The sequence below is a fragment of the Allobosea sp. genome (genome assembly GCF_017308015.1).
Classification (GTDB): domain Bacteria; phylum Pseudomonadota; class Alphaproteobacteria; order Rhizobiales; family Beijerinckiaceae; genus Allobosea.
This window is the reverse complement of the sequence record NZ_JAFKFW010000003.1, coordinates 221,129-271,005: the sequence shown is the minus strand read 5'-3', so window position 1 is coordinate 271,005 and position 49,877 is coordinate 221,129. Positions and strand designations below refer to the sequence as shown.

At 67.7% G+C, this 49,877-nt stretch carries 45 protein-coding genes and 1 other RNA gene (1 of these 46 cut by a window edge); 31 read left to right on the top strand and 15 right to left on the bottom strand.

Going from position 1 to position 49,877, the window contains the following annotated elements; translation table 11 throughout:
• The coding region (locus J0I42_RS04395; protein ID WP_291653141.1) for a vitamin B12 dependent-methionine synthase activation domain-containing protein at positions 1-340 on the top strand (340 nt) is incomplete at its 5' end.
• Between the two features lie 55 nt (positions 341-395).
• Entirely contained in the window at positions 396-830 is a 435-nt protein-coding gene (locus J0I42_RS04390) for a GNAT family N-acetyltransferase (protein WP_291653140.1), read from the top strand.
• A gap of 71 nt (positions 831-901) precedes the next feature.
• Here J0I42_RS04390 and J0I42_RS04385 read toward each other — a convergent pair whose 3' ends face one another.
• From J0I42_RS04385 to J0I42_RS04360, 6 genes are all read right to left on the bottom strand, one after another.
• Entirely contained in the window at positions 902-1,843 is a 942-nt protein-coding gene (locus tag J0I42_RS04385; RefSeq protein WP_291653138.1) for a diguanylate cyclase domain-containing protein, read from the bottom strand.
• A gap of 86 nt (positions 1,844-1,929) precedes the next feature.
• Positions 1,930-3,162, bottom strand: a complete 1,233-nt coding sequence (locus J0I42_RS04380; RefSeq protein ID WP_291653136.1) for an ABC transporter permease — start codon at positions 3,160-3,162, stop codon at positions 1,930-1,932.
• Positions 3,159-3,908, bottom strand: coding sequence for an ABC transporter ATP-binding protein (locus J0I42_RS04375; RefSeq protein WP_291653134.1), 750 nt, complete (start codon positions 3,906-3,908; stop codon positions 3,159-3,161). Before J0I42_RS04375 ends, J0I42_RS04380 begins: the two co-directional genes overlap by 4 nt.
• Before the next feature lie 243 nt (positions 3,909-4,151).
• Entirely contained in the window at positions 4,152-5,810 is a 1,659-nt protein-coding gene (locus tag J0I42_RS04370) for an efflux RND transporter periplasmic adaptor subunit (protein ID WP_291653132.1), read from the bottom strand.
• Positions 5,811-5,917: 107 nt separating this feature from the next.
• The gene (locus J0I42_RS04365) at positions 5,918-6,706 is read right to left on the bottom strand and encodes an N-acetylmuramoyl-L-alanine amidase (protein ID WP_291653130.1); all 789 of its coding nucleotides are present in this window, start codon (positions 6,704-6,706) and stop codon (positions 5,918-5,920) included.
• Positions 6,707-6,874: 168 nt separating this feature from the next.
• A complete protein-coding gene (locus tag J0I42_RS04360; RefSeq protein ID WP_291653128.1) occupies positions 6,875-7,624 on the bottom strand; it encodes a TerB family tellurite resistance protein in 750 nt (249 codons plus the stop codon).
• Positions 7,625-7,977: 353 nt separating this feature from the next.
• Here J0I42_RS04360 and J0I42_RS04355 point away from each other — a divergent pair, with 353 nt between their 5' ends.
• Together J0I42_RS04355 and rnpB are read left to right on the top strand one after the other, a co-directional pair.
• Positions 7,978-8,616, top strand: coding sequence for a lytic transglycosylase domain-containing protein (locus tag J0I42_RS04355; protein ID WP_291653127.1), 639 nt, complete (start codon positions 7,978-7,980; stop codon positions 8,614-8,616).
• 67 nt (positions 8,617-8,683) lie between these two features.
• Positions 8,684-9,090, top strand: an RNA gene (rnpB, locus tag J0I42_RS04350) — RNase P RNA component class A.
• Between the two features lie 168 nt (positions 9,091-9,258).
• Here the strand turns inward: rnpB and J0I42_RS04345 are convergent.
• The gene (locus tag J0I42_RS04345; protein WP_291653126.1) at positions 9,259-9,681 is read right to left on the bottom strand and encodes an organic hydroperoxide resistance protein; all 423 of its coding nucleotides are present in this window, start codon (positions 9,679-9,681) and stop codon (positions 9,259-9,261) included.
• Positions 9,682-9,829: 148 nt separating this feature from the next.
• On the opposite strand from J0I42_RS04345, the gene J0I42_RS04340 reads away from it, so the two are divergent.
• The 9 genes from J0I42_RS04340 (at position 9,830) to murD (ending at position 20,054) form a co-directional block, all read left to right on the top strand.
• Entirely contained in the window at positions 9,830-10,294 is a 465-nt protein-coding gene (locus J0I42_RS04340; protein ID WP_291653125.1) for a MarR family winged helix-turn-helix transcriptional regulator, read from the top strand.
• A gap of 560 nt (positions 10,295-10,854) precedes the next feature.
• Complete coding sequence (locus J0I42_RS04335) at positions 10,855-11,331, top strand: division/cell wall cluster transcriptional repressor MraZ (RefSeq protein WP_291653123.1); 477 nt, start codon at positions 10,855-10,857, stop codon at positions 11,329-11,331.
• Positions 11,328-12,368 (top strand): 16S rRNA (cytosine(1402)-N(4))-methyltransferase RsmH, encoded by a 1,041-nt coding sequence (gene rsmH, locus J0I42_RS04330; RefSeq protein ID WP_291653121.1) that lies wholly within the window; start codon positions 11,328-11,330, stop codon positions 12,366-12,368. Before J0I42_RS04335 ends, rsmH begins: the two co-directional genes overlap by 4 nt.
• 2 nt (positions 12,369-12,370) lie before the next feature.
• The gene (gene ftsL / locus J0I42_RS04325; protein WP_291653119.1) at positions 12,371-12,757 is read left to right on the top strand and encodes a cell division protein FtsL; all 387 of its coding nucleotides are present in this window, start codon (positions 12,371-12,373) and stop codon (positions 12,755-12,757) included.
• Complete coding sequence (locus J0I42_RS04320) at positions 12,754-14,532, top strand: peptidoglycan D,D-transpeptidase FtsI family protein (RefSeq protein ID WP_291653117.1); 1,779 nt, start codon at positions 12,754-12,756, stop codon at positions 14,530-14,532. The genes ftsL and J0I42_RS04320 overlap by 4 nt, the downstream gene beginning before the upstream one ends.
• Before the next feature lie 27 nt (positions 14,533-14,559).
• Positions 14,560-16,011: a UDP-N-acetylmuramoyl-L-alanyl-D-glutamate--2,6-diaminopimelate ligase gene (locus tag J0I42_RS04315; RefSeq protein ID WP_291653116.1), complete on the top strand. Its 1,452-nt coding sequence runs from the start codon at positions 14,560-14,562 to the stop codon at positions 16,009-16,011.
• A 79-nt stretch (positions 16,012-16,090) separates the two neighbouring features.
• Positions 16,091-17,518: a UDP-N-acetylmuramoylalanyl-D-glutamyl-2,6-diaminopimelate--D-alanyl-D-alanine ligase gene (locus J0I42_RS04310; protein WP_291653115.1), complete on the top strand. Its 1,428-nt coding sequence runs from the start codon at positions 16,091-16,093 to the stop codon at positions 17,516-17,518.
• An 18-nt stretch (positions 17,519-17,536) separates the two neighbouring features.
• Positions 17,537-18,619, top strand: coding sequence for a phospho-N-acetylmuramoyl-pentapeptide-transferase (gene mraY / locus J0I42_RS04305; protein WP_291653114.1), 1,083 nt, complete (start codon positions 17,537-17,539; stop codon positions 18,617-18,619).
• Between the two features lies 1 nt (position 18,620).
• Positions 18,621-20,054 (top strand): UDP-N-acetylmuramoyl-L-alanine--D-glutamate ligase, encoded by a 1,434-nt coding sequence (gene murD / locus J0I42_RS04300; protein WP_291653113.1) that lies wholly within the window; start codon positions 18,621-18,623, stop codon positions 20,052-20,054.
• 2 nt (positions 20,055-20,056) lie between these two features.
• Here the strand turns inward: murD and J0I42_RS04295 are convergent, their stop codons facing one another.
• Positions 20,057-20,536 (bottom strand): VOC family protein, encoded by a 480-nt coding sequence (locus tag J0I42_RS04295; RefSeq protein WP_291653112.1) that lies wholly within the window; start codon positions 20,534-20,536, stop codon positions 20,057-20,059.
• A gap of 287 nt (positions 20,537-20,823) precedes the next feature.
• Between J0I42_RS04295 and J0I42_RS04290 the strand changes: the two genes are divergently transcribed.
• From J0I42_RS04290 to murB, 4 genes are all read left to right on the top strand, one after another.
• Positions 20,824-21,948, top strand: coding sequence for an FtsW/RodA/SpoVE family cell cycle protein (locus J0I42_RS04290; protein WP_291653110.1), 1,125 nt, complete (start codon positions 20,824-20,826; stop codon positions 21,946-21,948).
• 4 nt (positions 21,949-21,952) lie between these two features.
• Entirely contained in the window at positions 21,953-23,056 is a 1,104-nt protein-coding gene (gene murG, locus J0I42_RS04285) for an undecaprenyldiphospho-muramoylpentapeptide beta-N-acetylglucosaminyltransferase (protein WP_291653108.1), read from the top strand.
• A gap of 15 nt (positions 23,057-23,071) precedes the next feature.
• Positions 23,072-24,478, top strand: a complete 1,407-nt coding sequence (gene murC / locus J0I42_RS04280; protein ID WP_291653106.1) for a UDP-N-acetylmuramate--L-alanine ligase — start codon at positions 23,072-23,074, stop codon at positions 24,476-24,478.
• Between the two features lie 93 nt (positions 24,479-24,571).
• Complete coding sequence (gene murB / locus J0I42_RS04275) at positions 24,572-25,498, top strand: UDP-N-acetylmuramate dehydrogenase (RefSeq protein ID WP_291653104.1); 927 nt, start codon at positions 24,572-24,574, stop codon at positions 25,496-25,498.
• Here murB and J0I42_RS04270 read toward each other — a convergent pair.
• A complete protein-coding gene (locus J0I42_RS04270; RefSeq protein WP_291653102.1) occupies positions 25,473-26,366 on the bottom strand; it encodes an EamA family transporter in 894 nt (297 codons plus the stop codon). The two genes, murB and J0I42_RS04270, sit on opposite strands and share 26 nt — an antisense overlap.
• A gap of 36 nt (positions 26,367-26,402) precedes the next feature.
• A complete protein-coding gene (locus tag J0I42_RS04265; RefSeq protein WP_291653100.1) occupies positions 26,403-26,987 on the bottom strand; it encodes a nitroreductase family protein in 585 nt (194 codons plus the stop codon).
• A gap of 111 nt (positions 26,988-27,098) precedes the next feature.
• Between J0I42_RS04265 and J0I42_RS04260 the strand changes: the two genes are divergently transcribed.
• The 8 genes from J0I42_RS04260 (at position 27,099) to recN (ending at position 36,988) form a co-directional block, all read left to right on the top strand.
• The gene (locus tag J0I42_RS04260; RefSeq protein WP_291653099.1) at positions 27,099-27,608 is read left to right on the top strand and encodes a MarR family winged helix-turn-helix transcriptional regulator; all 510 of its coding nucleotides are present in this window, start codon (positions 27,099-27,101) and stop codon (positions 27,606-27,608) included.
• 120 nt (positions 27,609-27,728) lie between these two features.
• Positions 27,729-28,643, top strand: a complete 915-nt coding sequence (locus tag J0I42_RS04255; protein WP_291653097.1) for a D-alanine--D-alanine ligase — start codon at positions 27,729-27,731, stop codon at positions 28,641-28,643.
• 5 nt (positions 28,644-28,648) lie between these two features.
• Positions 28,649-29,611: a cell division protein FtsQ/DivIB gene (locus J0I42_RS04250; protein WP_291653095.1), complete on the top strand. Its 963-nt coding sequence runs from the start codon at positions 28,649-28,651 to the stop codon at positions 29,609-29,611.
• A gap of 32 nt (positions 29,612-29,643) precedes the next feature.
• Positions 29,644-30,939 (top strand): cell division protein FtsA, encoded by a 1,296-nt coding sequence (gene ftsA / locus J0I42_RS04245; protein WP_291653167.1) that lies wholly within the window; start codon positions 29,644-29,646, stop codon positions 30,937-30,939.
• 127 nt (positions 30,940-31,066) lie between these two features.
• The gene (gene ftsZ, locus J0I42_RS04240) at positions 31,067-32,776 is read left to right on the top strand and encodes a cell division protein FtsZ (RefSeq protein ID WP_291653093.1); all 1,710 of its coding nucleotides are present in this window, start codon (positions 31,067-31,069) and stop codon (positions 32,774-32,776) included.
• A 306-nt stretch (positions 32,777-33,082) separates the two neighbouring features.
• Positions 33,083-34,030, top strand: coding sequence for a UDP-3-O-acyl-N-acetylglucosamine deacetylase (lpxC, locus tag J0I42_RS04235; protein ID WP_291653091.1), 948 nt, complete (start codon positions 33,083-33,085; stop codon positions 34,028-34,030).
• Between the two features lie 310 nt (positions 34,031-34,340).
• Positions 34,341-35,234, top strand: coding sequence for an outer membrane protein assembly factor BamD (locus tag J0I42_RS04230; RefSeq protein ID WP_465247639.1), 894 nt, complete (start codon positions 34,341-34,343; stop codon positions 35,232-35,234).
• A 71-nt stretch (positions 35,235-35,305) separates the two neighbouring features.
• On the top strand, positions 35,306-36,988 hold the full coding sequence (gene recN, locus J0I42_RS04225; protein ID WP_291653089.1) for a DNA repair protein RecN: 1,683 nt from the start codon (positions 35,306-35,308) through the stop codon (positions 36,986-36,988).
• A 4-nt stretch (positions 36,989-36,992) separates the two neighbouring features.
• On the opposite strand, the gene aidB is transcribed toward recN, so the two are convergent.
• Positions 36,993-37,814, bottom strand: coding sequence for an AidB family quorum-quenching N-acyl homoserine lactonase (aidB, locus tag J0I42_RS04220; RefSeq protein WP_291653088.1), 822 nt, complete (start codon positions 37,812-37,814; stop codon positions 36,993-36,995).
• Positions 37,815-38,123: 309 nt separating this feature from the next.
• On the opposite strand from aidB, the gene J0I42_RS04215 reads away from it, so the two are divergent.
• Positions 38,124-40,136 (top strand): DEAD/DEAH box helicase, encoded by a 2,013-nt coding sequence (locus J0I42_RS04215; RefSeq protein ID WP_291653085.1) that lies wholly within the window; start codon positions 38,124-38,126, stop codon positions 40,134-40,136.
• Positions 40,137-40,326: 190 nt separating this feature from the next.
• On the opposite strand, the gene J0I42_RS04210 is transcribed toward J0I42_RS04215, so the two are convergent.
• Positions 40,327-40,470 carry a hypothetical protein gene (locus J0I42_RS04210; RefSeq protein ID WP_291653083.1) on the bottom strand — a complete coding sequence of 48 codons (144 nt, stop codon included), beginning with the start codon at positions 40,468-40,470 and terminating at the stop codon, positions 40,327-40,329.
• A 154-nt stretch (positions 40,471-40,624) separates the two neighbouring features.
• Positions 40,625-41,416 (bottom strand): DUF2189 domain-containing protein, encoded by a 792-nt coding sequence (locus J0I42_RS04205; protein WP_291653082.1) that lies wholly within the window; start codon positions 41,414-41,416, stop codon positions 40,625-40,627.
• 213 nt (positions 41,417-41,629) lie between these two features.
• Between J0I42_RS04205 and ligA the strand changes: the two genes are divergently transcribed.
• Positions 41,630-43,795, top strand: a complete 2,166-nt coding sequence (gene ligA / locus J0I42_RS04200) for an NAD-dependent DNA ligase LigA (protein ID WP_291653080.1) — start codon at positions 41,630-41,632, stop codon at positions 43,793-43,795.
• A 152-nt stretch (positions 43,796-43,947) separates the two neighbouring features.
• On the opposite strand, the gene J0I42_RS04195 is transcribed toward ligA, so the two are convergent.
• Positions 43,948-44,922, bottom strand: coding sequence for an AraC family transcriptional regulator (locus J0I42_RS04195; protein ID WP_291653078.1), 975 nt, complete (start codon positions 44,920-44,922; stop codon positions 43,948-43,950).
• A gap of 96 nt (positions 44,923-45,018) precedes the next feature.
• Between J0I42_RS04195 and J0I42_RS04190 the strand changes: the two genes are divergently transcribed.
• The 4 genes from J0I42_RS04190 to J0I42_RS04175 all read left to right on the top strand — a co-directional run bounded on the left by J0I42_RS04190 (position 45,019) and on the right by J0I42_RS04175 (position 48,264).
• Positions 45,019-46,263 (top strand): MFS transporter, encoded by a 1,245-nt coding sequence (locus J0I42_RS04190; protein WP_291653076.1) that lies wholly within the window; start codon positions 45,019-45,021, stop codon positions 46,261-46,263.
• Positions 46,264-46,392: 129 nt separating this feature from the next.
• Positions 46,393-47,223 (top strand): AraC family transcriptional regulator, encoded by an 831-nt coding sequence (locus tag J0I42_RS04185; protein ID WP_291653075.1) that lies wholly within the window; start codon positions 46,393-46,395, stop codon positions 47,221-47,223.
• 31 nt (positions 47,224-47,254) lie between these two features.
• Complete coding sequence (locus J0I42_RS04180) at positions 47,255-47,968, top strand: AzlC family ABC transporter permease (RefSeq protein ID WP_291653073.1); 714 nt, start codon at positions 47,255-47,257, stop codon at positions 47,966-47,968.
• The gene (locus J0I42_RS04175) at positions 47,965-48,264 is read left to right on the top strand and encodes an AzlD family protein (protein WP_291653072.1); all 300 of its coding nucleotides are present in this window, start codon (positions 47,965-47,967) and stop codon (positions 48,262-48,264) included. The genes J0I42_RS04180 and J0I42_RS04175 overlap by 4 nt, the downstream gene beginning before the upstream one ends.
• A 109-nt stretch (positions 48,265-48,373) precedes the next feature.
• Here the strand turns inward: J0I42_RS04175 and J0I42_RS04170 are convergent, their stop codons facing one another.
• Positions 48,374-49,877, bottom strand: partial view of an aminopeptidase P family protein gene (locus J0I42_RS04170; protein ID WP_291653070.1) — the 3' portion only. It continues 332 nt past the right edge of the window; the window shows 1,504 of its 1,836 coding nt (coding positions 333-1,836); its start codon lies off the right edge, out of view — the gene reads right to left on this strand; the stop codon is at positions 48,374-48,376.

The following is a 49,877-nucleotide window of genomic DNA, read 5'->3' as shown; positions in this document are numbered from 1 at the left end:
CGAGCTGATCCGCGAGGAATATCGCGGTATCCGCCCGGCGCCGGGCTATCCGGCGCAGCCCGACCATACCGAGAAGGAGACGCTGTTCCGGCTGCTGGAGGCGGAGCGTCGCGTCGGCGTCAAGCTCACCGAGAGCTTTGCGATGTGGCCGGGCTCCTCGGTCTCCGGGCTCTATCTCGCGCATCCCGAAGCGTATTATTTCGGCGTGGCCAAGGTCGAGCGCGACCAGGTCGAGGACTATGCCGAGCGCAAGGGTATGAGCATCGAGGAGGTCGAGCGCTGGCTGGCGCCGATCCTCAACTACGACACGGCCGCCTATCGCCTGCAGGCGGCGGAGTAGTTGCCTTCCAGCGCCGCGGCGGGCATCACGCCTGCCGCAGCGATGGAGAGTATCCGTGACGAACGACGAGACGACGCTGATCCGCAGGGCGGTGGCGGCGGACCAGCCGCGCATCTTCGCCATCCGCATGGGCGTGCGCGAGAACATCCTCAGCGATCCCTCGAAGGTGACGGACGAAGACGTCGCCTGGTATCGCGATAACGCGATCTTCCTCGTCGCGGAAAACGCTGGCGAGATCGTCGGCTTCGCCTGCGCCAATCATCAGACCGGCCTGATCTGGGCCCTGTTCGTCGATCCGGCCCGGGAGGGGCGAGGGCACGGCCGTGCCCTGCTCGATGCCGCACTCGCCGGGCTGAGGGCAGCGGGCCACGCTCAGGCCTGGCTCGAAACCGGCGCCGGCACGCGGGCGGAGCGCTTCTATCGCGAGCATGGCTGGCGCGACATGGGTCGTGGCCTCGACGGACAGACCGTCTTCACGCGGGCCCTGTGAGGTTGCGAGGCAGCCCCATCAGTCCGGAGCGGTCAGGCATGACGCCGGGCTCTGTCGGAACCCGGTGACCGCTACCCCGCGAGGGCCGACAGGCTCGCAACCGCCACCGGCCCGTCGAAGACGCGGACACAATCCCCGCCGGCGAGGCCCGCGACATGGAGCGCCGCCTCGGCTTCCGTGAAGATCTCGCTCTGTTCGCGATGGCGTTCCGGGGTCAGCAGGGCGGCACCGACCGAGAGCGTGATATCGATGATGAGGTTGCCGTTCGACATCGGCCGGCACAGCAACTTGTGCGTACCGGTGAGCATCGACCCCAGATAGCCCTTGTCGCCCGGCATCGGCAGCAGCAGGGAGAAGCTGCCGGGACCAGTCTGGTCGATGACCAAGGCATCGGGGAAGAGCCGGCGCAGCCGCTCGCCAAGGCAGCGGATCACATTGCTGCCGGCAGAGCGGCCGTGGTTTTCGAGGAGCGTCGGGAAGCGATCGATCTCGAAGATTGCGAGAGCGAGGCGGTCGGATTTGCCGCCCTGTTCATGCCGGAAGCGTCTGAGAGCGTCGGTGAAACTGCGGCGCGCTGCGAGCCCCGACGTGGCTTCAGCGCGCGCCAGGCTGGAGACGCTGCTCCACAGCCCCTTTTCGGCGGTGACGTCCTGCTTCGAGCCAAAGATGCGGGTGGGCCGGCCATGCTGATAGCCGACACCGACGATCAGCCGCATCCAGCGCTTCTCGCCGCTGGCCGCCCTGATCCGGCAATCCAGCGCAAAGCCCTGTCCGGTGCGAATTGCGTTGCCGCGATGCTGTTCCATCTCGCGCCGGGACCGTTCTTCGTACAGGTCCAGCGTCTCCCTGCGGTAGATCTCGCTGCCGCGCTGAAGGCCGAACAGGTCGTAGACGCCATCCGTCCAGCTCAGCGTCTCATTGGCCAGATGACATTCCCAGGCTCCGAGCGCGGCGGGCGCCAGCGCGTTGTCGTAATGGAGCTTGGTGGCTGCGACGAGCCGCTGGCTGTTCACGACGCTCTCCTGCTGGCCGACCGATGCGGGCAGCCTAGGCTTCGAGCGTTAAGCGACCCTTGCGATGCGCGGGGAAATGCCCAGCGTCATTCGCGCCGGAGCGCCTCGATCGGATCGAGCCTCGCGGCACGGCGCGCCGGGTAGAAGCCGAAGAACACGCCGATCAGGCCGGAGACGCCGACCGCGATCAGGATGGTCTGAACCGAGATCACCGAGGGCCAGCCGGCGACATGGGCGATGGTCAGCGCCGCCGCGATGCCGAGCCCGACGCCGACGGCGCCGCCGATGGTCGCGAGCGTCGTCGCCTCGATCAGAAACTGGGTCAGAACCGCGCTCTGGCGGGCGCCGACCGCGAGCCTGAGACCGATCTCGCGGGTGCGCTCGGTCACCGAGACCAGCATGATGTTCATGATGCCGATGCCGCCGACGAGGAGCGAGACGGCGGCCACGGCGGCCAGCAGCCAGGACAGGGTGGTCGCGGCGGCCGTCGCGGTATTGGCGATCTCGGTGAGATTGCGGACGATGAAGTCGTCCTCCTGATCCTCCATCAGGCGATGGCGCTGGCGCAGCAGTGCCGAGACCTCGGCGATGCCGGGCGTGATCGCCTCCTCGCTGGCGAACTTGACCATGATGCTCTGCACGGAGCGGTCGCGGGCATAGTTGCGCCCGACGATGCGGCGCCGGCCGGTGTCGAGCGGCACGAAGATGACGTCGTCCTGGTCCTGCCCCAGCGCCGACTGACCCTTGGGCGCCATCACGCCGATGACCTTGAAGGGCACGTTGCGAATGCGGAACTGCTGGTCGAGCGGGTCTTCCTCGCCGAAGAGATTACGCGCCACCGTCTGGCCGATCACGGCGACGATCTCGCCCTTGCGCAATTCCTCGGGCTCGAACAGCCGGCCGGCGCCGATCTCCCATTCGCGGGCGGCGAAGAAGTCGAGATCGGTGGCGGTGATCTGCGTCGACCAGTTGGCGCCGGCATAGACGGCCTGGGCGCGGGTGACGAGGACCGGTGCTGCCGCCGTGACGTCCTCGACCTCCTTGAGGATCGCGGCGGCGTCCTCGTCGGTCAACGTCGAGGAGGCGCCGGCGCCGAGCCTGACGCCCCCCTGCGTGACGTTGCCGGACTGGATGATCGCGAGATTCGCGCCGAGAGACTTGATCTGGCCGGTAACGCGCTCGCGGGCGCCAGCGCCGATCGCGACCATGGCGATGACGGCGGCGACGCCGATGATGATGCCGAGCATGGTCAGGGCAGACCGCAACGCATTGGCGCCGATGGCGGACAGTGCCGAGCGGATCGCTTCGAGAAGGCTCATGCCGCGGCCTCCGGCAGGCCGATCCCGGCATCGAAGGCGGCCAGCGCGGCGCGAGCGTCGGCCGGCTCTTGCCTGATGTCGTTGAGCAGGTGCCCATCGCGGAAGCGGATCAGCCGGCGTGCGTGGCGGGCGACCTCGGCATCATGCGTGACGAGGACGACGGTGACGCCTTCGCGGTTGAGGTCCTGGAACAGCGCAAGGATTTCGAGAGCGGTGCGGCTGTCGAGCGCGCCCGTCGGTTCGTCGGCGAGGAGCAGGCGCGGCTCGTTGACCAGCGCGCGGGCGATGGCGACGCGCTGCTGCTGGCCGCCGGAAAGCTGCATCGGACGGTGATGGGCGCGCTCGGCGAGGCCGACGCGGGCGAGCGCCGCAAGCGCGCGCCGCTTGCGCTCGGCGCGGGCGACACCGGCATAGACCATCGGCAGTTCGACATTGGCGCAGGCGTCGATGCGCGGCAGCAGGTTGAACTGCTGGAAGACGAAGCCGAGCTTGCGGTTGCGCAGTTCCGCCAGCCCGTCGCCCGACAAGGTCTCGACCGCGACGCCGTCGAGCATGTAATGGCCGCCGCTCGGCCGGTCGAGGCAGCCGATCAGGTTCATGAAGGTCGATTTGCCCGACCCGGACGGGCCCATCACCGCGACGAGGTCGCCCGCTTCGATCGCCAGCGAAACCCGGTCCAGCGCCGTGACGCGACCGGAATCGAGATCGTAGACGCGGGAGAGGTCGCGGGTTTCGATCAGGGGCATTGCCGCGCCCCGATATTGGTCAGGGCTTGCCATGCGTTGGACGAACAAGCGCGGGGAACCCTTCTCCCGTGTGGGAGAAGGGCAGGGATGAGGGCCTGCCTCGTCCGCAAAAGACGCGGGGCTGTGGCGTCGCGCCGGTCCTGAAAGCGCGGGCCCTCACCCCTACCCCTCTCCCATCCGGGAGAGGGGATCCCGCGGATGTCTTCATAGGCGTTGCCTTCAAGACATTTCACTGCGTTACCCTCAGAACAGCCGCGGCCCGCGGGGGCGGGGTGCGGTCGGCTCGGGTGTGGTGGTCAGGCGCGGGCCGCCGCCGGTCACGACCTGCGCGCCGTCCCTGACCTCGCCGCCGAGCAGTTCGGTGAAGGCGCCATCGGTCGGGCCGAGCGTGACGGGCACCGGTTTCGGCAGGCCGGCTTCGTCGAGGACATAGACGCGCCCCGGAACGCCCTGACGCGGCGCCCCGCGGCCTTCCTGCATGATGGCCTCGAATTTGGCCCGGCGCTCGGGATCGAGCACGGCGCCGATCTTCGTGACGATCTCGTTGCGCGCCGTGCGGAAGGCCGCGCGCCGTTCCTCGGGCGAGAGTCCGGCCATGGCTTCGCGATTGCCGCGGCGCTCCTTGAGAATCCCGGCGATCGCCTGCTTCTGCTCCGGCGTCGGCTGCAACTCTGTCTCGATACGCTCGCGCAGGGCGTTGGCCGCTCGCGGTGCTCGCTCGCCGGCATCCGGAAGCGCCACCGGGCCGGTGCCTGCCGTTGCCGGTGCCCCCGCAGCGCCGACGGGGCGGAAGCGCAGGGCGGCATTGGGCACGCGCAGCGCATCCGGCCGGTCCTCGGTCACGACCTGGAGATTGGCGGTCATGCCCGGCAGGAGCGCCATGTCGCGGTTCTCGACGCGGATGATGCCGGTATAGGTCACGACGTTCTGGATGGTCTGGGCGCCGAGCCGGACCATCTCGACCCGCCCCTGGAAATTGCGGTTGGGATAGGCGTTGACGGTGAAGGAGACCGGCTGTCCGGGCTTCAGCCGGCCGACATCGGCTTCGTCGATATTGGCGTAGATGTCGATGGTGCGCAGGTCCTGCGCGATCTGGAACAGGGTCGGCGAGGAGAGCGAGGCGGCAACCGTCTGGCCGAGATCGACCTGGCGCTGGACCACGACGCCGTCGACCGGGGAGCGAATCTGCGTGCGTTCGAGATCGATCAGGATGTCCCGGAGCTTGGCGTCGCGGCTGCCGATCAGGGCCTGGCTGGCCTGAACCTGTCCTTCGGCGAGCTGGATATCGGCATCGAGCCCCTTGAGCTCGGTCCGGGCCGAGGCGAGCTGGGCCTCGTTCGAGGCGAGCGAGGCTGTCTGGACCTCGACCTGGGTGCGGGCCGTGTCGAGGTTCTGCTGCGAGCCCGTGCTGCGGTTGAAGAGCTGGTCCTGCCGCTCGAAGGTGCGCTTCGCATCGGCGAGCTGGGCGGAGGTGCGGGTGCGCTGGGCTTCGAGATCGCGGATGATCGAATCGGCCTTGATCCGCGCGGCCCGGGCGCGTTCGAGCTGGGCGTTCTTGACCACGAGATCGGCCCTGGCCTGTTCGAGATCGGCCTGGGCGGCGTCGCGGCGCGTGCGGATCTGGTCGCTCTGCAGGCGGGCCACGACCTGTCCGGCCTTCACCTGCGTGTTGTAGTCGGCGAGGAGCTCGACGATCTGGCCGGATAACTGCGAGCCGACGAGGACGGTGGTGACCGGCGTCAGCGTGCCGGTGGCGCGCACGGCGGCGGTGATGCGGCCGCGATCGAGCGTGGCGGTACGATAGGGCGGCTCATTGGCGTTGCCGCCAGCCGGGCGCAATGCCCAATAGCCACCGGCCGCCGCGAGAACGAACAGCCCGGTTCCGATCAGCCATTTGCGCAAGGTCGTTTCCCCATTCGGCCCGCGCCTCGGCGCGGCCGATGGAGAGCTTGCCAGAAAGCGAGCCGTCCGGCGAGTTAACTTCCTGCAATCTTTGGCTTAGCCGCCGGTCAGGCCGTGCGGGCGCCCTGGGTGGCGGCGAGCAGGTCGCGCAGCGTCGTGATGGTCGAGGAATCGGCGACGCCGTCGACCTTCTCCTGGCGCCAATGGCGCTGGAACGCGGCGACGACCGCCTCCAGCTTCTCGTCGAAGATGCCGTCGACGGTGACGCCATAGCCGAGCATGGCGAACATCGCCTGCAGCGCCTCGACCGGCTGGCCGCTCTCGCCGCGGGCGAAGAAGCGCCCGCCGCGGATCGGCGCCGGTTCGGTCCAGAGGCCGACGCCGGCCTCGGCGAAGCGCCGCCACGGGAATTTTTCGCCGGGGTCGATCTTGCGGCCGGGCGCGATGTCGGAATGGGCGAGCACGCGCTCGGGCGGGATCGACCAGCGCTCGCAGATGTCGCGGCAGAGGTTCAGCGTCGCCGCGATCTGCTCTTCCGGGTAATCGGGCAGGCCGCCGGGATGGCCGGGATTGGCGATCTCGATGCCGATCGAGCCGGAGTTGATGTCGGTCTCGCCGGCCCAGTGCGAGGCTCCGGCATGCCAGGCGCGCCGGCCCTCCGGCACGAGCTGGAGCACATGGCCGTTCTCGAAGACGAAATAATGCGAGGAGACCTGCGCGACCGGGTTGCAGAGCCATTGCAGCGCTTCGCCCGCCACCGGCATGCCGGTGTAGTGCAGGATCAGCATATCCGGCCGGCGCCCCGGCGTCCCGTCCGCATGCTTGCGCTCGCCATGGTTGGGCGAGGGGAAGATTTTCGAGGCGAAGCGGCTGTCGGGAGTGGCTATCTCGGTCATGCAGGGGGCTTTAGCGCATTGTACGATTGCAATGGAAACGCGGCGTCATCCCGGGCGACCAAAGGGAGGCCCGGGATCCATGCCGGAACGGTTCAGGCATGGATTCCGGATCAGCGCCGCTTCGCGGCTTGTCCGGGATGACCCGCGTATTTTCGGAGAGGTCTGAGTTCAAACGGGTTCGGGCGCGAGATTGCGGCTCATGCCGCGTTCCCGTTGGATCGCGTCCCACGCGGCGTTGATGGCGGCGATGCGGCGGGTTGCGATGGCGACCGCCTCCTCCGGCAGGCCACGGGCGATCTCGCGGTCGGGATGGGTCTCGGCGACGAGGCGGCGGTAATGGCGCTTCAGCTCGGCGTCGTCCATCTCGCGGCTGGCGCCGAGCACGAGATAGGGATCGTCCGGCCGGCGGGCGTGGCGGGCCTCGATCCGGGCGAAATCCCTCTCGGCGATGCCGAAGATGCCGGCGACAGCCTGGAGATAGGCATGCTCGGCCTCGTGGATCGCGCCGTCGGCGGCGGCGATCAGGAACAGGCCGTCGAGCACGTCTTCCAGCAGGGCGGGCTCGTCCTTGAAAGCGCCGGCGATCTGCGTGGCATAGGCCTCGAAGCCGGCGCTGGTCTGCTTGGCGAGGTCGAACAGGGATTCGATGCGCTGCTGCTGGTCGGGCGGGACTTCCACGATGCGGCGGAAGGCAGTGACCTCATCGCAGGTCACGACACCGTCGGAGCGCGCCATCTTGGCGGCGAGCGCGACGAGGCCCGTGGTGAAGACCAGCTCGCGCGGCGCCGGGCCGAAGGGTGCGCCCTCGCGATCGACCAGGACATGGCCGGCGAGCGCACCGACGAGCGCGCCCAGCGGCCCGCCGATCACGAGCCCGAGCCCGCCGCCGCCCAGAGCGCCCCAGAAAGAGGAAGCCATCACAAAACCGATCCCGGTGAATCTGAGTGCGCGATGATGGGAGAAGGGGGCTGGCTCGCGCAAGAGCGCCCGGTGCGACGGCCTGCCGCGCCAAAAAAGCACTTCCGGCCCGGAATATGGCTGAAATGCGGCAGCTGATTCGCCTGCTTGATTCGTGCCCGGGGGCGAGGAGCCGGCGAAGTTTTTCGAACGACCGAATACATATGAATACTGAATAGTTAAATATAGAATAAATTCCTGTTTACGCTAATTTCTATGCGTTTTCCTGTTGAATATGCCAGATTATCGACACATTCGACCATCAGTTGAGCGCCCCCATCGGCCAGTCATGGCTCAATGGGGTTTAATTCGACATGCGATATATCTGTGGTGGTCTCGCGGCTGCGTGCCTGATTAGCCTCTCCGGGGTTGCCCTGGCCGAGGATTTCGTCAACGCGGAAACGGACCCCAGAGCTATCGTTCTCCGCGACGCCGAGATCGCCCGCGCCAAGGCCGCCGAAGGCAAGGGCGAAGAGGTCCAGGCCGAGGCTTCCAAGACAAAGCCAGCGACCCGCGTCGCCAAGGTTGAGTCTGACAAGACCGAGACCCGCGCCAGCCGCGCGCTCGCCGCTCCGGCCGGTTCCGAGGGCATCAAGGCGATCGTCGCGCGCCATGCTGCCGCCAATGGCGTGCCGTTCTCGCTCGCCGATGCCGTCGTCCGGGTCGAGAGCCGCTACAATCCGCGTGCCTCGCATGCCGGCAATTACGGGCTGATGCAGATCCGGCACCAGACGGCGCGCGGCATGGGCTATTCCGGCGGCCCCGGCGGCCTGCTCGATGCCGAGACCAATGCGCGCTACGGCATGAAGTACCTGGCGCTGGCCTACAAGCTGGCTGGCGGCGACACCTGCCGCACGATCATGAAGTACCAGAGCGGCCATATGGCGACCCGGATGAGCGGCGCCAACCGCACCTATTGCGCCAAGGTGCGCACCATCACCGCCCGTAACTGATCTAACTTGTCGTCCCTGGGCGCGGTTCCGCTTGACGCCGGCCGCGCCAGCGCGCATCTCCCCCTCGCCAGTCGGCCGGACGGCCGCTCTCGCTCGCGAGGGAGGAAAGTCCGGGCTCCACGGAAACACGGTGCCGGATAACGTCCGGCGGGGGCGACCCCAGGGAAAGCGCCACAGAGATCGAACCGCCCTGCGCCGGGAGCTTCGGCTGCCGCTCGCAGGGTAAGGGTGAAAAGGTGCGGTAAGAGCGCACCGCGGACCCGGCAACGGGGACGGCATGGCAAGCCCCACCGGGAGCAAAACCGAATAGGGACGATGCTGCCCGCGCAGGCGGGCAGGGGCAGGTTTCTGTGCCTTGTCGTCCGGGTTGGTTGCTCGAGGCGCGCAGCAATACGCGTCCCAGAGGAATGGCCGTCACGTCGGGGGAGCGATCCTCCGGCCATCCAGAACCCGGCTTACAGGCCGACTGGCACCTCACTTCCCAACGCTTCGACGCTATTCCCAAAAAGCGCGTCATCCCGGGCGGCCGAAGGGCGACCCGGGATCCATTCCGGAGCGCTTCCGAGGAAGGTTCAGGAATGGATCCCGGATCTCCGCTTCGCTACGTCCGGGATGACGGCGCGTGCGGGTTGATGGTGGTGCTCAGGCCACCGTCGTCTCGATCGGGATGTTGCCTTTCGTCGCGTGCGAATAGGGGCAGACCACATGAGCCTTCTTCACGAGGTCCTCGACCGTGGCCTTGTCGATGCCCGGGACCGAGACCGTCAGCTTGGCGGTGATGCCGAAGCCCTGGCCGTCGTCGCGCGGACCGATGCCGATATCGGCCGAAACCTTCGCGTCATCCGGAATCTTCACCTTCTCCTTGCCGGCGGCGAACTTGAGCGCGCCGAGGAAGCAGGCCGAGTAGCCCATGGCGAAAAGCTGCTCGGGATTGGCTCCTTCGCCGCCGCCGCCGCCGAGTTCCTTGGGGGTGTTCAGCACGAGCTTGACGTTACCGGTATCGGTCGCGGCCTGGCCCTCGCGGCCGCCGGTGGCGGAACCATGGGCAGTGTAGAGCACCTTCATGATCTGTCTCCTTGCTGGCGGGTTGATCGTCGCTATTTATATTGTGCACAATTAGATAGTCAACAATTAACTTCGAGTGAGGCAGAGGGCGGTTGATTGTGAGGCCGCTTTCGGTTTTGCGTGAAGCAAGGTGATCGACGAGGGCGCGATGGCGAAGCAGGGCAGGGCCGAAGAGGGGATGCCGCGTCTGGAGCAACAGCTCTGCTTCGCGATCTATCAGGTCGGCCATGCCTTCAACCGGGCATATCGCTCGATCCTGTCCGGGCTCGGGCTGACCTATCCGCAATATCTCGTGATGCTCGTGCTCTGGGAGCAGGACGGTCTCATGGTGAAAGAGCTCGGCGAGCGCTTGATGCTCGATTCCGGCACGCTGACGCCGTTGCTGAAGCGGCTCGAAGCCTCCGGCCTGATCCGACGCGAGCGCGATCCCCGCGACGAGCGGCAGGTGCGCATTCATCTCGCAGAGAAGGGCGAGGGGCTGCGCGAGGAGGGGCGTTGCGTCGAGCAGGCGATCGGTGAGGCGCTCGGCGGAACGGCCGGGGATGCTGCGCGATTGCGCGATCATCTCGATCTCGTCCGCGATGCGTTGCTGGCCTCGTCTCGCGAGGGCTGAGCGGACGTTTTTGCCGGGGGCGGCGCCGTTGTCATTCCGGGGCTTCGCGCTGCGAGGAGCCTGGAACCTGCGACCGGGTGCGCCGATTGCTGCCGCACATCCAATGTCTCGTCCAGCCGCAGGTTCCGGGTTCGCGTCTGTCGCGCATGCCGGAATGACAAGGGGCTGCTTGCCCGGTTCCCGGGCGGGGGCTGGCTGGCTCGCCGGGAATGACGGCCTGCTCTCGTAAAATTTTTTCACTGCGCTGATGTGCCGAGCCGCCGGTCGAGCAGGCGGGGTGGCGGCGAATTGCACGTGCTTACGGATACTTAACCTTAACAAGCTGTGATGCCGGAGAGCCCCGGCAGGTGCGTCTGCGCGCCTGCGATTCCATTGACGCCCATGAAGGCCCATGCTATCCCAAATCATCCCGTCGAAGCCGGCAGGCAATCCCAGGGTCAGGCTCCGTGTGCCGCGCGGAATTTGGCTTGCAGGCGTGCCTTGTCCGCTTCGACGGGGGGACTTTTCGCCGCTTGCCCATCTCAGCGGTGGCGCCTTGAAGAGCAGGCCGGGAGGCGGCGTTGACGGACCGCTTCGTCTCGAATTTCACGAACCGGCTCGACGCCAAGGGGCGCGTTTCCATTCCATCGAGCTTCCGGTCGGTGCTGGCGAAGGACGGCTACGAAGGCCTTTATGTCCATCAGTCGCTCGACCTGCCGGCCCTGGATGCCGGCGGCAACGCGCTGCGCTCCACGATCGACGATATCCTCGCGCGCTTCTCGCCGTTCTCGGACGAGTGGGAGCTCCTCTCGACCGCCCTGAACGGCACCTCGGAGGTTCTGAAGATCGACACGGAGGGGCGCATGGTGCTCAGCGAGGCGCTGAAGGCGCATGCCGGCATCGGCGATTCCGTGACCTTCGTCGGGCATGGCCACAAATTCCAGATCTGGGAGCCGGAGCGGTTCCGCGCGCATCTCGAGACGGCGCGGACGCGTCTGCGCGACGTGAAGCGCACGCTCGGCGGCTTGACGATTCCAACGGGAGGCTCGGTCGCATGACAGGCCATGGCGACCGTTCCAGCGGAGCCGTTGGCGGGCCGGCTCGTCATGTGCCCGTGCTGCTCGCCGAGGTTCTGGAGGCGCTCGCGCCGCAGGCCGGGGGGCGCTATCTCGACGGCACCTTCGGGGCAGGAGGCTATTCGCGCGCTATCCTCGATGCCGCGCCCGACGTGACCCTGCTCGGACTCGATCGCGATCCCTCGGCGATTGCCGGCGGGGCCGATCTCGTCGCGGCGATGGCCGGGCGATTGACGCTGTCCCAAGCCAATTTCGGCGAGCTCGCCGAGGAAGCGGAGCGCTTCAGGATGGTGCCGCTCGACGGCGTCGTGCTCGACATCGGCGTGTCCTCGATGCAGATCGATCAGGCGGAGCGCGGCTTTTCGTTCCGCTTCGACGGGCCGCTCGACATGCGCATGAGCAGCGCCGGGCAGAGCGCCGCCGACCTCGTCAACGAGGCCGAGGAAGGGCTGCTTGCCAATATCTTCTACCATTACGGCGAGGAGCGTCGCTCGCGGGCCGTGGCGCGGGCCGTGATCGAGGCGCGCCGCAAGGCGCCGATCACGACCACCAAGCAACTGGCCGATCTCGTCGCCGGCATCGTGCGCGGCGAGCCCGGCGGAGCTCATCCGGCGACGCGGGTGTTCCAGGCGCTGCGTATCGCCGTCAATGACGAACTCGGCGAGCTGGTCAGGGCGTTGCATGCGGCCGAGACCGTGCTGAAGCCCGGCGGGCGGCTCGTCGTCGTGACCTTCCATTCCCTGGAAGACCGCATCGTCAAGCAGTTCTTCGCCGAGCGTTCCGGCCGGGTGCCGGCGGGCTCGCGCCATGCGCCGGCGGTGGCCGCGGCACAGCCGACCTTCAGGCTGGTCGAGAAGGGTGCCGTCGCGCCGTCCGAAGCCGAGATGCGGGCCAATCCGCGGGCGCGCTCGGCCAAGCTGCGCGCCGCCGAACGCAACGATGCGCCGTCGCGCCGGGCCGATGCCGGGCTCGTCGCGCTCTCCACCGTCCCCGACCCGCAGCCGCGCCGGAGGCCCTGAGCGTGATCAAGCTCCTGCATGTCATCGCCATCGGCGCGCTGGTTTCCTCGGCAGTCTATGCCTACTCGATCAAGTACGAGACGACGCTGGCGACCGAGCATCTCAAGAAGCTCAAGTCCAAGACCCAGCGCGAGCGCGATGCCATCGCCGTGCTCAAGGCCGAGTGGCAGTTCCTCAATCGGCCCGACCGCGTCCAGATGCTGGCCGAGCGCCATCTCGACCTGCAGCCCTTCGTGGTGACGCAGGTGGTCAAGCCCTCGGACATCCCGAACCGCGGCCCCAAGGTCGATGCCATCGGCCGCAAGCTCGAGGATCTCGGCCTGGGACTGCCGACCGAGACGCCCAGGACCACCAAGGCGGGCGCGACCACGCCGGGAGCCATGCCATGAGCCGCTCGATCGATCAGGAGGTCCCGGTGGAGGAGCAGGCGGGAACGGAGGGGATCGCGGTCAGGCGCGGGCGCCTCGCCTGGCTGCGCGACGTCTTCCGCATGAGCGGGGAGAAGAGCGAGCCACGCGTCGGCCTCGTCATCCTCGGCTTTTCGGCGCTGTTCCTCGCCATCACCGGCCGGCTGGTCTATCTCGGGGTCGCGCCGAACGAGCAGGTCGGCCTGCGCCGTGCCACCTCCAACGCCATCTCCGCCGCCCGGCCCGATATCGTCGACCGCAACGGCGAGGTCATGGCGACCGATATCCGCACGGTCTCGGTCTTCGCCGAGCCGCGCCGCATTCTCGACAAGGACGAGGCGACCGAGCTGCTGACGGCCGTGCTGCCCGATCTCGACGCCAAGGACCTGCGCGACAAGCTCGGCACCAAGAAGGGCTTCGTCTGGGTCAAGCGCGAGATCACGCCGCGCCAGCAGGCGGAAGTGCATAGGCTCGGCATTCCCGGCGTCGGCTTCGTGCCCGAGAACAAGCGCGTCTATCCGAACGGCAATGCCGCAGCCCACGTGCTCGGTTTCGCCAATATCGACAATGTCGGCATCGCCGGCATCGAGAAATACATCGACTCGCAAGGGCTGCAGGACCTGAACGGCGCCGGCCTCGCGACCGAGGCCTCCGACCTGAAGCCGGTCAAGCTGTCGATCGACCTGCGGGTCCAGCACCTGCTGCGCGACGAACTGTCGAAAGGCCTTGAGCGGTTCAAGGCGATCGCTGCTGCCGGTGCGATCATGGACGTGAATACCGGCGAGGTGCTGGCGCTGGTTTCGCTGCCCGATTTCGATCCGGGCAACCCGGTCGATGCGCTGGAGAAGGACCGGATCAACCGGATGAATGTCGGCGTCTACGAGATGGGCTCGACCTTCAAGGCGCTGACCATCGCGATGGCGCTCGATTCCGGCAAGGCCAACATCAATTCGAGCTATTCGACCGCCGGCGGCATGATGCGGTTCGGCCGCCAGGTCATCAAGGAGTACCACGGCACCGGCCGGACGCTGACCGTGCCCGAGGTTTTCCTGAAGTCTTCGAACATGGGCACGATCAAGATGGCGCTGGCCGTCGGCGTCGAGGGCCACAAGGCCTTCCTGAAGAAGATGATGCAGCTCGACCGGATGACGACCGAGCTGCCGGAAAGCGCGGCGCCGATCGTTCCGCAGCGCTGGGGCGAGATCAACACCGCGACCATCGCCTTCGGCCACGGCCTCGCCGTCGCGCCGTTGCAGGCGCTGGCGGCGGTGGCGGCGCTGGTCAATGGCGGCTACCTGATGAAGCCGACGTTCCTGAAGCGCTCCGAGGAGGAGGCACGCCAGGTCTCGACGCGGGTCATCAAGCCCGAGACCTCCGAGGCCTTGCGCTACATCATGTGGCTCAACGGCGAGAAGGGCTCGGCCCGCAAGGCGAGCGTCGAAGGCTACTTCGTCGGCGGCAAGACCGGCACGGCCGAGAAGGTCATCAACGGCCGCTACGCCAAGAACAAGAACTTCACGACGTTCACGGCGATTGCCCCCTCCGACAAGCCGAAATATCTGTTCCTCGCAATCTACGACGAGCCGAAGGGCTATGCCGAGAGCGGCGGCTATTCGACCGCCGCCTGGAATGCCGGCGTCACGACGGGCAAGGTGATCGAGCGCGCTGCGCCGATCCTGGGACTCAACCCGCGCTTCGACCCGCCATCCTCGCCATTCCCGCTGATGGCTCGGCTCGGCGCCTGGGGTTCGCGTTGATCTCGACCTATAACGGTGGCCATGACGATGACCGGATACAGTCTCGGAGACCTCTTCCCCGAGCTTTTCGAAGCTGAGGCCGCCAGCCAACCGGTGCACGGTGTCGCCTTCGACAGCCGCAAGGTGACCGGCGACGACGTCTTCGTCGCGCTCGCCGGCGCCAAGGCCGATGGCGCGCGCTTTATCATGGACGCGGTCGGGCATGGTGCGGTCGCCATCGTCTCGGGCGGGCCGCGCCCGGCCGATCTGCCGGCCGGCGTCGCCTTCGCGCAGGTCGCCGATCCCCGTCTCGCGCTCGCGCTGGCTGCAGCGAAGCTCCATCCGCGTCAGCCGAAGACCATCGTCGCCGTGACCGGCACCAGCGGCAAATCCTCGGTGGCGGATTTCACCCGCCAGATCTTCCAGGCGCTCGGCCGCGAGGCGGCGAGCGTCGGCACGATCGGGGTGGTGACGCGGAAGGGAGCCGATTACGGTTCGCTGACGACGCCGGACCCGCTTTCGCTGCACGCCTCGTTCGACAAGCTTGCGGAAGAGGGCGTCACGCATCTGGCGATGGAGGCCTCCTCGCACGGGCTCGACCAGCGGCGGCTCGACGGCGTGCGGCTCAGTGCCGGCGCCTTCCTCAATCTGGGGCGCGACCATCTCGATTATCATCCCAGCATCGAGGACTATCTGGCCGCGAAGTTGCGGCTCTGGGAGCTGTTGCCGGATGGCGCGCCGGTCGTGATCAATCGCGACGAGCCCTATGCGGAGGAGGCAGCGCAGGCTGCGGCGAAAAGCGGGCATCCGATCATCGGCATCGGCCGCAAGGGCGAGACCCTGACCCTGCTGCGCAACGAGCGCGACGGCTTCTCGCAGCGTCTGACGGTCGGTTTCGACGGACGCGAATTATCCGTCGCGCTGCCGTTGGTCGGCGATTTCATGGCGGGCAATGCGCTGGTCGCGGCCGGGCTCGCCATCGCCACCGGTGAGGACAAGGCTGCATCGCTCGAGGCGATCTCCGGGCTGACGGGGGTCGCCGGGCGGCTCGAACGTGTCGGCGAGACGAATGGCGGGCTCGTCGTCGTCGATTACGCCCACAAGCCCGATGCGCTGGCGGCGGTTCTGACGACGCTGAGGCCCTATGCGACCGGGCGACTGATCTGCGTCTTCGGCTGCGGCGGCGACCGCGACAAGGGCAAGCGCCCGCTGATGGGCGCGATAGCGGCCGAGAAGGCCGATATCGCCATCGTCACCGACGACAATCCGCGCAGCGAGGATCCGGCCGCGATCCGGGCCGAGATCATGGCCGCTTCGCCCAAGCTCCAGGAAATCGGCGACCGCGAGGAAGCCATCAACGCCGCGGTGAAGATGCTGCAGCCTGGGGATTTGCTGGTCGTGGCCGGAAAAGGCCATGAATCCGGCCAGATCATAGGTGACCGGACGCTGCCCTTCTCGGACCATGACGTGGTCCGCAAGGCGCTGAAGCATGGGAACTAGTCCCATGCTTCAGATTTGGGTTCTGCACGAGTTCTGCTCGCCCTGCCGGGCGGAAAGCGCGCTATCGGAGATCACGTAAATGGGCGCCCCGCTCTGGACCGGAGACAAGCTGATCGCAGCGCTGCGCGCGCGGGCCGAAGGCGCCGTGCCGCCGGTCGTGACCGGCGCCTCGATCGACACCCGCACGCTGGAGCCGGGCGATGTCTTCTTCGCCATCACCGGCGAGGCGCGCAATGGGCATGATTTCGTCAAGGGCGCGCTCGACAAGGGCGCAGCGCTCGCCGTGGTCGACGAGGCGCATGCGGCTGAGTTCGAGGGCGCAGGCGCGCTCGCCATCGTGCCGGACGTGCTGAAGGCGATGGAGCATGCCGGCACCGCACGTCGCGCCGAGCTGAAGGCCGGAATCGTCGCCGTGACCGGCTCGGTCGGCAAGACCGGCACCAAGGAGGCTTTGCGCCTCGTGCTCTCCCGCCAGGGCAAGACCCATGCGCCGGTCGCTTCCTACAACAACCACTGGGGCGTGCCCCTCACGTTGTGCCGGACACCCAGCGACATTGCTTACGGCGTCTACGAGATCGGCATGAACAGCCCCGGCGAGATCGTGCCGCTGGCGCGGATGGTGCGTCCGCAGGTCGCCATCGTCACCACGATCCAGCCCGTACATCTCGCCGCCTTCGCCTCGCTCGAAGGGATCGCCGAGGAAAAGGCCGGCGTTTACTGGGAACTCGAAAAAGGCGGCACGGCGATCGTCAACGCGGACATCCCGCAATCCGAACTGCTGCGCGATATCGCCAAATCCGGTCCGGCCGGGCGGATCATCACCTTCGGCGAAAGCCCCGATGCCGATGTGAAGCTGATCTCCTGTGCGCTGAAACCCGACATGTCGGTGGTCGAGGCCCGCGTCTGCGGGGAGCCGGTCACCTATCGGCTGGGCAGCCCGGGCAAGCATATCGTGCTGAACTCGCTCGCCGTGCTCGCCGCCGTCCATGCGCTCGGCGCCGATCTCGCGCTGGCGGCTCTGGCGCTGGGCGATCTCACGCCGCCGGCCGGGCGTGGCGCCCGGCAGGTGCTACAGGCGCCGGGCGGCAGGATCACGCTGCTCGACGAAAGCTATAACGGCAACCCCGCCTCGATGCGTGCCGCGATCGAGAATCTCGGCCGCCTCCCGGTCGAGGGTCGCGGCCGGCGCATCGCCGTGCTCGGCGATATGCTGGAACTCGGAACGACCGGGCCGGAACTGCATCGCGGACTGGCCGAGCCGCTGGTTTCCAACGGAATCGACAAGGTCTTCACATGTGGTCCTTTGATGAAAGGACTGCATGAGAGCTTGCCTTCCGCCATGCGAGGGGCTTATGCCGCCTCCGCGAGCGAGCTGGAGCCACTCGTGCTCGATGCGATCCGCGGCGGCGACACCGTCACGGTCAAGGGATCGCTGGGCACGCGCATGGGTCCGATCGTCAAGGCGATCCTCGCCCGTTTTCCTGCCGTGCCTGCCGAAGACCGATAGACAAGAGAACCCCGCAGCATGCTCGTCTGGCTCGCCGACTTCGCCAGCACCTTCCCGGTGCTGAACGTCTTCCGCTACATCACCTTCCGCGCAGGCGGAGCGACCGCGACCGCGTTGCTCTTCGTCTTCTTCTTCGGCCCTTCCGCGATTTCCTGGCTCCGGATCAAGCAGGGCAAGGGCCAGCCGATCCGCACGGACGGACCGGAATCGCATCTCGCCAAGCGCGGAACGCCGACCATGGGCGGGCTGATGATCCTGACCGGGCTCTTCGTCGCGGTGCTGCTCTGGGGCAACCTGCGCAATCCTTACGTCTGGATCGTGCTCGGCGTGACCGCGGCGTATGGCGCGATCGGCTTCTATGACGACTATCTCAAGGTGACTAAGCAGTCGCACAAGGGCTTCTCGGGCAAGGCCCGCATCGCCATCGAGGTCGTGGTCGCGCTGATCGCCTGCTATTTCGTCATGCAGACGCAGCCCCCGGCGATCGGCTCGGGCTTCGCGATGCCCTTCCTCAAGGAAGCGATCATCCCGCTCGGCATCCTGTTCCCGCTGGTCGCCTCCTTCGTCGTGGTCGGCGCCGGCAATTCGGTGAACCTGACCGACGGGCTCGACGGGCTCGCGATCGTGCCGGTGATGATCGCGGCCGGCACCTTCGGCTTCATCTCCTATCTCGTCGGCAACGCGATCTTCGCGAACTACCTGCAGATCCACCACATCCCCGGCGCGGGCGAGCTCGCGGTGATCTGCGGCGCGGTGATCGGCGCCGGCCTCGGCTTCCTCTGGTTCAACGCGCCGCCGGCCCAGATCTTCATGGGCGATACCGGCTCGCTGGGCCTCGGCGGCCTGCTCGGCACGATCGCGGTCGCGACCAAGCACGAGATCGTGCTCGCCATCGTCGGTGGCCTCTTCGTCGTCGAGGCGCTCTCGGTGATCATCCAGGTCTTCGTGTTCAAGCGCACCGGCAAGCGCGTCTTCCTGATGGCGCCGATCCACCACCACTTCGAGAAGCTGGGCTGGACCGAGCCGCAGGTCGTGATCCGGTTCTGGATCATCTCCGTGGTGCTGGCACTGGTCGGCCTCGCCACGCTGAAGCTGCGCTGAGATGACCCCGGTTACGGTCTTCGCCGGGCGCAAGGTCGCCCTGTTCGGCCTCGGCGGCTCCGGGCTCGCCACGGCGCGCGCGCTCAAGGCGGGCGGTGCCGCGGTCGCGGCCTGGGACGACAACGAGAAGAGCCGGGAGAAGGCGGCGGCCGAGGGCATCGCCGTCGTCGATCTCGCGAATGCCGACTGGTCGGGTTTCGCGGGTTTCGTGCTCTCGCCCGGCGTGCCGCTGACCCATCCCGAGCCGCACTGGACGGTCGGCAAGGCCAAGGCCGCCGGCGTCGCGATCATCGGCGATGTCGAACTGTTCTTCCTCGAGCGGGCGAAGACCGCGCCGGGCTCTCCCGTCGTCTGCATCACCGGCACCAACGGCAAGTCGACGACGACGGCGCTGATCGCGCATGTGCTGAAGGAAGCCGGACGCGACGTGCAGATGGGTGGCAATATCGGCACCGCCGTGCTGGCGCTGGAGCCGCCTGCCGCGAACCGTATCCACGTCATCGAGTGCTCGAGCTACCAGATCGACCTTGCGCCTTCGCTCAACCCGACCGTCGGCATCCAGATGAACCTGACGCCGGATCATCTCGACCGGCACGGTTCGCTGGAGAACTACGCGGCGATCAAGGAGCGGCTGGTCGCGGCCGCCGATATCGCAGTGGTCGGGGTCGATGACGACGCCTCGAAGCAGATGGCGCGCCGCCGGGCCGCCGGAGGCCGCCCTCTGGTGAGGATCAGCGGCGAGCAGCCGCTCGACGAAGGGGTTTTCGCCGGGGTCACGGCCAATCAGGGCCGGCTCGACACCCGCATCGTCGAGGTCAAGGACGGCAAGCCGCGCGTCGTCGCCAATCTCGCCGGTATCGGTTCGCTACGTGGCTCGCATAATGCGCAGAACGCGGCGGCTGCCTTTGCCGCCTGCTCGGCGCTGGGCCTCATGGCTGAAGAGATCGCGGCGGGCTTCAGGACCTATCCGGGCCTGGCGCATCGCATGGAGGAACTCGGCCGGATCGGCCGCGTCGTCTTCATCAATGATTCAAAAGCGACCAATGCGGATTCGACCGAGAAGGCGCTGACCTCCTTCCACGGCATCTTCTGGATCCTCGGCGGCAAGGCCAAGGATGGCGGCATCGAGAGCTTGCGGCGCTACTTCCCGAATATTGCCCGAGCCTATCTGATCGGGGCCGCGAGCGACCTCTTCGCCGCGACCTTCGATGATGACGGGCGCGTCGTCTACGAGCGCAGCGTCACGCTCGACAAGGCGGTTGCCGATGCGACACGCGATGCCCTTGCGGCGACGGGCGAGGGCGAGATCGCCGTGCTGCTCTCGCCGGCCTGCGCCTCCTTCGACCAGTTCCCGAATTTCGAGGTGCGCGGCGACGCATTCCGCAAGCTGGTCGCAGGACTGCCGGGGTTTGAGCCCTTCGGAGGCAAACGGTAGATTCAGCCGCGCCGGGCGGCTTCGATCTTCGCGACGTCGATCTTCTGCATCGTCATCATCGCGGCGAAGGCGCGCTTTGCCTCCTCGCCGCCGGCGGCGAGCGCCTCGCTCAGTACGCGTGGCGTGATCTGCCAGGACAGGCCCCATCTGTCCTTGCACCAGCCGCACTCGCTCTCCTGGCCGCCATTGCCGACGATGGCGTTCCAGTAGCGGTCCGTCTCCGCCTGATCCTCGGTGGCGATCTGGAAGGAGAAGGCCTCGCTGTGCTTGAACATCGGTCCGCCATTGAGACCAAGGCAGGGGATGCCGAGCACCGTGAAGGTGACGGTCAGCACGTCGCCGGCCTTGCCCGAGGGGAAATCGGTCGGGGCGCGGAAAACCTCCTTCACCGCGCTGTCCGGGAAGGTCTGCGCATAGAAGCGGGCGGCAGCCTCGGCATCCTTGTCGTACCACAGGCAGATCGTGTTCTTGGCGATGGCCATGATCAGTCCTTTCGCTTTCGGGACGGGTGCAACTCCTCCCATGGGGACGACAATGCGTGTCAGGAGCGGTCTCTGCATTCGCTCGGCAGCGCGAATCCGATTTCAGGCGAGGGGCTGATCGAGGCGGCTCGCAGCGGCCGCGAAAGCCATGCGCCGCTGTGGATCGCGACGCGCTGGCACGACCGATCCAGCGCATCGGAATCAATCGGTTAACCATTCATTGACAGAGTGATTCGTCATGCAAGCGCGGCCTCGGCTGCGCGGAATTTGTCGATGGGATGCCCGTCATGGTCTCGCGCGCGGAACCTTCTCTCAGCGGCCGCTGGTGGTGGTCGATCGACCGCCTCATCCTGACCGCGCTCGTCGCCCTGATGGTGTCGGGCGTGGTGCTGCTGATGGCGGGCGGGCCGCCGGTGGCCGAGCGGCTCGGCCTCTCGACCTTCCATTTCGTCAACCGGCAGGCGGCCTATCTCGTCGGTGCGCTGGTGATCTTCCTCGGGGTGTCGCTGATGACGCCGCGCCAGGTCCGCCGTGCCGCGCTGCTGATCTATCTCGGTTCGCTCGCCATGGTGGTGGCGACGCTCTATTTCGGCGTCGAGGTGAAGGGCGCCAAGCGCTGGCTGACGCTCGGCCCGCTGGGTTCGGTGCAGCCTTCCGAGTTCCTGAAGCCCGCCTTCGTCGTCATGGCGGCCTGGGCCTTCGCCGAGGGCACGCGCCGGCCGGACCTGCCGGGCACGATCCTGGCACTGCTGCTGCTGCCGGTCACCATCGTGCCGCTCGTCCTGCAGCCCGATTTCGGCCAGACCATGCTGGTCAGCCTCGTCTGGTGCGGGCTGTTCTTCGTCGCTGGCCTGCACTGGTTCTGGGTGATCGGGCTCGGCGGCATCGGCGCCGTCGGCATCGTCGTCGCCTATGAACTGGTGCCGCATGTCCGCGCCCGCATCGAGCGCTTCATGGACAAGGGCTCGGGTGATTCCTTCCAGGTCGATACGGCGCTGGAGAGCTTCGCGCAGGGGGGGTGGCTCGGCAAAGGCCCGGGCGAGGGCACCGTGAAGCGCATCCTGCCGGACGCCCATACCGATTTCATCTTCGCGGTCACGGCCGAGGAGTTCGGCATCGTGGTCTGCATGCTGCTGGTCGCGCTCTTCGCGATCATCGTCATCCGGGCGCTGTTCGTCGCGCAGAAGGCGGAGGACCCGTTCATCCGCCTCGCCGTCACCGGGCTGGCCCTGCTCTTCGGCATCCAGGCCGCGATCAACATGATGGTCAACCTGCACATGATGCCGGCCAAGGGCATGACGCTGCCCTTCATCTCCTATGGCGGCTCGTCGCTGCTCTCGCTCGCGGTCGGCACGGGATTCCTGCTGGCATTGACCCGGCGGCGGCCGCGCGCCGTCGATTTCGGACGCTGATGCCATGGCTACGGGCAAGCTCGTCATGCTGGCTGCCGGGGGCACCGGCGGCCATCTCTTCCCGGCAGAGGCGCTGAGCCACGCGCTGCATGCCAAGGGCATGCGCGTCGTGCTGATGACCGACACGCGCGCCGCCGAATTCGCCGGCAATTTCCCGGCTGAGGCCGTGCATGCCGTGCCGGCGGCGACGCCGTCCGGCCGCTCGCCGTTGCAGAAGGCCAAGGCGCTCTTCGCCATTGCCAAGGGCACTTTCGCGGCCCGGCGGATCATCGGGCAGGTGAAACCCGCCGTCGTCGTCGGCTTCGGCGGCTATCCGACCGTGCCGCCGGTGCTCGGCGCCTCGTTTGCGGGGGTGCGCACGCTCATCCACGAACAGAACGCCGTGATCGGCCGTGCCAACCGCTTCCTGGCCGGCCGCGCCGATGTGATCGCGACCGGCTTCGCCAAGGTCGGCGGCCTCAGCGAGGCACAGCAGGCCAAGTGCCGCCATGTCGGCAACCCCGTGCGCCCGGCCGTGATCGAGGCCGCCGGCCATGATTATGGCTGGCCGGGCGAGGGCAAGATCCGACTGCTCGTCTTCGGCGGCAGCCAGGGTGCGCGCATCATGGCCGATATCGTGCCTCCGGCGATCCAGCTGCTGACGGATGCCGAGAGGGCGCGTCTCACCATCGTGCAGCAGGCGCGGCCCGAGGATGACGAGCGGGTGCGCGGCATCTACGAGAAGCTCGGGGTCAAGGCGACGATCGCGCCGTTCTTCAAGGATCTGCCGGCGCAGATGGCTGCGGCGCATCTCGTCATCGCGCGCTCCGGCGCCTCGACCGTGGCGGAGCTTACCGTGATCGGCCGGCCGGCCCTCCTGGTGCCGCTGCCGGGCTCGCTCGACCAGGATCAGGCGGCCAACGCCGCCTTCCTCGAAAGCGCAGGCGGGGCGACCCGCATCCTCCAGCCGGACTTCACGCCGCGCCATCTTGCCGCCGAATTGTCCAAGCTGATCGCGCAGCCCGCTCACTTGACGACGATGGCGGCAAACGCGAAGAGCGCCGGCATCCCCGACGCCGCCGACCGCCTGGCCGATCTCGTGATCGCGACGGCTCAATCTTCGAACTGACAGGATTCCAGGACCATGAAGCTGCCGCCGAAGCTCGGCTCCATCCATTTCGTCGGCATCGGCGGCATCGGCATGTCCGGGATCGCCGAGGTGCTGCACAATCTCGGCTACAAGGTGCAGGGCTCGGACGCCTCCGACGGCGCCAACGTCAAGCGCCTCGCCGACAAGGGCATCACCACCTTCGTCGGCCACAAGGCGGAGAATCTCGGCGAGGCCGAGGTCGTCGTGGTCTCGACCGCGATCAAGCGCGACAATCCGGAGTTGCTCGCCGCGCGCGAGAAGCGCCTGCCGGTGGTGCGCCGCGCCGAGATGCTGGCCGAGCTGATGCGCCTGAAGAGCTGTGTCGCCATCGCCGGCACCCATGGCAAGACGACCACGACCTCGCTGGTCGCGACGCTGCTGGAGAAGGGCGGGCTCGACCCGACCGTGATCAACGGCGGCATCATCAACGCCTACGGCACCAATGCCCGCATGGGCGAGAGCGACTGGATGGTGGTCGAGGCCGACGAGTCGGACGGCACCTTCCTGAAGCTCCCGGCCGATGTCGCGATCGTCACCAATATCGATCCCGAGCATCTCGACCATTTCGGCACCTTCGACGCGATCAAGGCGGCGTTCCGCTCCTTCGTCGAGAACCTGCCGTTCTACGGCTTCGCTGTGATGTGCATCGACCATCCGACCGTGCAGGGGCTCGTCGGCCAGATCACCGACCGCCGCGTCGTCACCTATGGCGAGAACCCGCAGGCCGATTTCCGCCTGATCGACATCGACCTCTCGGGCGGGCAGGCCAGGTTCACGCTGCTGATCCGCGACCGCAAGACCGGCCGCGACGAGGTGATCCGCGACCTCGTGATGCCGATGCCCGGCCATCACAACGCGCTGAACGCCACGGCTGCGATCGCGGTCGCCTATGATCTCGGCATCCCCGTGCCGCGCATCCGCGAGGCGCTGGCCGGTTTCGGCGGCGTGAAACGCCGCTTCACCAAGACCGGCGAGTGGAATGGCGCGCTGATCTTCGACGATTACGGCCACCATCCGGTCGAGATCGCCGCGGTGCTCAAGGCCGCCCGCGCCTCGACCAAGAACAAGGTGATCGCGATCGTCCAGCCGCATCGCTACACGCGCCTGTCGAGCCTGTTCGACGATTTCGCCGCCTGCTTCAACGATGCCGACACGGTGATCGTGGCCGATACCTATGCGGCCGGCGAGGCGCCGATCGCCGGCGCCGACCGCGATTCGCTGGTCGCCGGCATCAGGGCGCGGGGCCACCGCCATGCACTGCCGCTGGAAGCTTCCGACAAGCTCGCCGGCATGGTGGCGGAGCTGGCGGGGCCTGGCGACTATGTCGTCTGTTTGGGCGCCGGCAACATCACGCAATGGGCCTACGCGCTGCCGGGGGAACTGGCGGCGCTGAAGGGGTAAGCCGGACACGCCGCAATTGCGCCGTCATGCTCGGGCCTGAGCCGAGCATGACGGGCAGTTTCGTCCCGGACCATCATGCTCTAAAGCGACGCCATGCCCTTCGCAGACCTCTCTTCCGATATCCGCGCCTCGGCTCCCGACCTGCGGGGCCGGCTTCTTGCCAATCAGGAGCTTTCGGGCCTGACCTGGTTCCGTGTCGGCGGCCCGGCGCAGATCCTGTTCACGCCGGCTGATGACGACGACCTCGCCTATCTGCTGTCGAAGCTGCCGGAGGACGTTCCGGTCACGGTGATCGGCCTCGGCTCCAATCTGATCGTGCGCGATGGCGGCATTCCCGGCGTCGTGGTCAGACTCGGCGGCAAGGCTTTCGGCGAGATCGCGCTGGAGAGCGGCGACCGGCTGCGTGCCGGCACGGCCGTGCCGGACGTCAAGGTCGCTCGCGCCGCGGCCGATGCCTCGCTCGACGGGCTGGCCTTCTATCGCGGCATCCCCGGCTCGATCGGCGGGGCGCTACGCATGAATGCCGGCGCCCATGGCGGCGAGACGACCGACGTGCTGGTCTCGGCGCGCGGCGTCACCCGCAAGGGCGAGATCGTGACGCTCTCCCATGCCGAAATGGGCTTCACCTATCGCAACAGCGCGGAATCGACCCGCGGCATCATCTTCACCTCCGCCCTGTTCCAGGGCCGGCCGGGCGATCAGGCGGAAATCCTCGCCGAGATGGACCGCGTGACCTCCGCCCGCGAGGCGGCGCAACCGATCAAGGAGCGCACCGGCGGCTCGACCTTCAAGAATCCCGAAGGCGGCAAGGCCTGGAAGCTGATCGACGCCGCCGGCTGCCGTGGCCTGCGCGTCGGCGGGGCGCAGGTCTCGGAGATGCACTGCAACTTCCTGATCAACACCGGCGGCGCGACGGCCGCCGATATCGAGGGGCTCGGCGAGGAGGTTCGCCGCCGGGTCAAGGAGAGTTCCGGCTTCGAGCTCCAGTGGGAGATCAAGCGGCTCGGGGTTGCGGCGTAGCCGTCACTGCCGAGGCGCGGCGGCGCGAGAGGACCATCCCGACGATCGTCGAGCCGAGCACGATCGCGATGCCCAGGAACTGGAGCGGGCTCAGCCATTCGCCCAGCAGCAGCGCTCCCAGAAGCGTCGCCATGGTCGGGCTGAGCAGCCCGAGGAAGGCGACGCCGGCGCCCAGCGTGGTGATGCCCCTGATCCAGAGCCAATAGCTCAGGGCCGTGCCGACCAGCACGAGATAGGTCAGGCCGATCCCGTTCAGGGCGCTCGGCAGCGGCGGCGGGCCTTCGACGATCAGCGCGACCGGCAACAGGATCAGGCCGCCGAGCGTGAGCTGCCAGGCCGCGATCGCGAGCGGCGAACCCATCTTGCCCCAGCGCTCGATCAATACGGTGCCGGTCGCCATCGAGGCGGCGCTCAGGAGGCCGGCGACGATGCCGAGCGCATCGGGCTTGGCATGCGGATCGAGCACCAGGAGGGCGACGCCGACGAGGCCGGCGAGCGCTGCCAGAATCTGCCCGCGCCCCGGACGCCGGCGGAGCAGGGGCCAGGCGAGCAGGCCGACGATCAGGGGCTGGGTCGAGCCGACGGTGGCGGCAAGTCCGCCGGGCAGGCGCGCCGCGCTGACGAAGAGCAAGGCGAAGAAGATGCCGATATTGGCGAGGCCGAGTGCCGCCAGCGGCAGCAGCTTGTCGCGCGGCGGCAGGCCGGGGCCGAGCGCCATCAGCAGCAATCCGGCGGGCAGGGCCCGCAGCGCGCCGACGAGCAGCGGATGATCGACCGGCAGCGTCTGGGTGAAGATGATGTAGGTCGTGCCCCAGATGCAGGGCACGAGGACCGTCGTCAGCAGGACTCTGTTGAGGCTTAGCGACATGGCGGGCTCCCAAGCGGGATGATGGTCACGGGGCTGTCAGGCGGGGAAAGGGCCGGCAAAGGCGGTTTCCGCGAGGGGACGGCGCAGACTCGGCTGTTCGCGCTCGCGGAGACCCGGAGGCAGGAGGTCGGGCGGGCCGCGGCGGCCGATCGCGACGGCGATCTCGATGCGGAAGCGGCCGGGCACGGCGAGGTTGCGGCGCGCGACATCGTATTCGAGCCCCGCCATGGCGTGGGCGTGATAGCCGAGCCGTGTGGCTTGAAGGGCGAGCAGCGACCAGGCCGCGCCCGTGTCGAAGCTGCGCAGCGCCGGAGATCGCGCCTGCGCATCGGCCGCAGCGGCGCCGGCATCCGACAACACGAAGACGAGCGCCGCCGCGTTCTGCGCCCAGCCGCGGTTGAAATCGTCGAGCGAGGCCAGGAATTCCGGCCAGTGCGCGTCGCCGCGCAGGGCGTAGAGGAACCGCCAGGGCTGCTCGTTAAAGGCGGAAGGCGCCCAGCGTGCGGCCTCGAGCATTGTCAGCAGGGCGTGCTGATCGATCTCTTCGGGCTGGAAGGCGCGGGGCGACCAGCGGTCGAGAAAGACCGGATCGATCGGGAAATTGGCGATCCTCTGTTCCATGACAGGATGTCCGCGCAGCTTGCCCTCAAGGGGGCGGGTGATATTGTGATTCGAAGTCAGATATTTTGATATCAAATTATTTGATGTCGTGTAATTAGGCGGGGCATTAAAATGAGTCAAGAGCGCCGGGACGTGCAGGGCGGCTCGATGGATTCCATCCTGGCGCAATGGCGGCGGGAGCGGCCCGATCTCGATACGAGCGTCATGGGCGTCTGCGGCGATCTCTGGCGTGCGGCCGATCGCGTCCGTGACGGGGTCTCCGCCAACCTCGCCGGAGACACTCTTGATCTAGCCGGGTTCGACGTGCTGCTGACGCTCAGGCGGCAGGGCAGGGGGCGGGCGCTGTCGCCCTCCGAACTGGCCGAGGACATGATGATCTCGACCTCGGCGATGACCAACCGGCTCGACAGGTTGCAGAAGCGCGGGCTGATCGAGCGGCAGGCCGACCCTTCCGATCGCCGGGCGCTGAGGATCGTGCTGACCGAGACCGGCTTCGCGCTGGCGGACCGAATCGTCGTCAGCCATGTCGCGACCGAGGAGCGGCTGGTCAGTGCGCTCTCGGGAGAGGAGCGGGCGCAACTCAGGCGCCTCCTCGCCAAGATCGGCGAGGCCCGGCCGTAGCGGAGTTCACGCGGGTTCAGAGGCGGCGCCGACGCCCCCTCTGAACGCCATGCCCGTCATGGTTAACTCCCCGTTAACCAAGTTTAACGAGGTTGGACGCATCGCAGGAGCGAAGCGTCGATGACCAGACATGTTGCAGTGCTGATGGGCGGATGGTCCGTCGAGCGTGAGGTCAGCCTCAACAGCGGCGCGGCCTGCGCGCGGGCGCTGGAGGGCGTCGGCTACCGCGTCACCCGCGTCGACGTGCAACGCGACATCGCCGAGGTGCTGGCGAAGCTGAAGCCCGATGTCGCCTTCAACGCCCTGCATGGCCGCTTCGGCGAGGACGGCACGATTCAGGGCGTGCTGGAGATCCTGCGCATTCCCTACAGCCATTCCGGCGTGCTCGCCTCGGCGCTGGCAATCCGCAAGGACCGGGCGAAGACGGTGGTGAAGGCGGCTGGCGTGCCGGTCGCCCACGGCGTCAACGTCTCGCGATTCGCGGCCGCCAAGAAGCATGTCCTGCCGCCGCCTTATGTGCTGAAGCCGATCGACGAGGGCTCCTCCGTCGGCGTCGTGATCGTGAAGAAGGACAGGGAGCATCCGCCGCAGGAAATCGCCCGGCCGGACTGGCCTTGCGGCGAGATGCTGCTGGCCGAAACCTTCATCGCCGGACGCGAACTGACCTGCGCCGTGATGGGCGACCGCAGCCTCGGTGTGACCGAAATACAAGCCGCAACCGGCGAGTTTTACGACTACGACGCGAAGTACGCGAAAGGCGGCTCGATCCACATCTGTCCGGCTCAAATTTTACCGAAAATTTACCAGCAGATCGAAGAGTGTGCGTTAACGGCGCATCAAGCAATCGGATGCCGGGGCGTCAGCCGATCTGACTTCCGTTACCACGACGAGAGCGACACGCTCGTCTGGCTGGAGGTCAATACGCAGCCCGGTATGACCGAAACCAGCCTGGTGCCCGAGTTGGCTGCCCATGCGGGCCTGGATTTCGGTGAGCTCGTCAAATGGATGGTGGAGGACGCCTCCCTCGATCGGTGAAAGCGATGTCGGCGAAAACCGTTGCCATGCCCCGTTTCGCGCCTGCCCGGCCACTCTCCCGGCTCCCGGTCGCACATGCCGCCCCCCAGTTGCTGGTGGGCGAGCAGCGCCAGAGCCGCTGGATGCGCCGCTCGCGCCGCAGCGCCATCGCGGTGCCGCTGGCACAGCGCCTGCCGCAGGGCCTCGGCACCTGGCTGGCGCTCGGCTTCCTCACGCTCAGCCTCGGCAGCGGTTTCGTGCTCGGCGGCCACTGGCAGACCATGCAGGACAACTACGGTGAGCCGCGCCACATGTTCGCGCGGGCGCTCGGCTTCGGCATCGACCGCATCACCATCTCCGGCCTCGCGGGGCTGTCCGAACAGGAGGTCCTGGTCGCGGCCGGCATCGATTCGAAGACCTCGCTGGTGTTCTTCGATGCCGACGAGGCCCGCAAGCAGCTCGAGGCGACGCCGCTGATTCGCGAGGCCGCCGTCCGCAAGCTCTATCCGGGCGAGGTCTCGATCGCGCTCACCGAGCGCGAGCCCTATGCGCTCTGGCAGGTGAAGGGCGAGCTCTTCGTGATCGCGGCCGACGGCACGGTGATCGACAAGATGGATGACGGTCGTTTCGCCTATCTGCCGCTGGTCGTCGGCAAGGACGCCAATAATCGTGCTGCCGAATATCTGGCTCTGCGCAGCAAGGCCGGTCCCTTCGCCCAGCATATCCGCGCCGCGACGCTCGTTTCCGGGCGCCGCTGGAACCTGAAACTCGACAACGGCATGGATGTGCGCTTGCCCGAAACCAAGCCGGAGGCCGCGGTGCAGCGCCTCGTGTCGCTGGAGAGCGATTACCGCATCCTCGAGAAGGACGTGCTCGCCATCGATCTGCGCCAGCCCGACCGGGTGACCATGCGGCTTTCGGAGGAGGCGGCCGCGGCACGCGCCGACCAGCTCAAGAGCAAGGCCAAGAAGAAGGGAGGCGAGGCGTGAACCACGTCACCTCCCAGGGCCTGACTCCCCGGATGCGTCCGCTGTCGTCGCGCAAGAGCGCGACCTTGTCGATTCTCGACATCGGCACCAGCAAGGTCGTCTGCCTGATCGCCGAGCTCAGCCCGGCCGAGACCAACGAGCGGCTGCGCGGGCGCACCCATGTCGCCCGCATCATCGGCATCGGCCACCAGCGCTCGCTCGGCCTGAAGGGCGGCGCGATCGTCGATCTCGAAAGCGCCGAGCGCGCCATCCGGGCTGCGGTCGATGCGGCCGAGCGCATGGCCAAGGTCGAGGTGCAGTCGGTCATCGTCAACCTGACCGGCGGGCGCATCGGCTCGCAGCATTATGCCGCCAGCGTCGACCTGCGCTCCGGCTCGGTCGGCGATGCCGATGTGAAGCGCGTGCTCGCGACTGCCGCGACCCACGCCCTGCGCCCCGGCAAGGCCGTGCTCCATGCCCTGCCGACCGGCTATGCGCTGGACGGCGTGCCGGGCGTGCTCGATCCGCGCGGGCTGATCGGCGGCAAGCTCTCGGTCGACATGCATGTCGTCGCCAGCGAGGCGGCGGCGGCACGCAACGTCATGCTCGCGGTCGAGCGTTGCCATCTCGAAGTCGAGGCGGTGGTCGCGACCCCCTACGCCTCCGGCCTCTCGGTCCTCGTCGACGACGAATCGGAGATGGGCGTCGTCCTCGTCGATCTCGGCGGCGGCTCGACCTCGCTCGGCGTGTTCTCGGGCGGGCATCTCGTCCATGCCGACGCGATCGCGGTCGGCGGCAATCACATCACCATGGACGTGGCGCGCGGCCTTTCGACCCGCGTCTCGGCGGCCGAGCGGTTGAAGACGCTGCACGGCTCCTGCATTTCGAGCGCCTCCGACGAGCGCGACATGATCGCGGTGCCGCAGGTCGACGACGACGAGCGCGACATGCCGAACCATCTCGCCAAGTCGCATCTGGTCAGGATCATCAAGCCGCGCGTCGAGGAGATCCTCGAACTGGTGCGCGACCGGCTGAACAATGCCGGCTTCTCGGCCCAGGCCGGGCGGCGCGTCGTCCTCACCGGCGGCGCCTGCCAGCTCACCGGCCTGCCGGAAGTGGCGCGGCGCATCCTCGGCGGCCAGGTCCGCACCGGGCGCCCGCTCGGGATCAAGGGTTTGCCGGAAGCCGGCAAGGGCCCGGCCTTCGCGGCGGCAGTCGGCCTGCTGGTCTATCCGCAGGTCGCCCATGTCGAGCATTTCGAGCCGCGCGCCATCAGCGGGCGCTCGCTGATGACCGGGACGGACGGCTATTTCTCGCGTGTCGGGCGGTGGCTGAAGGACAGTTTCTGACCCCGGCGCGAGCCAGGGTCGAGAATTGAGTGAGTAGGGTCCGTTCGAAAGGGCGGGCCACGGCGTCAAACGTAGCAATCGGGACGGCTCCCGCCAGGCGCCGGACAAGGGATCAAAAGAGGCAACCATGGCGATGAATCTGCAAGCCCCGGACATCCGGGAACTGAAGCCCCGGATCACGGTGTTCGGCGTCGGCGGCGCTGGCGGCAATGCGGTCAACAACATGATCGAGGCCGGCCTCGACGGCGTCGATTTCGTCGTCGCCAACACCGACGCACAGGCTCTCGCCCTGTCGCGCGCCTCGCGCATCGTGCAGATGGGCCTGCAGGTCACCGAGGGCCTCGGCGCCGGCTCGCAGCCGGAAGTCGGCCGCGCGGCGGCCGAAGAGGTCATCGACGAGATCCGTGACCATCTGGCGGGCGCCCACATGGTGTTCATCACCGCCGGCATGGGCGGCGGCACCGGCACCGGCGCCGCGCCCGCGATCGCCCGGGGCGCCCGCGACATGGGCATCCTGACGGTCGGCGTCGTGACCAAGCCGTTCCAGTTCGAAGGCCAGCGCCGCATGCGCATGGCGGAGGCCGGAATCGGCGAGCTGAACGAGGCGGTCGACACCCTGATCGTCATCCCGAACCAGAACCTGTTCCGCGTCGCCAACGAGACCACCGGCTTCGCCGATGCCTTCGGCATGGCCGACCAGGTGCTCTATTCGGGCGTCGCCTGCATCACCGACCTGATGGTCCGGCCCGGCCTGATCAATCTCGACTTCGCCGACGTGCGCGCCGTGATGCGCGGCATGGGCAAGGCGATGATGGGAACCGGCGAGGCGCAGGGCGAGAAGCGCGCGCTGACCGCGGCCCAGGCCGCGATCAACAACCCGCTGCTCGACGACGTCTCGATGAAGGGCGCGCGCGGCCTGCTGATCTCGATCACCGGCGGGCGCGACATGAAGCTCTATGAGGTCGACGAGGCCGCCACCCGCATCCGCGAGGAGGTCGATTCCGAGGCCAACATCATCGTCGGCGCGACCTTCGACGAATCGCTGGAAGGCACCGTGCGCGTCTCGGTCGTCGCGACCGGCATCGACAAGCCGATCTCGTCTCTGGTCGAGAACGACGACACCGAGGCCCGCATCGCCCAGGTCGCCGAGCGCCTGAAGGCCGAGGCCCGCCTGCGCAGCAACGCCGCGGTCGCCACCGCCCGCCCGGTCGCCCCGCCGGCGCCCGTGATCGAGACGGCCCGCGTCGTCCCCGCACCGATGCCGGAGCCCGCTCCGGTCGCCCAGGTCGCGCAGGATATCCGCATCGAGCCGGTGCAGCCGCGCCCGGTGATGGCCGCTCCGCCGGCGCCCGAGCCCGTCCATCATGCCGAGCCGAGCCTGCATTTCGACGAGAGCTTCATCCCGCCGATGCCGGAACGCGCGGTCGTCCGCCCGACCCGCATGCCGCGCGTCGAGGATCTGCCGGCTCCCGGCCAGGCTCAGCTCAACGCCCATCGCGGCGCCCAGGCTGCGCCGCAGCCCCCGAGCGCCGTCGAGCAGAAGCGCATGTCGCTGATGCAGCGCCTCGCCTCGGTCGGCTTCGGCGGTCGCAAGGACGAGGAGGCCGAGATGGCTCCGGCCCCGGCACCCGTCCGCCAGATGCCGCAGGCCCCGATGCCGCAGGCGGCCGCGCCGAGCGCAGCGCATGCCGAGTATATGCGCCGCCCCGTGCAGCAGCAGCCGGCCTCGCGCCCGGCGCAGGGCCAGCTCGACCCGCATGGCCGCGCCGCTCCGACTCGTTCCAGCGAGGAGGACCATCTGGAAATCCCCGCCTTCCTGCGCCGCCAGGCGAACTGACGGGATCGAGCCTTCGACGGCTCTGTAACAAGACCCGCCGCGGTTCTTCCGCGGCGGGTTTTTCGTTGTTAGAAAATGTTTATCTTTCAGCGCTTTATATGGCGCGATCCGCCTGGAAAGCGCTGTAACACAGCGAAAGAAAGCGTGATTTTGAGAGGCGGCCCCAAAAGCTTATCTTGCGGCGCATCAGAACGACAGCGCGCCGGGTCTGCTCCGGTGCCGGCCTTGGAAAGACATCGCCGGACCGTGCCACCTTCGCTCCGGCGGAGAGCAGGCTGAACCCGGTGGTCAGGATTGGATAACCGAATGACCTTCGATCGGCAGACGACCTTGCGGGCAGCCGTGACCCTGACCGGCATCGGCGTTCATTCCGGCGCCCCCGCCAGCATCTGCCTCAAGCCCTCCAGCGCCAATTCCGGCGTCGTCTTCCTGCGGACGGGCATCGAGGGCATGCCGCCCCAGCTCATCCACGCCAAGCACACCAAGGTCAGCGCCACCGAACTCTGCACCGTGATCGGCGACCGCGGCCCGGCTTCCGTCTCGACGATCGAGCATCTGATGTCGGCCTGCGCCGGCCTCGGCCTCGACAATGTGCTGGTCGAGATCGACGGGCCGGAAATGCCGATCATGGACGGCAGCGCCCGCGAATTCGTCGCCGCCATCGAGGCGACCGGCATGGCGACGCTCGCCGCGCCGCGCCGCTATCTCAAGGTTCTCCAGCCGGTCCGCATCGAGCAGGGCCGCGCCTTCGCCGAGCTCGCCCCGGCCGAGCACGGCTTCCGCCTCGACGTCGAGATCGATTTCGACAGCGTCGTGATCGGCCGCCAGCGCAAGATCTTCGACCTCGATGCGCAGGCCTATGCCAGCGAGATCTCGAAGGCCCGCACCTTCGGCTTCATGCGCGATGTCGAGCAGCTCTGGAAGGCGGGGTTCGCCCAGGGCGCCTCGCTCGAGAACACCGTCGCCGTCGGCGAAGACAAGGTGATCAATCCCGAGGGGCTGCGCTACGGCGACGAGTTCGTGCGGCACAAGGTGCTCGACGCGATCGGCGATCTCGCGCTTGCCGGCTATCCGATCATCGGCGAGTTCCGCTCCTATTGCGGCGGTCACCGGATGAACGTCCAGATCCTCCAGGCGCTGTTCGCCGACCGTGCGAATTTCGCGATCGTCGAATCTCAGCCGGTCTTCGCGGCGCCGCGCGCCGTGCAGATGGCGGCGGCTGCTCCGGCTGCCTTCGCGCCGGATCTGCACTAGGTTCCCCCAGTCAAATCCGGCGAGATGCTGCCTCGCCTTCCAATCGCCGGGTTTTTGTCCCAGATGCCGCAGCGATGCGGAATCCCGTCATAACCGGTTTTCGGCAGTGGCGCGGCGGAAGCGTCTGAGGTAAGGCATGCTTCCCGGAAGCTGGATCGCCTGCGTCCTACCAGACGCAAACTGGCGATCCGGTTCTTGGTTTCAGCATCGGATTATCCCGAAAAGTGGCTTCCACTTTTGGGTCCGATGCCTGAGGGACGATCGAAAGAGGACGGACGACGTGAGCGTGACGCGGCAAAGCCTTCCGGCAATCCATCGCGGTCTTTCGCCGCGCAGGGGCATCGCTCTTGCGCTGGGCGCCGCCTTGCTGCTCGGCGGCTGTGATACCCTGTCTTCGCTCAATCCCTTCGACAGGCCGGAGGTCTACAAGCCGGACCTGACGCCGCCGACGCCGGCCGACAAGCTGTACAACGAGGGGCTGGCCCGCCTGCAGAACGGCGACAGCGAAGGCGCTTCGAAGAAATTCGAGGATATCGACAAGACCGCGCCGTTCTCGCCCTATGCCCGTAAGGGCCTGCTGATGACGGCCTATACCAATTTCCAGGCGTCGAAATGGGAGGAGGCGATCACCGCTTCCAAGCGCTTCATCGCCCAGAACCCGGCGAGCCCCGATGCGGCCTACGCCCAGTACATCCTGGCGATGTCCTATTATAACCAGATTCCGGACGCGACCCGCGATCAGGAGCGGACCGCCCAGGCGATCCAGGCGCTGGAGCAGCTCATCGCCACCTATCCGAAGTCGGAATATGTGCTCGACGCCAAGGAGAAGCTTCTGGTGGCGCGCGACCAGCTCGCCGGCAAGGAGATGAATGTCGGGCGCTACTATCTGGAGAAGCGCAACTATACCGGCGCGGTGAACCGCTTCCGCGAAGTCATCATCAAGTACCAGACCACGCGCCATGTCGAGGAGGCGCTGATGCGCCTGACCGAGGTTTATATGGCGATGGGCATCACCAACGAGGCGCAGACGGCGGCGGCGGTGCTCGGGCACAACTTCCCGGACAGCCCGTGGTACAAGGACGCCTATGTCCTGCTGCAGAGCGGCGGCCTGGAGCCTCGCGAGGATCGCGGCTCCTATATCAGCCGCGCCTTCCAAGGCTTCTCGCGCACGGTCGGCGGCTTCCTCGGGGTCAGCCGTCTCTGACGAGAGAGGACGCCCCTCGCATGACGGGCTACCGGCGACCCTGCCAGATCCGGAAACAGGGTTGAGCGCCGATGCTGGCGCAGCTCTCGATTCGCGATATCGTCCTGATCGACAGGCTCGATCTCGGCTTCCATGACGGGCTGAGCGTCCTGACCGGCGAGACCGGCGCAGGCAAGTCGATCCTGCTCGACGGATTCGCGCTCGCGCTCGGCGGGCGCGGCGACGGCTCGCTCGTGCGCCATGGCGAGGCACAGGGCCAGGTCAGCGCGGTTTTCGATCTGCCGCTGACGCATCCCGCCCGCAGGCTTGCGCAGGCGCAGGAGATCGACACCGACGGCGACATGATCCTGCGCCGCGTGCAATATGCCGACGGACGCACTCGCGCCTTCATCAACGACCAGCCGGTCTCCGTGCAGATCCTGCGCATGGTCGGTGCCGCGATCGTCGAGATTCACGGACAGCATGACGACCGCGCGCTGACCGATCCGGCCCAGCACCGCGCGATCCTCGACGGCTTCGGCGGGCTGGAGGCGCAGGCTGAAGCGGTCGCCGGCGCTAGCGAGACGTTGAAGCGGGCGCGGCAGGCCCTGCAGTCGCAACGCCTGCGCGTGGAAGCGGCGCGCAAGGAAGCGGGTTTCCTGCGCCATGCCGTGGAGGAGCTCGCCAAGCTCGCGCCACAGGCCGGCGAGGAGGACGAACTCGCCGCCACCCGCCAGGGCATGATGCAGGCCGAGAAGGTCGCGCGCGACCTCAACGAGGCCTATGAGGCGGTCGGCGGGCAATCCTCCGCCGTGCCGACGCTCGCCGCGGTGCTGCGCCGGCTGGAGCGCCGCGCGAGCCAGGCGCCGGAGCTGGTCGATCCCTCGATCGCGGCGCTCAACACCGCGATCGTCGCGCTGGAGGAGGCCGGCGAGGCGCTCGCCGCGGCAACGCGGGCCGCGGAATACGACCCGCGCGAACAGGAGCGCGTCGAGGAGCGGCTGTTCGCTCTGAGGGCAGCGGGCCGCAAATACGACGTGCCGGTGGACGGGCTCTCCGTGCTGGCGGCGACGATGGCGAGCGATCTGGCCGCGCTCGACGAGAGCGAATCGTCGCTGTCGCGGTTGGAAGCCGAGCTGAACGAAGCCGAAGCGGCCTTCGTCGGGCTGGCGCAAGCCCTCTCAAGGGCACGGCAGGCGGCTGCAGCACGCCTCGATGCGGCCGTGAAGGCCGAGTTGCCGCCGCTGAAGCTGGAGCGGGCACGCTTCATCACGCGGATCGACAGCGACGAGAATGCGCGCGGGCCGGAAGGCTTCGACAAGGTCGAGTTCTGGGTCGAGACCAATCCGGGCACGCGGCCGGGGCCGATGATGAAGGTCGCTTCGGGCGGGGAGCTCTCGCGCTTCATGCTGGCGCTCAAGGTCGTGCTGGCCGAGCGCGGCTCGGCCCCCACTCTGGTCTTCGACGAGATCGATACCGGCGTCGGCGGGGCGGTGGCCGACGCGATCGGCGAGCGGCTGGCGCGGCTTGCCGGCCGGGTGCAGGTGATCTCGGTGACGCATGCGCCGCAGGTCGCGGCCAAGGCCGGCCAGCACTTCCTGATCGCCAAATCGGCGGAGGAGGGCGAGGCGTCGCGCACCGTGACGCGCGTCACTGCGCTGGAGGATCAGGCGCGGCGCGAGGAGATCGCGCGGATGCTGGCCGGCGCTTCGATCACCGAGGAAGCGCGAGCGGCCGCGGGGCGCCTGCTGCAGGCGGCGGGGCTGCGCGGCTGAGAGCTCAGGCCGGCTGCAATTCGTAGCCCGCGCCCTTCTTCGCCACCCGTCTGAAGCCGTCGACATGCCCGCCGGAGACGAGCCAGTTCTCGTGCGCGGCGCGTTCCAGGATGCCGCGACGGGAGGCCAACGCGGTCGCAGCGTCGAAATCATAGACGAAGCCGATATCCGGGTCGCAGGCTTGGAGATCGGAAAGATGCAGCGCATCGCCCCAGAGCAGCAGGCTCTCGTCCTGGCCCTCGATGAGATAGCCGCTATGGCCGAACGTATGGCCAGGGAGCGGGATCAGGCTGATGCCGGGCCGAACCTTACCCGCCGGGGCGGGGCGGATGCGGCCGGCATAGAGCTTCTTCAGCGTGACCGTGATGGCGAAGGCGCCCTGCTTCTTATCCGGGGTCCGTGCGCGATTGGCGTCGTCGCCATAGAAGCCGAAATCGGCCTCGGGTACGATGATCTCGGCCTCCGGAAACCGTGCCTTGTCGCCGTCGAACAGGCCGAGCGCATGATCGCCATGGAGATGCGTGATCAGGACGCGGGACACGTCTTCGGGCACGATCCCCGTGGCGGCCATCGCGGCAGGCGCATGGCCCATCGCCGCGCCCCAGGAGGGGCCGGTGCCGGCATCAACCAGCGTGATCCCATCCGCTCCCTTCAACGCGAAGCAGTTCACGATGATGCTGACCTTCGGCTTGCCCCAGCGCGCGATAGCACCGTCGCGGGCGATTTCGCCATCGGCATGGATCAGCACGTCCAGCGGCGCCTCGAAGACGCCATCATGCAGGACCGAGATCTCGTAGGTGCCGACGCGGCGGGAATGCTGGACCATGATGTTCTCCGCTTCGGGTATCGTGCGCGTCCGGCCCGACTCAGCCCTGCGCGAGGCGCAGGAATGCCGCATTTCCTTTTGTAGCGCTTTGCTTTATGAGCCGCTCTCATCCGATGGTGCAGCTGCCCGTTAGATCGCCATGCGTCCCTCGGGGCGCCTTGGGGGGCGGTCTAATTATTTGTTTTGGCATCGGATTCTCTGAAAGGTGAATTCCACTTTTCGGTCCGATCGTCTAGTGCCGCCTGAACCCATCGCCCACGCTTCGCGCCGTTCCTTCATCTTACGCCGCAACCCTTAGGCCGTTATCGCATGTCTTTTTCTCTCACGAGCCCGCCGCTCGCGCGCGCGCTCGCCGATCGTAATTACTCCGACCCGACGCCGGTGCAGAGCGCCGTCCTCGAAGACGCCGCCCGCGGGCGCGACCTGCTGGTCTCCTCGCAGACCGGCTCCGGCAAGACCATCGCGTATGGCCTCGCCATCGGCGAGACCCTGCTCGGCACCGCCGAGAAGCTTGGCCCTGCCGCCGAGCCGCTGGCCCTGATCATCGCGCCGACGCGCGAACTCGCCTTGCAGGTGCAGCGCGAACTCGCCTGGCTCTATGCCCAGACCGGCGCGCGGGTGATCTCCTGTGTCGGCGGCATGGACCCGCGCCGCGAGGCGATGCTGCTCGACGAGGGCGCGCATATCGTGGTCGGCACGCCCGGCCGCCTGCGCGACCATATCGAGCGCCGCCGCCTCGACGTCTCCGCGCTCAAGGCCGTCGTGCTCGACGAAGCCGATGAGATGCTCGATCTCGGCTTCCGCGACGATCTTGAATTCATCCTGAAGACGGCGCCCGAGAGCCGCCGCAGCCTGCTGTTCTCGGCGACCTTCCCGAAGGCGATCGTCCAGCTCGCCCAGAGCTACCAGCGCGACGCGCTGCGTATCGAGGTGGAAGCGACCCGGCGTGGCCATGCCGACATCGCCTACAAGGCCGTGCGCGTCTTCCCGAAGGAAGCCGAGCTCGCCGTCGTCAACCTGCTGCGTTTCCACAATGCACCGGTGGCGCTGGTCTTCTGCAACACCCGCAATGCCGTGCGCCATCTCGAGGCGATCCTGCTGGAGCGCGGCTTCACCTCCGTCGCGCTGTCGGGTGAACTCGGCCAGAACGAGCGCAACGCGGCGCTCCAGGCGCTGCGCGACGGCCGGGCGCGGGTCTGCGTCGCGACCGATGTCGCGGCGCGCGGCATCGACCTGCCGGGGCTCGACCTCGTCATCCACGCCGAGCTGCCGAACGATTCCGAGGTGATGCAGCATCGCTCGGGCCGCACCGGCCGCGCCGGCAACAAGGGCACGAGCGTCCTGCTCGTGCCGCAGTCACGCCGCCGCAAGGCCGAGCGCCTGCTGATGGAAGCCAAGGTCGAGGCCGAATGGATCGGCCCGCCGACCGAGGAGGAGATCCGCGCCCTCGATCAGGAGCGCCTGCTCTCCGATCCGCTGCTCAATGGCGACGGCTCCGAGGATGATGCCGGCATGATCGATGCGCTGATGGCGGGCCGCGAGGCGCGCGATATCGCCGCTGCCCTGGTGCGGCTGTATCGCGCCCGCCTGCCGGCGGCGGAAGAGGTGGGTGATCCCGGTTTCGGCCGCGACGAGCGCCGCCCGGCTCGCACGAATGAGGATTATGCTGCCAAGCGCCGCCCCTTCGGCGCCGGGCGCGACGAGGGCGAGGATGGCGAGCGTCCGCGCAAGCCCGCCGGCCCGCGTGGCGACACCGTCTGGTTCCGCCTCGATATCGGCCGCAAGCAGGGCGCCGACCCGCGCCAGCTTCTGCCGATGCTGTGCCGCCGCGGCCGGATCACGCGCGACGAGGTCGGCGCGATCCGCATCTTCGACCGCGAGACCAAGGTCGAGATCGATGCCGACGTGGCTGATCGCTTCTACGATGCGGTCCGTATTCCGGATCGCGACAAGATCGTGATCGAGCCCACGACCGAAGCCGAACGTCGTCCGGCCAAGGCCTTCGCCGACAAGGCCGAACGCCCGGCTGCGCCGCGCAGGAGCTGGGGCGACGAGCCGGCTGCCGGCGAGGACCGGGGGCCGCGCAAGCGCTTTCCGCCGCGCGACGGCGACCAGCGCGGGCCGCGTGACGAGGAGCGCAAGCCCTATCGTGCGGAAGGCCGCCCGCCACGCGACGAGGCACGCCCGCCGCGCCGCGACGATGGCAAGCCCGGGGGCGGTTTCAAGAAGCCGTTCGCAGGGAAGGGCAAGCCTTTCGCCGGCAGGCCGGATGGTGCCAAGCCTTTCGGCAAGGGCAAGCCGCGCGGTGGCCCGCGCGGCTGAGCCTCAGCCTTTATAACAAGTCGCCGTCATCCCCGACGAGCCGCGCAACCGCGCCGGCCCGGAAACCGTCATAAGGTGCAAGCGCCTGAGGACGGCTTCTGGGACAAGCCCGGGATGACGAAGCGGCTGTCGGAAATGATTTGGGATTCAAGCCACGCCGGCGAATGGCGCGGGCTCTCGCTCCTGTTTCTCAGCGCAGGCCGAGGAAGGAGAGGATGGCGAGCACGACCACGATGAGACCGACGATATAAATGACGTTGTTCATGAAAGCCCCCTGATGGAACAGAGCCGTGCGGCTCGATCTGGCAGGAGGTGAACCCGTTTCGGGGTTCAAAGGTTCCCGCCGGGGCCCCGGGGTGGTGCCGGCATGGACGCGTTGGCGATGCTCGGGCCTGACCCGAGCATTCCGGAAACCCGCTACTCTTCTCGTGATATCCTCGGGTCGAAGCCGCGTTCCGCCCGAGAATGCCGGCGATGGTTCGGAAGGCTCAGGCGACGACCTTGCGGTAGAGATGCCAGGTAGCGTGGCCGAGCACCGGCATGACCACGATCAGGCCGACCAGCATCGGCAGGCAGCCAAGCACGAGGAGGCCGGTCACCATCAGGCCCCAGATCATCATCACGCGCGGATTGGCCTCGACGGCGGCGATCGAGGCGCGGATCGCCGTCGGCGCATCGACATGCCGGTCGATGATCAGCGGGAACGACACGACCGAGATCGAGAAGGCGAGAATGGCGAGCAGCAGGCCGATCGCATTGCCGATCACGATCATGATCCAGCCGTCAGCCGTCGTGAACACGGCGCGCAGGAAATCGGCGGTGGAGACATCGGCGGGCAAGCCGAGCAGGCCGCGATAGAGGAACCAGGCGCTGAAGAGCCACCCGAGGAAGATCCCGGTCAGCATCGCCCCGAGCAGCACGATCTGCCCGATCGAGGGCGAGCGCAGCACCGCGAAGGCGTGCATCCAGGATGAGTCGATGCCCTTTTCGCGGCGGCGGCTGATCTCGTAAAGCCCGATCGCGGCGAAGGGGCCGAGCAGCGCGAAGCCCGAAAGCAGCGGGAAGAGCAGGGGGAAGATGTTGTAGCTCACGGTGAGCTGCGCCAGCAGGATGCCGGCAACGGGATAGATCAGGGCGATGAAGACGAGGTGGCTCGGCTGCGCCTTGAAATCCTCCCAGCCGCGCAGCAGCGCCTCGTTCAGGTCCCGCGTGGTGATGGTCCTGATGCGCGGCTGCGTGAGCGAGACAATATCGTGAACTGTGCCGTCGAGATTGGCCATGGCGTGTCTCCCGGTTCCGGCCCGGTTCGCCCAGTGGCTGTCGACTTGATCCTTGGCGTCAACGGCCTGCGGCGTCGAGCTTCCAATTCCCAGCCTGGAAATTATACCCGCGAATGCCCGGTTTGTCGCAGGCTTTCGAGGCGACACCGCCTTGCGCTCGCAGCAAAGCCTGCTGCCCTTTCTCGTCACGCGCATCTCGCCTAATGGTTTGCCATGAGCGACGCCGAAGATTCCGCCCCCTCCGAAACGCCGATCGCGGAGCTGACGCCACGCAAGGCGAAAGCCGAGCACAAGCTGCTCGCGGCCGAGGTGCAGGCTGCCAACGACGCCTATTTCCAGGACGACCAGCCGATCATGGACGATGCTGCCTATGACGCGAAGCGTCGCCGGCTTGTCGCTCTGGAAGAAGCGTTTCCGGCGCTGACGCTGGAGGGCGGTGTCAGCAGCAAGGTCGGCGCCAAGCCGTCCGGCAAGTTCGCCAAGATCCGGCATCGCGTGCCGATGCTCTCGCTCGACAATGCCTTCTCGGACGAGGCCGTCGCGGAGTTTGTCGGCCGGGTCTACCGCTTCCTCGGACGCAAAGAGGAGGACGGCATCGCCTTCACCGCCGAGCCGAAGATCGACGGGCTTTCGCTCTCGCTACGCTACGAGAAGGGCGAGCTGGTCGCGGCCGCAACGCGCGGCGACGGCGAAGAGGGCGAGGACGTCACGCTGAACGCCCGCACCATCTCCGAAATTCCCGGGACGCTCGCCGGGCCGGATGTGCCGGAGATCGCCGAGGTCCGTGGCGAGGTCTATCTCGGTCATGCCGATTTCGCAGGGATCAACGAGCGCCAGCGCGAGAAAGGGCTGCCCGAATTCGCCAATCCGCGCAATGCGGCGGCGGGCTCGCTGCGGCAACTGGATATCAGCGTCACTGCCTCACGGCCGCTACGCTTCTTCGCCTATGCCTGGGGCGAGATGCCGGTTCTGCCGGCGTCGACGCAATGGGGCGTGGTCGAGGCGTTCCGGCGCTGGGGCTTCCGCACGAACCCCTTGATGAAGCGCTGCGAGAGCGTGGCGGAGCTGATCGCGCAGTATCGCCTGATCGAGAGCCAGCGTGCGACGCTCGGCTACGATATCGACGGTGTGGTCTACAAGGTCGACGAGCTCGCGCTGCAGGCGCGGCTCGGCTTCGTCTCGCGGGCGCCGCGCTGGGCGATCGCGCATAAATTCCCGGCGGAGCTCGCGACGACGGTGCTGGAGGCGATCGATATCCAGGTCGGCCGCACCGGCGCGCTCTCGCCGGTGGCGCGGTTGAAGCCGGTGACTGTCGGCGGCGTCGTCGTGACCAATGCGACGCTGCATAACGAGGACTATATCCGCGGTTTTGATTCCAGGGGCCTGCCGATCCGCGACGGCACCGATATCCGCATCGGCGACACGGTGACGGTGAAGCGGGCGGGCGACGTGATCCCGCGCGTCGAGGCGGTCGACCTCGCCAAGCGGCCGGCGGATTCGAAGCCCTATGAGTTCCCGACGCTCTGCCCGGCCTGCGGCAGCCACGCGACGCGCGAGCTCAATCCGCGTTCCGGCAAGGAAGACGCCATCCGCCGCTGCACCGGCGGCCTGATCTGCCCGGCGCAGGCGGTCGAGCGGCTCAAGCATTTCGTCTCGCGCGATGCGCTGGATATCGACGGGCTCGGCGACAAGCAGATCGAATTCTTCCATGGCGATCCCGACCTGCCGGTGCGGGAGCCCGCCGATATCTTCACGCTGGCTGCGCGCGATGCGGCCAATCTCAAGAAGCTCAAGGACAAGGAAGGCTTCGGCGCGGTCAGCGCCAAGAAGCTGTTCGATGCGATCGAGGACCGGCGTACTCCGCCGCTGAACCGCTTCATCTTCGGGCTCGGCATCCGCCATATCGGCGAGACGACGGCACGGCTGCTGGCGCGGCATTACGGTTCGTTCGAGGTGCTGCGGGCGGCGGGCATCGCCGCTGCCGACGAAGCCTCGCCCGAGCGGCAGGAACTGGACGCCATCGACAGCGTCGGCCCGACCGTGGTCGAGGCGCTCGTCGAATTCTTCGGCGAGCCGCATAACGAGGAACTGCTCGATCGGCTGCTGAAGCAAGTCTCGCCGCAGCCGCTGGAGGCGGTCGCCTCGGCCAGCCCCGTTGCCGGCAAGATCGTCGTCTTCACCGGCGCGCTGGAACGGATGACCCGTGACGAGGCCAAGGCGATGGCCGAGCGGCTCGGCGCCAAGGTCGCGGGCTCGGTCTCGTCGAAGACCGACCTGCTCGTGGCAGGGCCGGGAGCGGGGTCAAAGCTCAAGGATGCCGCCAAGCATGGCGTCGAGGTGATCGACGAAGCCGGCTGGTTCGATCTGGTGGGTGGGTAGGTAACTGTCCATTCTCCGCTGTCATCCCGGGCGGAGCGAAGCGAAGACCCGGGATCCATTCCGGAACCATTATCGGGAGCGCTCCGGAATGGATCCCGGATCGCCGCCGCTACGCGGCTTGTCCGGGATGACGGCGTGGAGAGGGCGGATATTTACTCCGCCGCTTCCGCTGCCGGCGTGAACATCGCCATGGGCGGCGCTTCGCCCGCCGTCCGGACCTGACTCGGTGCCAGCCCGGTGATGCGCTTGAAGGCGCGGCTGAACGAGGCTTCCGACTCGTAGCCGAGGCGCTGGGCCACCACTGCGATCCGCAATTTGTCGCGGGCGAGCCATTGCCTTGCCTGATGCATCCGCACCTGCGCGACATAACGGGCCGGCGTCTCGCCGACGACCGCGGCGAAGCGCTCCGCGAAGCCGGAGCGGGAGGCGCCCATCAGTTCGGCAAGGCTTTCCACGGTCCAGTCGGTTTCGGGATGGGCGTGGATCGCGGCCAGTACCTTGCCGATCACCGGGCAGCGCGCCGCCGCGACCCAGCCTTTGGCGGCGCCGCAGCCACGCTCGACCCAGGCGCGGATGATCGCCGCCGCCAGCACGTCGGCGAGGCGGGCGAGGATGCCGCCGGCTCCGACCCGGTCCAGCATCACCTCGCGGCCCATCGCCTCCAGCAGATGCGGGAGGCCTGGCTCGTCGGCGATGAAATCGCTCATCCGCATCAGGTCCGGCATCAGGCGCAGCAACGGGTGGTCGAGATCGACATTGAAGGTCATGCGGCCGGTGAAGAGCAGCATATGCTCGCCCGTGCCGCCGCCCTTGACATCGAAGACATTGCCATAGGCCTCCAGCACCCGGCATTCGCAGGGTGGCGAAGCGAGGGCTTTGGGCGAACTGGCGAGGACATGGCCGCCCCCGCGGGGCAGCAGCACGGTGTCGCCATCGGCGAGCTCCAGCCATTCACCGGCCGGCGTCTTCAACCAGCAGCCGCCGCGCGAGATGAAATGGAAATAGGCCTGCTGGGTCGGCGGGTAGACGATGCCCCAGGGCGCAGCCAACTGGCAGCGGCTGTAATCGACGCCGTCGAGCCTCAGTCCGCGGAGCATCTCGGTCAGGTGGTCGGCAGAAGCGGTCATGGCAACTCTGGACGAACGGTCATGATATGCGGATGATATAGCATGGAAACTCCACGGGGCCACGCCCATCTTCCGGCGACCTCATGGAGAGACCCCATGTCAGATTCCCTGTCCGCCACTGCCCTTGAATTCGACGACAGCACCGAGGAGGCCCGCGACAAGCCGGCCTGGGCCGCCGTCACCTCCCTGACCTTCGGCGTCTTCGGCCTCGTCACGGCCGAGTTCCTGCCGGCGAGCCTGCTGACCCCGATGGCAGCCGATGTCGGCGTTTCCGTCGGCGCCGCCGGGCAGGCGGTGACCGCGACCGCGGTCGTCGGCGGCATCGCCGGCCTCGCCGCGGCCATCGTGACACGCGGTATCGACCGGCGCATCGTGATCTGGTCGCTGACCGGCCTGCTGATCGTGTCCAGCATCATCGCCGCCGTGGCGACCAATCTGCCGACACTGCTCTTCGCCCGCGTGCTGCTCGGCATCGGGCTCGGCGCTTTCTGGTCGATGGTCGCGGCGACCGCGATGCGGCTCGTGCCGCCCCGCGCCTTGCCCAAGGCGATGTCGCTGATCTTCGCCGGGGTCTCCCTCGCCACTGTCAGCGCTGCGCCGATCGGCGCCTATCTCGGCAACGTGATGGGCTGGCGCTTCGTGTTCTGGCTCTCGGCGCTGGTCGGCGTCGCGGCGCTGGTCGTCCAGATCGCGGTATTGCCGCGCCTGCCGGCGCGCGGCTCGCCCGATATCCGCACGCTGTTCCGCCTGCTCGGCCAGCCCAGCATCGCGCTCGTGCTCGCCGGCATCGTCGTGGTGATCTCCGGCCATTTCGCGGGCTTCACCTATATTCGCCCCTTCCTGGAGCAGATCCCCAGGCTTTCGGTCGAAGCGATCTCGTTCGTCCTGCTGGCCTATGGCGTCGGTGGCTTCTTCGGCAATTTCGCGGGCGGGGCGATCACGGCACGCAGCGCCAAGGCCTCGGTTGTCTTCGGTGCCTTCCTGATCGCGCTGGTGGGCGTGAGCCTGCTCTTCGTCGGTGCGTCGCCGCTTGCCTCGGCCATCGCGGTCGGGCTTTGGGGCTTCGCCTTCGGCGCGTTGCCGGTCGGCTTCCAGACCTGGCTGGTGCGCGTCGCGCCGGAAGATGAGGCCGAATCGGCCGGCGGTCTGATCGTCGCGGCCTTCCAGATCGCGATCGCGAGCGGCGCCGTCTTCGGCGGCCTGCTGGTCGATGGCTTCGGGACGCTCGGAGTCATCGCTTATGCAACCGTCGCGACGCTGGTCGGCGGAGCAGGCGTGCTGCTGCTGGGCTCCAGGAGCCCCGAGCGTGTCGGGGCAGGAGCCGCCGCACACGCTCTCTAAGGCTCTGTCGAGAGCGGCAAAACCGATCGGGCGCGTGATGTGCCCGATCACTTTTCTTCAAGACAGCAACGGGGCGAGAGGGTCTATGCTTGCACCATGGAAGCAGTCACCCACGTTGAGACATTAGGCTTGGAAACGCTCGTCGCCGGCGAGCGGGCAAAGCTGTTTCCAGCCGCACGCTTCGGTGGGCTGGATTGCCTTGCCGCAACCTTCCGCAGCCACGCGTACGCGCCGCACCAGCACGACAGCTATGTCATGGGCGCCATCGAAGCTGGCTGCGAAACCTTCCGGGTCCGCGGCGTGCGTCACTATGCGCGGCCGGGTCAGATCACTTTCGTCAATCCGCTCGAGACGCATGACGGTGAGCCCTATGGGCCGGGCTACAGCTACCGCATGACCTATCCCGAGGTCGGGCTGATCCGCGAGGTGGCGGCTTCACTGAGTGGCCGGGATGCGATCGGGACGCCGTTCTTTCCACAGCCTCTGGTCGAGGATGCCGAGGGCGCGGCGCTCTTCGCAGCTGCTCATCGTGCGATCGAGGATGGCGGGGACCAACTGGCTGGCGAGGAAATGCTGTTGCGCTTCTATGCCCGCTGCCTGACGCATCATGCCGATCTCGCCGCTCGGCCGGTGGGCGTGGAGAGCGGGTCCGTTGCTCGGGCCCGCGAAGTCTTCGAGACCCGCTATGAAGAGGATCTGTCGCTGGCCGATCTGGCACGGCTCACCGGCTTGCCGCGCCACCACCTGATCCGCGCCTTCCGGAGCGAAACCGGGCTGACACCCCATGCCTATCTGGTCGATGTCCGTGTGCGGCGAGCGCGCGAGCGATTACGGCGCGGCGAGATGCCCGGCGAGGTCGCGGCGGCGACCGGATTCTGCGACCAGCCGCATCTGACCCGTGCCTTCAAGGCCCGCTTTGGCGTCACGCCCGGAGCCTTCCGCGCGGCGCATGCCGCCTGAGACCGGCACATTCTTCGAAAGAACCCATTGCATGTCCACGATCCGCGACGACATCAGGCGCGGCCTGAACGATATCTGGCCGGCTGCGGTGGCTGCGGCGCCCATCGGGCTGCTCTTCGGCGCGGTCGCGGCCAGCAAGGGGCTCTCGCCCCTCGAAGTCTTCCTGATGAGCCTCATGGTCTTCGCCGGCGGGGCGCAGTTCGCAGCGATCGAACTCTGGGCGAGCCCCGCGCCGGTCGCCGCGCTGGTGTTCTCGACGTTGCTCATCAATGCGCGTCATGTGCTGATGGGGGCTTCTCTTGCGCCGAAGCTGCAGGGCTTCAGCCGCTGGCAGAAATTCCTCGGCCTCTACTACATGGCCGACGAGAACTGGGCGCTGGCCGAGAAGCGCGCCCGCACCCACCGCCTGACGCCGGCCTACTGGTTCGCGATGGTCATCCCCTTCGTCGCGGGCTGGCTGATCAATTCTACGCTCGGCGCGATGATCGGTGCCGTGCTGGGTGACCCCAAGCGGCTCGGCGCCGATTTCGCCTTCACGGCGCTGTTCATCGCGCTCGTCGCCGCTTTCTGGAAGGGACGGGTGACGTTCTGGACGGTGGCTGCGGCCGGCATCGCCTCGGCCGTGACCTATCGGCTCGTCGGGCCGCCCTGGCATGTCGCTGCGGGGGCTCTGTGCGGATTGCTTGCGGCGTGGCTCGCGGCGGGCAGCGAAGAGCAGCCGGTCACCAAGGAGGCCGAGGCGTGAGCGTCGATCCGATCAATCTTCTCGCCTTCCTGGGCATGGCGATCGTGACCTATTTCACGCGTGTCGCCGGGCTGGCATTGGCCGGGCGACTCAGCCTCTCGCCGCGCGCGCAGGCAGCTTTCGACGCGATTCCGCCGGCTGTGCTGATCGCGGTGATCGCGCCGAGCGCACTTGCGACCGGCTGGGCGGAGACGGCGGCGGCGGCGGTGACGGCACTCGCCGCGACGCGGCTGCCCTTGCTGGGCGTGGTCGCGGTCGGGGTTGTTGCGGTGGTTGGGTTCAGGATGGTGCTCTAGCAAGCGCGCCGTCATGCTGGCCCTTGTGGCGAGTATCCACGTTTTGAACGCGACCTTCGACCAGCGAAGACGTGGATGGTCGGGACGAGCCCGACGATGACGTGGGGTTCTAAAGCGGCCGGCAGGCCTGCTCCAGCCACGCCTTCGCCTCGCCCTCGACCTGCGGCGAGAGTTTTTCCCAGACCTTGGCGTGATAGGCGTCGATCCAGGCGATCTCGCCGGCATCGAGCATGTCCTTCTCGATCAGGGCGCGCTCATAGGGGCACCAGGTGATCGTCTCGAAGCCGTAGACCGTCCGCTCGGCTCCGGGGATCCGGCGCTCCTCGACGACGATCAGGTTCTCGATGCGGATGCCGTATTCGCCCTGCTTGTAGTAGCCGGGCTCGTTGGAGAGAATCATGCCCGGCTCCAGCGGCGTGGTGCCGAGCTTGGAGAGGCGCTGCGGCCCTTCATGCACCGAGAGATAGCTGCCGACGCCGTGGCCGGTGCCGTGATCGAAATCGAAGCCGCCCTGCCAGAGCGGCAGCCGGGCGAAGGCGTCGAGCTGCGCGCCCGAGGTACCCTTGACGAAGACCAGCCGCGAGATCGCCACATGCCCCTTGAGCACGCGGGTATAGCGGTCGCGCATTTCGGCCGTGGGGGTGCCGATCACCATGGTGCGGGTGATGTCGGTGGTGCCGTCCTCGTACTGGCCACCTGAATCGACCAGGAAGATGCCCGGCTCCAGCTTGCGATTGCTCGCCTCGCTGACGCGGTAATGCGGCAGCGCCGCATTGGGGCCGGCACCGGCGATGGTGGTGAAGGAGACGTCCTTGAGCAGGCCGGTCTTCAAACGCTCGGCCTCGAGCGCGGCGACGGCGTCAATCTCGGTGAGGCCGCCTTTCGGCGCCTCGCGTGCCAGCCAGGACAGGTAGCGCACCATGACGGCGCCATCGCGCAGATGGGCGTTGCGGGCGCCATCCAGCTCGGCTTCGTTCTTGCGCGCCTTCATCAGCGCGATCGGATCGGAGCCCGCATCGGGCGTGCCGCCGGCGTCGCGGATCAGGGTCGCCAGCGCCGAAGCGGCGGTCGCGGCATCGAGCCGGACCTTGGCTTTGGCCGCGCCGAGTTTCGCGATCTGCTTGTCGAGTTCGGCCGGAGGCGCGATCTCGCCGACGGCGCCGATCGCATCGCCGGCCTCGTTGGTGATCTTCTCCGGCGCGAGGAAGACGGTCGGCCGGCCTTCACGCGGGACGATGGAATAGCCGAGCGGCAGCGGCGTGTGCTCGACATCGCCGCCGCGGATATTGAAGACCCAGGCGAGCGCGTGCGGATCGGAAACGACGAGTGCGTCGACCCTGGCCTCTGTCAGCGCCTTCTGGATACGGGCGAGTTTCGCGGCGCTGTCCTCGCCTGCGAAGGCGGCCGGATGCGCCTTGATCGGTGCGGCCGGCGGGGCAGGGCGGTCGCTCCAGAGTGCGTCGACCGGATTGGCCTTGACGGCGACGAGGCTGCCGCCGGCCGCGGCCGCTGCCTTTTCGAGGCGGGCGAGGCCGTCCACCGTATGCAGCCAGGGATCGTAGCCGAGCTTGCCGCCGGCCGGCAGGTTCTGCTCGACCCAGCGCTCCAGCGGC

Excerpts from the sequence above, each read along its gene's own strand:
- murG (WP_291653108.1), top strand. The coding sequence starts at position 21,953 with ATGGCTACGGGCAAGCTCGTCATGCTGGCTGCCGGGGGCACCGGCGGC.
- mraY (WP_291653114.1), top strand. The coding sequence starts at position 17,537 with ATGCTCGTCTGGCTCGCCGACTTCGCCAGCACCTTCCCGGTGCTGAAC.
- ftsZ (WP_291653093.1), top strand. The coding sequence starts at position 31,067 with ATGGCGATGAATCTGCAAGCCCCGGACATCCGGGAACTGAAGCCCCGG.
- J0I42_RS04255 (WP_291653097.1), top strand. The coding sequence starts at position 27,729 with ATGACCAGACATGTTGCAGTGCTGATGGGCGGATGGTCCGTCGAGCGT.
- J0I42_RS04190 (WP_291653076.1), top strand. The coding sequence starts at position 45,019 with ATGTCAGATTCCCTGTCCGCCACTGCCCTTGAATTCGACGACAGCACC.
- J0I42_RS04365 (WP_291653130.1), bottom strand. The coding sequence starts at position 6,706 with ATGACCGAGATAGCCACTCCCGACAGCCGCTTCGCCTCGAAAATCTTC.
- J0I42_RS04215 (WP_291653085.1), top strand. The coding sequence starts at position 38,124 with ATGTCTTTTTCTCTCACGAGCCCGCCGCTCGCGCGCGCGCTCGCCGAT.
- J0I42_RS04180 (WP_291653073.1), top strand. The coding sequence starts at position 47,255 with ATGTCCACGATCCGCGACGACATCAGGCGCGGCCTGAACGATATCTGG.
- J0I42_RS04195 (WP_291653078.1), bottom strand. The coding sequence starts at position 44,922 with ATGACCGCTTCTGCCGACCACCTGACCGAGATGCTCCGCGGACTGAGG.
- murD (WP_291653113.1), top strand. The coding sequence starts at position 18,621 with ATGACCCCGGTTACGGTCTTCGCCGGGCGCAAGGTCGCCCTGTTCGGC.
- J0I42_RS04290 (WP_291653110.1), top strand. The coding sequence starts at position 20,824 with ATGGTCTCGCGCGCGGAACCTTCTCTCAGCGGCCGCTGGTGGTGGTCG.
- J0I42_RS04320 (WP_291653117.1), top strand. The coding sequence starts at position 12,754 with ATGAGCCGCTCGATCGATCAGGAGGTCCCGGTGGAGGAGCAGGCGGGA.
- J0I42_RS04270 (WP_291653102.1), bottom strand. The coding sequence starts at position 26,366 with ATGTCGCTAAGCCTCAACAGAGTCCTGCTGACGACGGTCCTCGTGCCC.
- J0I42_RS04205 (WP_291653082.1), bottom strand. The coding sequence starts at position 41,416 with ATGGCCAATCTCGACGGCACAGTTCACGATATTGTCTCGCTCACGCAG.
- aidB (WP_291653088.1), bottom strand. The coding sequence starts at position 37,814 with ATGGTCCAGCATTCCCGCCGCGTCGGCACCTACGAGATCTCGGTCCTG.
- J0I42_RS04310 (WP_291653115.1), top strand. The coding sequence starts at position 16,091 with ATGGGCGCCCCGCTCTGGACCGGAGACAAGCTGATCGCAGCGCTGCGC.
- J0I42_RS04250 (WP_291653095.1), top strand. The coding sequence starts at position 28,649 with ATGTCGGCGAAAACCGTTGCCATGCCCCGTTTCGCGCCTGCCCGGCCA.
- J0I42_RS04375 (WP_291653134.1), bottom strand. The coding sequence starts at position 3,908 with ATGCCCCTGATCGAAACCCGCGACCTCTCCCGCGTCTACGATCTCGAT.
- murB (WP_291653104.1), top strand. The coding sequence starts at position 24,572 with ATGCCCTTCGCAGACCTCTCTTCCGATATCCGCGCCTCGGCTCCCGAC.
- J0I42_RS04265 (WP_291653100.1), bottom strand. The coding sequence starts at position 26,987 with ATGGAACAGAGGATCGCCAATTTCCCGATCGATCCGGTCTTTCTCGAC.
- J0I42_RS04295 (WP_291653112.1), bottom strand. The coding sequence starts at position 20,536 with ATGGCCATCGCCAAGAACACGATCTGCCTGTGGTACGACAAGGATGCC.
- J0I42_RS04380 (WP_291653136.1), bottom strand. The coding sequence starts at position 3,162 with ATGAGCCTTCTCGAAGCGATCCGCTCGGCACTGTCCGCCATCGGCGCC.
- murC (WP_291653106.1), top strand. The coding sequence starts at position 23,072 with ATGAAGCTGCCGCCGAAGCTCGGCTCCATCCATTTCGTCGGCATCGGC.
- ligA (WP_291653080.1), top strand. The coding sequence starts at position 41,630 with ATGAGCGACGCCGAAGATTCCGCCCCCTCCGAAACGCCGATCGCGGAG.
- ftsA (WP_291653167.1), top strand. The coding sequence starts at position 29,644 with ATGCGTCCGCTGTCGTCGCGCAAGAGCGCGACCTTGTCGATTCTCGAC.
- J0I42_RS04340 (WP_291653125.1), top strand. The coding sequence starts at position 9,830 with ATGGCGAAGCAGGGCAGGGCCGAAGAGGGGATGCCGCGTCTGGAGCAA.
- lpxC (WP_291653091.1), top strand. The coding sequence starts at position 33,083 with ATGACCTTCGATCGGCAGACGACCTTGCGGGCAGCCGTGACCCTGACC.
- recN (WP_291653089.1), top strand. The coding sequence starts at position 35,306 with ATGCTGGCGCAGCTCTCGATTCGCGATATCGTCCTGATCGACAGGCTC.
- J0I42_RS04360 (WP_291653128.1), bottom strand. The coding sequence starts at position 7,624 with ATGGCTTCCTCTTTCTGGGGCGCTCTGGGCGGCGGCGGGCTCGGGCTC.
- J0I42_RS04315 (WP_291653116.1), top strand. The coding sequence starts at position 14,560 with ATGACCGGATACAGTCTCGGAGACCTCTTCCCCGAGCTTTTCGAAGCT.
- J0I42_RS04260 (WP_291653099.1), top strand. The coding sequence starts at position 27,099 with ATGAGTCAAGAGCGCCGGGACGTGCAGGGCGGCTCGATGGATTCCATC.
- rsmH (WP_291653121.1), top strand. The coding sequence starts at position 11,328 with ATGACAGGCCATGGCGACCGTTCCAGCGGAGCCGTTGGCGGGCCGGCT.
- J0I42_RS04345 (WP_291653126.1), bottom strand. The coding sequence starts at position 9,681 with ATGAAGGTGCTCTACACTGCCCATGGTTCCGCCACCGGCGGCCGCGAG.
- J0I42_RS04355 (WP_291653127.1), top strand. The coding sequence starts at position 7,978 with ATGCGATATATCTGTGGTGGTCTCGCGGCTGCGTGCCTGATTAGCCTC.